We start from the raw sequence: 54938 nt of genomic DNA on the forward strand, positions 1-54938 counted from the left end.
CTCGCGCGCCAGGCGCTGGTGCAGCAGGGCCTGGGCATTCAGGCCGGTCTCGGCGCGCACCAGGCGGTTCAGGCGCTCGGTGGACAGGCCCAGGCGCTCGGCGTAGCGGGTGACCGGCCAGTGGTCCTTGAAATGGGCCTCCATCAGCACCACCCAGCGGGTGTAGAGCGCAGGTTGGGCGGCCGCGCCGCGGCGCTGGGCCTGGGCCACCTCGCGCCGTGCCAGCTCGGCCGCACGCCACAGCAGCGCGCGCGCCAGCCAGATCGGCACCTGGCCGGCACTGGCGCCGGCGTCGTCGGCGCGCAGCTCGGTGTGCAGCGTGGCGAACAGCGCCTGCAGGCGCGCCACCTCGGGCGCATCGGCGTCCAGCGCCAGACCGCGCGGCGCGGCGAACAGCGTGGTCAGCGCCTCGCCCACCGCGGCGTCGCCCTCGGCCAGCAAGGCGGTGTTGACGGTCAGCACGAAGCCCTCGGTGCCGGGCGTGAAGCGAAACGCATGGGCCACGCCCGGCGGGATGGCCAGGAGCAGCGGGGCGGCGGCGTCAACACGAGATTCGTCCAACATCGCCTCCACCCGCCCCTGGGCCACCCACAGCACCTGGTGCAAACCCTGATGGGTGTGGGCGTCAATTTCCCAGTCGTACAGCCGGCTGCGCGAGTCGATCGATTCAATGTGCAGCAACGGCGCCGCCGGGCCGCCGGCCTCGCCATACAGGGCAAAGGCGGGCAGCGCCGCGCGGGCACGCGCGGCGCCGCGGCGGGTGGGGGCGGGGTGGCCGGCCATGTCAGGCAGGATACGTCAAAAGTGCAAGTCTTGGCGGGGCTTCGTCCATCCAGTCCCGGGCGGGTCTTGCCCAGAATCACGCTCCAGAAGGAGACACCAGCGATGAGCTTCCACTTCGATCCCTACAGCCCCGCGGTCGACGCCGATCCGTTCCCGTACTACCAGACACTGCGCGACGAGCACCCCTGCTTCTGGAGCGAGGAGGCGCAGATGTGGATCCTCTCGCGCTACGCCGACATCGTCAGCGCAGGCCAGGACTGGCAGACGTATTCGTCGGCCAGCGGCAACCTGATGACCGAGCTGCCGGGCCGCGCCGGCGCCACGCTGGGCAGCTCGGATCCCCCCAAGCACGATCGCCTGCGCGGCTTGATCCAGCATGCCTTCATGAAGCGCAACCTGCTGGCGCTGGAGGAGCCGATCCGGGCCGTGGCCAAGGAGGTGTTCGGCCAGCTGCGCGGTGTGGGCCGCTTCGACTTCAAGGACGTGTCCTCGCAGTTCACCGTCAAGGTGCTGATGGCCGCGCTGGGCCTGCCGATGGGCGATGAGGCCCTGGTGCCCGAGCAGGAGGTGCGCGAGAACGCGGTGCTGATGGTGCAGAGCGACGCCCGCACCCGGGCCAAGGGCCCCGAGCACATCGCCGCCTACAACTGGATGCAGGACTACGCCGGCAAGGTCATCGCGATGCGCCGCGCCGAACCCCGCAACGACCTGATCAGCCACTTCGCGCTGGCCGAGGTCGACGGCGACCGCCTGGACGACCGCGAGGTGCTGCTGACCACCACCACGCTGATCATGGCCGGTGTGGAAAGCCTGGGCGGCTTCATGATGATGTTCGCCTACAACCTGGCCACCTTCGACGAGGCGCGTCGCCAAGTGGTGGCCGACCCGGCGCTGCTGCCCGACGCGATCGAGGAGAGCCTGCGCTTCAACACCTCGGCCCAGCGCTTCCGCCGCCGGCTGATGAAGGATGTGACGCTGCATGGTCAGACCATGCGCGAAGGCGACTTCGTCTGCCTGGCCTACGGCAGCGGCAACCGCGACGAGCGCCAGTACCCGAACCCCGACGCGTACGACATCACCCGCAAGCCGCGCGGCCACCTGGGCTTTGGCGGCGGCGTGCACGCCTGCCTGGGCACGGCGATCGCACGGCTGGCGGTGAAGATCGCCTTCGAGGAATTCCATCAGGTCGTGCCCGACTACCGCCGCGTGGCCGACCAATTGCCGTGGATGCCGTCATCCACTTTCCGCAGCCCGCTGGTCCTGGCGCTGCAGGCCCAGTAAGCTTGCGGGCTGTGTCCCCCACTGGTCATTCCATGCCCCAGATCACCTACCTCGAAGCCAACGGCAACAGCACCACGGTCGACGTGCCGGACGGCTGGAGCCTGATGCAGGCCGCTACCGCCAACGGCATCGATGGCATCCTTGGCGAATGCGGCGGCTCTTGTGCCTGCGCCACCTGTCACTGCTATGTGGACGACCTGCTGGCCAGCGTGCTGCCCGCGCCCAGCGCCGGTGAGCTCGACATGCTGGCCAACGTGGCCGCCGAGCGCCGCCCCAACAGCCGATTGTCCTGCCAGATCAAGGCCACCGCCGCGATGAACGGCGGCACGCTGACGCTGCCCGAGTGCCAGGAATGAGCGATGTGGCGGCGGACGGCCACATCGTCATCGTTGGCGCCGGCCAGGCCGGCACGCTGACGGCCGAGGCGCTGCGCAGCGGCGGTTTCAGCGGCGCGATCACGCTGCTGGGCGACGAGCCGCACGGCCCCTACCACCGCCCGCCGCTGTCCAAGGCCTGGCTGGCCGGCGAGGTGGGCGATGCGCAACTGATGCTGCGCGCGCCCGAGATGTTGGCCAAAAAGGGCATCACACTGCGCACCGGCGTGCAGGTCGAGGCGATGGACCGCACCAGCGCCACGCTGCGCCTGGCCGGCGGCGAGACCCTGGCCTACACCGGCCTGGTGCTGGCCACCGGCGCCACGCCGCGGCGCCTGCCGCTGGACGGCGGCGATGCGCCCAACGTGCTGCCGCTGCGCAGCAAGGACGACGCGTCGGCCATCGCTGCCGCGCTGGCGCGCTGCGCCGAACAAGCGCTGCCGGTCGTGGTGATCGGAGGTGGCTTCATCGGCCTGGAAGTGGCGGCCACCGCGCGCAAGAAGGGCCTGGCCGTCACCGTGCTGGAGGCCGCGCCGCGGCTGCTCGGCCGCGTGCTGTCGCCCGGCCTGTCGGCCTGGTACGCCGCGCTGCACCGCAGCCACGGCGTGCAACTGGTGCTGGACGCGCGCATCGACCGCATCGACACCAGCGACGGTCTGGCCAGCGCCGTGGTGATGGCCGACGGCACGCGCCATGCCTGCGGCCTGGTGGTGCTGGGTGTCGGTGTGTCGGCCAACGACGGTCTGGCCGCCGCGGCCGGCCTGGCCTGCGAGCGCGGCATCATCGTCGACGCCTGCGGCCGCACGGCCGACCCGCGCATCGTGGCCGCCGGCGACTGCACCGCGCGCCGCCTGGACGACGGCAGCCTGCTGCGCCTGGAGTCGGTGCAGAACGCCACCGAGCAGGCCAAGTCGGCCGCGGCCGCGCTGCTGGGCCAGCCGCGGCCCTTCACCGCCACGCCCTGGTTCTGGTCCGACCAGTACAACAAGAAGCTGCAGATGGCCGGTCTGTCGGCCGGCGCCGACGCCTGGGCGGTGCGCGGCGACATGGACAGCGGCGCCAGCTTCTCGGTCTACCACTACCGTGGCGGCCGCCTGATCGCGGTGGACTCGGTCAACGCGGCCAAGGACCACCTGCAGGCGCGCAAGCTGCTGGATGCGGGCGTGTCGCCCACGCCGGCCCAGGCCTCAGACAGCCGCTTCGACCTGGGCAGCCTGCTGGCTGCCTGAGCGCAGGGCCTGCGCCGCGCCGACCAGCAGCACCGCTGCCAGCGCCCACAGCGCCACGGGCAACCACGCCAGCCAGGGCTGCACCGCCGGCTGCTGCGGCCACTGCGCCGCGACCACGGCGATGCGCAGCAAGGCGGCCAGCGCCAGCAGCGACGACAGGCCAGCGCTGCTGAGCCCCTCGCGCCCGGTGTGGCCAAAGCGCACGGCGGCCGTCCAGGCGCTGACCATCACCACGCCCCAGGCCGCGCCGCTGAGCGCCTGGCCCAGCGCCAGCCAGGCCATGGCCGGCGCCCATGCTGCCAGCGCCGCGCCCAGCGCCGCCAGGGCCGCGCCGGCGCCCAGCGCCGTCACCGCGCCCAGACGCCGTGTCAGCTCACCCGCCGGCCACAGCGCCAGCGCAAACGCCACCCAGAACAGGGACAGCCAGCCGGGCAAGTCGGCCGCTGTGGCAAAGCGCAGGTACATCGGCGTGGCGTTGAGCTGCGCATGCGCTTGGAAGCCCAGGCCCAGCGCCGCCGCTGCTGCCAGGAACACGATCAGCGCCGCGCCCCTGCGCGGCAGGGTGCCTCTGGCTGCGGGCGCGGGCGGTGGCAGCTGACGCTCCACCCGCAGCAGCGCCAGCGTGGCGGCCAGCAGCGCCATGCTGGCCAGCACGAAGGGCAGGCGCGCATCGCCGCCGCGCAGCTGCACCGTCAGCCAGGGCCCCAGCGCACTGGCCAGCGCCAGTCCCAGCGACCACCAGGCCAGCAGGCGCGGCAGCGCCGGTCGGGCCGCACGTTGGCCCAGCAGCGCGGCCACCGGCGCGCGCAGTGCCGCCGAGCTGATCGCCCACACCGCGGTGGCGACCAGCATCCATGTCGCAGCGCCCGAGCCCGCCAGAAACGGCAGCGCTAGAAAGGCCACCGCCGACACCGCGGTGGCGCCCAGCAGCCACGGCCCCAGGCGATGCAGCGCGCTGCCGGCCCGGTCTGCCGCCACGCCGGCCGCCAGGTCGGCCAGCACAAACACCGCCTGGTCGGCCACCAGCAGCACCGGCAGCCACATGGGCGCCAAGCCCGCCTGGGCCAGCAGCGCAGGCAGAAAGGCCACGTAGACCGTCCAGGTCAGGGTGAAGCAGCACTGCAGCGCGGCAAGGGTGAGGCCGGTCGACATCGCGGGCCCGCCCCTACAGCGTGGTCAGCCAGGCGGCCAGCGCCGCCGTCACCGCCTGGGGCGCCTCCATGGGCGCCATGTGGCCGCAGTGCGGCACATCCACGCGGCTGACCGGGCCGGCCACCATCGCAGCCATCTCGTCATGGCGGGCCGGCGGGCTCCAGGCGTCCTGCGCGCCGGTCAGCAGCAGCGTGGGCACGGTCACCGTGCGCAGCGTGGCGCTGGCGTCGGGGCGGTGCAGCAGGGCGTGGATCTGCGCGGCCTGGTGATCGGGGGTGCGCCGGGCCAGCATGGCCACCACCGCCTCAGCCAGCGGGGTGTCCAGGCGATCGGGGTGGACCATGCCCTGCACCCAGTCGCGGGCCATGGCGCTCATGCCCTGGCGGCGGGCGATGTCCAGCAGGCGTTGGCGGCCGGCGCGTTCGGCCTGGCCGGCCTCGCCGCCCGGCAGCGGGTGCCAGCCGGTGTCCATCAGTGCCAGACCGGCCACGCGCTGCGGTGCCAGGTGCCACAGCTCGGCGGCCACCCGGCCACCCATCGAGTGGCCCACCACGGCCAAGCGATCCAGGCCGGCCGCATCGGCCAGCTGCAGGGCGCGCTCGGCCATGGTGGTCAGCGCGTCGGCCAGTCCGTACTCGGCCACCAGGCAGCGGCGGTCGCGACCGAGCGCGGCGGTCTGGGCGGCCCAGACCTCGGCGTCGCACAGCAGGCCGGGCAGGAAGAGCAGGGCGGGGGCGGTCATCGGCGGGGCTCCATGTCAGCCCCGCAGCGTACCGCGTCGGCAGACTCAGACGGTCGAGCCGACGTCCTTCTTCAGGCCCAGGATGGCCGAGCCGACGGCGCTGGTGGCATTGGCGTAGGGGGTTCCGGCGCCCAGCATGCCTTCGGCCTTGCTGTACAGGCCCTGGTTGATCGCGGTGGCCACGGCGCCGGCCTCGCGGTGGAAGGCGGCGTGCTTGGTGACCACGTCCTTGTAGGCCGGCAACTGGCTCCAGCGGGTCTTGGCCTCGCCATGCAGCCACTGGCCCAGGGGGCAGCAGTTGTCGGCGCTGACGGTGCGCACATCCATCTGCTCCTTCTTGGCGATGGCCATGCGCAGCTTGACTTTCCATTCGGCGTGGGCCTGGGCGGCCTGGGTCAGATCCATGGGGGTCCTCAGGGTTGTTCAGCGTTGCTGATCGTCCACCGGGACGCGGTGTTGAGTCCCTGACTCAGCCCAGCGTGACATCTGCCTCGGCCCGCAGGCCGGGATGGGCCTGCGACAGGCGCAGGCGCCCGCCATGGGCCTCGGCCACCAGGCGGCACAGCGTCAAGCCCAGGCCGACGCCGCCAGCCGTGCGGGTGCGTGCGCTGTCGGGCCGGTAGAAGGGCTCGGACAGGCGCTGCAAGTGGGCGTCATCGACGCCAGCGCCGTGGTCGCGCACCGCGATGTGGATGGTGTTGCCGTCGCGGCGCAGCAGCAGTTCGGGCGGCAGCGGTGCATCGCCGGCGTGGCGCAGCGCGTTGTCCAGCAGGTTGCGCAGCAGCAGGCGGAGACGGGAAGGATCGACCGCCACGCGGTCCAGATCGCCCTGGCTGTCCATGCGCACCTGCGCCGCTGCCGCGTGGCGCTGCGACAGCTCCTGCAGCACCCCCTGCGCCAGCGTCGGCAGGTCGGTGGGCTCGCGCTGCAGCGCGGCATGTCGGCTGGCCAGGCGTTCGCTCTCGAGCAGGTCGGTGATCAGGCTGGCCATCTCCTGCAGGTCGCGCAGCAGCGCGGCGCGCTGGGCGCCGGCCTCGCCCTCCTCGGGCAGCAGCTCGGCGTTCAGGCGGGCGCGGGTGAGCGGGCTGCGCAGTTCATGGCTGATGGCCAGCAGCAGGGCGCGCTTGGCTTCCAGCATGCGGTGGATGTCCTGGCCCATGGTGTTGATCGTTTGCGCCAGCGTGCCCAGCTCATCAGGCGCATGCGCATGACGCACCGGGATGGGCTGGCTGAAATCGCCCTGGCCAAAGCGCTGGGCGCCGGCGCCGATGTCGTCCAGCGGGCGCAGCAGGCGCCGCAGCGTCCACCAGGCCAGCGAGACCGCGCCCAACAGCGCCAGCAGCACGCCCACGAAGAAGCGCGGGCGGCGCTCGATGGCGCCGCTGTCCAGGCCAAAGTGCAGCACATGGCCGTCGGCGGTGGTGGCGCTCAGCAGCTGGGCCAGACCGCGCTCGGGTTCCTTCACCGCGGCGGGGTGCGAGTTCCACTGCAGCCGCGGCCCGTCGATGCGCAGCGTCAGCGGCAGTCGCTCGACCAGGGCCTGGGCGCGCGCCAGGTCAGGCGTGTCGCCGCCGCCGGTGACGTCCTGCGCCAGATGGGCCAGGTAGTCGGTCAGCAGCGGCCGCGCGGCATCGCGCCAGCCCACCGCGAAGGCGCGCTGCGCGCCGAAGGCGAACATGGCCGACACCGCCAGGCCCAGCAGGCCGAAGACCACCAGGATGCGCCACTTGATCGAGTGCGCCAGGTGCTGGCGTGCGCGGCGGTGCCAGCGCGTGGGCGTGCTCATGCGTCGGCCCGCGGCAGCGCCAGCGTGTAGCCGGCGTTGCGCAGCGTCTTGATCGCCTCCAGCGGCTCGAGCTTGCGGCGCAGGCGGCTGACGACAATGTCCACCGCGCGGGTGTAGAGATCGGCCTCGTGGCCGCGCAGCGCATTGAGGATGTCGTCGCGGCTGAAGATGCGGCCAGGCTCGCGGGCCAGCATCAGCAGCAGCTCGTACTCGCTGCCGGTCAGCTCGACCGGCTGGCCCTGGCGCAGCACGCTGCGCCGCGCCGGGTCAATCTGCAGACCGTCGAAGCGCAGCGTGGCCGGGTCGGCGGCGGGCCGAGCCACGCGGCGGCGCAGCACGGTCTGCACCCGGGCCACCAGCTCGCGTGGTTCGAAGGGCTTGGGCAGGTAATCGTCGGCGCCCAGCTCCAGGCCCACCACGCGGTCCATCACATCGCCGCGGGCGGTGAGCATGATGATCGGCAGGTCCGAGTCCTTGCGGATCGTGCGGCACAGCTCGAAGCCGTCCATCTCGGGCAGCATCACATCCAGGATCGCGGCGTCGAAGCCGCCGGCCCTCAGCCGCGCCAGGCCGGCGCTGGGGCGCACGGCCTGCTCCAGGTCCAGCTCGTAGCGGCGGAAGTAGGCGGCCAGCGGCGGGCCCAGCTGCTCGTCGTCGTCAATCAGCAGGATGCGGGGCATGGGCCATTCTATGGAGGCGGTGGCGCACGATCAGCCGGCGCAGCTGCTGCCGGGCCGGCGCGGCCAGCGCATCGAAGCGCTCGCCGGCCGACAGCAGCGCGGCTGCGTCCAGGCCCGGCCGCGCGGCGGCCAGGTCCAACGCGGCCGCGCGGTCGAATCGCGGGCCCCACAGCAGGTCGAGCCAGTCAACGTGCGGGTCGGCGCTGCCGGCCAGCAGCGCCAGCGCCGGCTCGGCCTTCAAACGCGGGGCCAGGCGTTCAGCCACGGCCCCACCAGCCACCGTGGCGGCGCTCGCTCATGAACTGCCGCACTTTGGCCTGCTGCTCGGGGTTCAGGCTGTCGTAGAAGTCGCCCAGTGCGGCGATCACCTTGGGGCTGCCGCTCTGCACGGCCTGCGTCTTCTGGTCGAGCCAGGCCTGGGCCTTGCTGCGGTCCAGCGTGGGGCCGGCGATCAGCGACTGCAGCTCGGCCTTGGGCTCGGCACTGCCGCGCATCGCCTGGCGCTGGGCGATCAGTTCATCGGCCAGCACGCCCAGCTTGGCCTTCTGGGCCTCGGTCAGGTCGAGCTTGCCGGCGATGCGGTCCACCGCCTTGCCGCGCATCGCCGTGACCTGCTCGTCGCTCATCGGACCGTGGGGGCGGTGGCCGCAGGCGGCCAAGCCGCCCAGCGTGACCACGCCAATGAAGGCGCCGATGACGGTGCGCTTGATCCAGGGTTTCATTTCAGGGCTCCAATCGAAGGGGTTGTCGATGGAGCCCATGGTGCCCAGGGCGGCCGCGCCGCGGGTGTCAGCGCGGTCGCGGTGTTTGTCGTTTTGTTTCGACCGCTCAGGGCAGCCGGGGACCGTAGATCTTGTACGGGCCGGACAGGCCGGCCGTGTCGCTCTCGAAGCGGACCTGGCTGTCCTTGCCGACCAGCGGCGACTCGAAGACCAGCACCAGCTGTTCACCAACCTCGCTGGCGTCCAGGCAGCGGGCGAACTGGAAGCGCACCATGCTGCCGGCGCCTGGCGTGCGCCGTACCTTCTTGCCGGCGACATCGGCCGCCGGGGACGAGTCGGTGCGGCGGGCGGCATAGACCGGCAGTGGCGCCGGGTAGTTGAAGTTGTAGATCCGGAATGCGCAGATCTTGGCGGTCGCGGTGGACGACATGACCACCTGCGCATTCGAGGCGCACTTGGTGGTGGAGAAGGTGCTGTTGCCGATCACCTGCGTGAACACGCCGCTGGCCACGTTGCTGCCGATGTTGAATGAGAAGGGCACGGTGTACGTCAGCACCGTCGCACCCGAGAGGTCCGGGTTGGTGTCGGCATTGGTCGGCGGCAGGTTGTAGCCCACCCCCGGCTGCAGGTTGGTGAAGACCTCGGGCTGGACATCGCCGACGCCCTGCGTGCTGGGATTGGTCGGGCAGTTGGTGCCTGGACCGGCGGCCAGCGCGCCCGTGGACAGCGCGGTGAGTGCGGCCGCGGCCAGCAGGAGCGTAAGGTGGCGGGACATGGTCATCTCCAGAAGGGGTGTGCCTTGGACAACGCAGGATGCGCTGCAAACCCGGACATGCTGGCCGCGTTCGCCGGTGACAGGCAAGGTTCGGATTAGGGGGGCGACGCACGGGCCCAGGTCTGGCGGCGCACCTCGTCCAGGCCTCGGCGCAAGTGGGGTCCGAGCCCGGGCTGGGCGGCCCACAAGGTCTCGGCCTGCTGCCATTGGGCGCGGGCCGGCTCGAGCGCACCGCGCCCCGCGAGGCACAGGGCATGGCGCGCATGGGCGTCGATCAGCAGGGGATGGCTGGCGTTGGCCGGCCGCATCAGCGCGATGGCCCGCTCGAACAGGACTTCCCCGTCGGCATGCCGTCCCTGCGCACAGCGCAGCCGGGCCATCAGCATGGTCAGCTGGAACAAGGGATCGCGGAAGAGGTCGCCGCGGGGCGTCGAGCGCGCGACCTCGAAGCCCGGTTCGAGCAGGGGCGCCACTTCCAGGGGGCGGCCGCTGTCCAGCAGTACCGTGGCCTGCAGCAACTGCGCGCGGTGCTTGGGCGAGCCGTAGGCGGCCTCGCGACTGTCCTGCGTGGACAGGGCCTGATCCAGCAGGCGTGTGGCCTGGCTCAGGTCGCGCTCGGCCAGCGCCACGCTGGCCTGCCGGATCAGGGCATCCGCGACCAGCGGGTGGTCTGCCCCATAGGTGGCCACGATCCGCCGATGCATGGTCTCCAGGCTGTGGCGCGCGTCGGCATAGCGGCCGGTATCCAGCAGCAGTCGCGCCCACGACTGGTCCAGCGAGGGGTCGCTGTAGACCTGCTCCGGTCCGAGCTGGGCGCGCAGCGCCATGGCCGCGTCCAGCTCGCCCCGGGCGCGCTCCAGGTGGCCATCGAGCAGCAGCGCGCTGCCCAGCGCCACGCGGGCCTGCAGCACCTCGGTGGTCGGCATCGGCTCGGGCATGGCCAGCATCTGCTGCACCGCATGCGCGAGCATTTGCAGGCCGTCGGTGCGAACTCCGATGAAACTGGTGAGGCGGCCGAGATTGACCTCGATGCGCAGGGTCTGCGGATGTGCCTCGCCCAGCGTGCCCAAGGTGATGGCCCGTGCGGCACGGAACTCGCTTTCGGCCTGTGACAGCTGGCGGGCCACCCACAGGTTGCGTCCCAGGCGGTAGCGCAGGGTGGCCAGGCGCACCGAACGCTCGCCGAACAGCGTGCGCCGGATGTCCATCGACTCGCGGAACCGCGCCAGCGACTCCTCCACCTCGTTGCGTGCCAGCTCGATGTTGCCGAGCAGCTCCAGGGCCTGCGCCAGCTCGGCGCTCGCTGGGGCGATCTGCCGCAGCTGTGCCACGACCGGCTGGGTCAGTGCCAGGGCTCGGTCCAGGTGGCGCGCATCGAACTCCATCTGTCCGAGATCGGACTGCACGCCCAGGCAACCGACCGTGTCGCCGAGCGGTTCGCACAGCTGGCGGGCCTGGTCCAACGTGGTGCGCGCGCCGCGCGCGTCGTCGCTCCAGTACTGGCTCTGGGCGAGCGCACGCAGGGCCTCGGCCTGCCGAAGTGCCGGTGCCTGGAGCGCCTGCAGGGCCTGCACCCGCTCCTGGCGCAGCTTCAAGGCACTGGCGCTGAGTTCCAGGTCCTGCAGCAGTTGTCCCACCAGCATCTGCAGCTCGTCGCGCACCTCCGGGTGATCGGCCAGGCCACTGCCCAGCGTTCGGGCGCTGTGCTCCAGCAGGTCCTGCACGCTCTGGCCGCGCTTGCGCAGCGCGTCGGCCTGGTCGACGTCGTTGGTCTCGAACAGCGACACCAGGTAGTCCTTGATGCCGTTGGCCTTGGCGGCCTCCAGCCGGGCCTGTTCGCGCTGCCACAGCGCCACCCCCAGGGCCACGGCCAGCGCAGCCACCGCGGCCGTGCCCAGGCCCACGCCCAGGCGGTTGCGCTGCACGAACTTGCGCACGCGGTAGGCCAGGCGGTCGGGCTGGGCGCTGACCGGGCGCTGGCGCAGCCAGCGCTGCAGGTCGTCGGCGAATTGGTCGACCGTGCGGTAGCGCTCGTCGGGGTCGGTCTTCAGCGCCTTGAGCAGCACGGTGTCGAGGTCGCCGCGCAGCTGGGCCGCCCAGGGCGTGGTGGCAGCGGCGCTTGGGCGCTGCAGCCGGCCCTGGACGATGGCCTGCTCCAGCTCGACGCGGGTCTCGCGCTGCAGCGCGTAGGGCCGCTGACCGGTGAGCAGCTCGAAGGCCACCACGCCCAGCGCGTAGACGTCGCTGGCGGTGCCGATCGGCTGGGCCTGCACCTGCTCGGGCGAGGCGTACCAGGGCGTCATCACGCGGCCCAGCTGCTGGGTCAGCGCCAGGCCCTCGGCGGCTTCGTCGTCGAGCAGCTTGCCGATGCCGAAGTCCAGCAGCCGCACCTCGCCCTCGGGCGTGACCAGGATGTTGCCGGGCTTGAGGTCGCGGTGCACCACCAGCCGCGCATGGGCGTGCGCCACCGCGCCGGCCACCTGCAGCAGCAGGCCGATGCGTTCGCGCAGGCCCAGCTGGCGTTGGCTGACGTACTCGTCGATCGGCTGACCTTCCACATAGGCCAGCGCCAGCCAGGGCTGGCCCTCGGGCGTGACACCAGCGTCCAGGATGGGCGCGATGTGCGGGTGGTCCAGCCGCGCCAGGATGTCGCGCTCGCGGGCCATGCGCTCGGCCAGACCGGCCTGGCGCCAGGCGCCGCGCGGCAGCTTCAGCGCAGCGGGGCGCTTGAGCAAGCCGTCGACGCGCTCGGCCAGCCAGACCGTGCCCATGCCGCCTTCGCCCAGCAGGCGCGAGGGGCGCCAAGGGCCGATGTCGCCGGGCAGGTCCGGGGCGGCCGCGGTGTCCGAGGCGGCGATGGGCGGCAGGGTCTGGAATGCCTCGCCGCTGTCCGCGGCGGCCTCGGCCAGCAGGCGCTCCAGGCGCTCACGCAGCGGCTGCTGGGCGGCGGGCAACGCCGCCAGCCAGGCGGCGCGCTCGGCGCCAGGCAGGTCCAGCCCCTCGTCGAGCAGACGGCGCAACTCGGCGAAGGCGGCGGGGTCGAGGTCGGACAGTCCGCTCATACAGCCCGGTGATGGTAAGCCGCCGGGCCGTGCCGCGGCTCACTCAGGGTCGATCTTCGCGGCGCGCACGACGCCGCCCCAGTGGCGGATCTCGGCGGCGAGCAAGGCCTGCAACTCGGCCGGCGTGCCGCCGCGCGGCGTCACGCCCTGGGCCAGCAGCGTGCGCTGTACCGCGGGCTCGGCCAGCGCGGCCAGTGCGGCCTGGCGCAGGCGCTCGATGGCGGCGGCCGGTGTGCCCCGGGCCACGGCCAGCGCGTTCCAGCTGTCCACCTCGTAGTCGGCGACCCCTTGCTCGCGCACCGTGGGCACCTCGGGCAACGCGGCAAAGCGCCGCGCGCCGGTGACGGCCAGCAGGCGCAGGCTGCCGGCCTGCACCTGGGGCAGCAGGGGGCTGAGCACCTCGACACCCAGGTCGATCTCGCCGGCGCGCAGGGCCTGCAGCACCGCGGGCGAGCCCTTGTAGGGCACGACCACCGCGTCCAGGCTGCTGCGCGACTTGAACAGCTCGGCCGCCAGGTGCTGGGTGCTGCCCACGGCGATCGTGCCGACCGTCAGCTTGCCGGGGTTCGCTCGGCCGAAGGCGAGCAGCTCCTGCAAGGACCTGAAGCGCGATTCGGCCGCCACCGCCAAGCCCAGCTCGAAGAATCCCAGCGTGGTCACCGGCGCCAGGTCCTGCTGCACATCGAAGGGCAGCTTCTTCACCAGGTGCACGCTCACGGCCGTGGCGTTGCTCATCAGCAGCAGCGTCTGGCCGTCGGCCGGGCGCTGCAGCACCGCCTGCGTGGCGACGATGCCGCCAGCCCCGGGCCGGTTGTCCACCACCACCGGCTGGCCCAGCGTGGCCGCCATGGCCTGGCCCACGGTGCGCGCGGTCAGGTCGGCCACGCCGCCGGCGGCGAAGGGCACGACCAGGGTCACCGGTGTGGCCGCGCGTGCGGCGGCAGGCAGCAGCAGGGCGGCAGAGGCGTTCAGCAGGTGGCGGCGGAGCATGGCGCCACCATAGCAGGCGCCTCAGGCGGCGGGATGCACCGTGCCGCGGCAATCGCCAAAGCCGATGCGCGCCGCCCCAGTTCGCTCGCACCAGGCGCGCAGCACGAGGGTGTCGCCGTCCTCCAGGTAGCGGCGCTGGCTGCCGTCTGGCAGCGTCAGCGGCTGCTGGCCACCCCGGGTCAGCTCCAGCAGGCAGCCTTGCTCGCCCTCGGCGGGTCCGGACTGGGTGCCGGTGCCCAGCAGGTCGCCCGGGCGCAGGGCGCAGCCGCCCTCGGTATGGTGGGCCACCATCTGGGCCAGCGACCAGTAGCCGTGGCGGAAGCTGGTGCGGCTCAGCGTCACGCCCGGACCGTCCTGACCGGCAGGCACCAGCAGGGCTTGCAACTGGATGTCGATGCCGGCACTGCGCGGGTCGGGCGGTGCCAGGTGCGGCAGGTGTGGCGGGTCGTCGGCGCGGCGCGGCAGCGCGCAGCGGTAGGGCGCCAGCGCTTCCAGCGTGACCACCCACGGGGACACGGTGGTCAGGAAGTTCTTGGCCAGGAAGGGACCCAGCGGCATGGCTTCGAAGGCCTGCACGTCGCGCGCCGACCAGTCGTTGAGCAGGCTCAGACCGAACACATGACCCTCGGCCTGGCCCACCGGCACCGGTTCGCCGCGCCGTGTGCCCGGACCGACCCAGAGCCCCAGCTCCAGCTCGTAGTCCAGGCGCTCCACGGGCGCCAGGTGGGGGGCGTCCTGGCCCGGCGCCCGGGTGATGCCGCGGGGGCGCAGCACCGGGGCGCCGCTGACCTCGACCGTGGACGCCCGGCCGTGGTAGGCGATGGGCAGCCAGCGGAAATTGGGCAGCGGCGGCGCATCCGGCTGGAAGATGCGGCCGGCATTGAGCATGTGGTGCCAGGAGGTGAAGAAATCGGTGTAGTCACCGATGCGGGCGGGCAGGGTGAATTCGGCCTGGTCCTGGGGCCACAGGCAGCTGGCCAGCGCACGCTGCTCGACGGCGTCCTCGCGCAGCAGGCGCGAGAGCTCGCTGCGCAGCGCCCGCCAGGCCGTGGGTCCCAGAGCCATCAGCTCGTTGAGGCTGTCAGCCTGTGCCGCCCGCAGCGCGGCCAGCACCTCGGGCCGGGCGAGGCCGCTGCCCATCAGGCGCGAGAGATCCAGGATCTGGTCGCCGATCGCGACCCCGCCGCGCCAGCGCTCGCTGCTGCCACGCGGACGGAACACGCCATGCGGCAGGTTCTGGATCGGGAAGTCGCCGCCCTCGGCCTGGGCCGAGGCCACCCAGCTGCGCAGGGCCGGGTCGTGGGTGTGGTTGAGCATGGCCGCGCCCGATGTCAGAAACGGTGGCGGATGCCCAGGCCCAGCGTGCTGCCACTGGCCGAGACGATGCGGGGCGGCGCGCCCAGCGCGCGGGTGTCGGTCTGGTCGCGCAGCAGCATCGCGTAGGCATCGGTGCGCTTGGACAGCGTGTGGTCGTAGCCCAGCGTCAACACGCTGCGCTTGACGTTGCCGCCGGCCGCGGTGGCGGGCACCGGCGAGGGCGTGTCGCTGGTCTTGCGCTGGGCCCAGCCCGCCAGCACGCGGCCATTGCCCAGCGGCACGGCGGCGCTGAGCTCGGTCAGGCGGTAGCTGACGTTCTGCGGTGCGGCCTCGGTGCCATCGTTCTGCAGCCGGCCCAGGTGTGCATAGACCGTCAGCGCCGAGAAGGCATACGAGCCACCCAGCATCCAGGTCGATACATTGTTGGCGGTGGTGCCGTCGGCAAAGCTGACCGGGTTGCGCTTGACCGACTGCCAGGCCAGCGAGGCGGCGGCCGGCCCGCTGCGCCAGCCCAGCCGGGCGCCCAGGTTGCGTCCGCTGGCGTTGGCATCGGTGACGGCCAGGCTCAGGCCGACGCCGGCCATCAGCGGGCTGTCGTAGACCACGCTGGATGACCAGCCGGTGCCGCCGGCCTGCGGGCCGCCGATGTGGGTGACCAGGTTCAGCGGGCTGAAGACGGTGGAGTCGCCGAAGGCATTCGAGGTGATCGAGTTGATGAACAAGGGCGTGGTGAGGTTGCCTACGCGCAGGCGGCCGAGGCTGGTGCTGCCGATGCCCACCCAGGCGGCGCGCGACCAGAAGGGGTCGGCGGCCACGTTGACCGGTGCGCCGATCGCGTCATTGCGGCCGCTGGCGCCGGTGGCATTGCGGATGAAGCTGGAGAGGTCGAACTCGGCCGACCAGCCGCTGCCCAGGTCCTCGCTGCCGCGCAGACCGATGTGGCTGGTGGACATCCCGCCGCCATCCACCCGTCGATCGGTGGCATCGATGGCCTTGACGCCAGTGGCGGCGCCCTTGCCCTGGACGACGGCGGCGTCGAGCAGGCCGTAGACGGTGACGCTGGACTGGGCCAGTGCGGCGGGGGCGAGAGCGGCCAGTGCGCAGCTGGCCAGTAGGGTGCGGGTGGGTGTCATGGGTGTCTCCAGGAAGGGTCAGTGGGCAAGGCTCCGCCATGGCCGGCCCCGCGGGGGACCGGTCCGGAACGAGCAGGGGAAGGGGTCAGCGCCGCGTCATGGCGCGCTGGCGAGCAGGGTCTCGTCGAAGATGGCCACCGCGCGGGTCCAGCCCGCCGAGGCGCCGCGGATCTTGTGAGGGAAGCACGAGATGTAGAAGCCGTCGGGCGGCAAGGCTTCCAGGTTGTGCAGCTTCTCAAGGTGGCAGTAGCCGATGTCGCGCCCGGCCTTGTGGCCCTCCCAGATCAGGCCGGCGTCGTGCGTCTCGCCGTACTTGCGGGCGGTGTGCACGAAGGGCGCGTCCCAGCTCCAGGCGTCGGTGCCGGTCAGGCGGATGCCGCGTTCCAGCAGGTACATCGTGGCTTCGTAGCCCATGCCGACACCGGCACTGACGTAGTCTTTCTCGCCATAGCGCGCACCAGCGCGCGTGTTGACCACGACGATCTCCAGCGGCTGCAGCGTGTGGCCGATGCGGTCCAGCTCGGCCTCGACCTCGGCGGCGCTGACCACATGGCCGTCGGGCAGGTGGCGGAAGTCCAGCTTCACGCCGGGCTGGAAGCACCACGCCAGCGGCACCTGGTCGATCGCGATCGACGGCCGGCGATCGCCCAGGGCTGCGTCCATGGTGCTGTGGAAGTGCCAGGGCGCGTCCAGGTGGGTGCCGTTGTGGGTGGTCAGCTGCACCCGCTCGACCGCCCAGCCCTCGCCATCGGGCAGGTCCTCGCGGCGCAGGCCGGGGAAGAAGGGCGCGATCTGCTCGTAGGTGTGCTCGTGGGTGAAGTAGCTGATCTGCGGCTCCAGCCCGGGCGGGTCGGAAGCCACATCGTTTTCCAGGTAGATCGACAGGTCGACAAAGCGGCGGGTCATGGCGGGTGGGGGTCAGTGAAGGGTCAGGTCGCGCGAGCCGGGCACGAAGGTGGCCTCAAAGGCCGGGCGGTCCTGCATGCGGCGGTACCAGCGCGCCACCTCGGACAGGTCCTGCCACAGCATCGGCAGGCCCAGGTCGGCCAGGCGCACTACGGTGGGCAGGATGCTGATGTCGGCCAGCGTCATCTGTGTGCCGACCAGCCAGGGGCCGTCGGCCAGCGCGCCGGCCATGCGCTCGAAGGTTTGCCGCAGTCGTGCCAGCGCAGCGTTCAGTTCGTCGGGCGGAAAGCCGTGGCGGCCCATCTTCAGGTAGAAGTCGCGGCGCAGCGGGCGCTGCTCCGCATAGGCGCGGAACTCCTCGTCGCTCATCCGCTGGAAGTGCGGCACGAAGGCGATGTTGAAAGAGGGGTAGCGCACAGAGGGTGTGGCCACCTCGTCGAAGTACTGGCGCCAGGCGCGCATGCGGGCGCGCGCCAGCGCACTGGCCGGCCTCAGCGGGTGTGCGTCGAAGCACTCGTCCAGGTACTCGTTGATCACCGACGAGTCGATGACCGGCTCGCCCTCATGGACCAGCGTGGGCACGACGCCGTTGGGGTTGAGCCGCAGGTACTCGGGGCGCAGGTGTTCCTCGCGGTCCAGCTGCACACGGTGGTCCACCCAGTCCAGCTGTTTCTCGGCCAGCACCCAGCGCACTTTCTGGCTGCAGGTGGAGATCAAGGCGTGGTGCAGCTCCAGCATGGACAGCTCCTGATCAATGCGGGGCCTGCCAGCGCAGCAGGCGGCGTTCGGCCCAGGCCAGCAGGGCGTTGCTGAGCAGGCCGATCGTGCCCAGCAGCATCACGCCAGCAAACAGCTCGGCCGACTGAAACGAGCGCGCAGCCATCAGCACCGCCTGCCCCAGCCCGGCCTGCGAGGCCACCATCTCGCCCACCACCGAGACGATCAGCGACACGGTCAGCGCCAGCCGCATGCCCGCCAGGATGTCGGGCAGCGCGTGCGGCAGGGCGATGGTCCACAGGAAGCGGGTGCGGCTGAGTTGCAGCGCGGCACCCACTTCGGGCAGGCGCGGGTGCAGCGCGCTGACGCCGTGGATCGTGCCCAGCAGCACCGGCCACATCGCGCCCAGTGCCACCACCGACAGCACCATGCCCGGCGACAGCCCGAACACGGCCACCGCCAGCGGGATCAGTGCCGAGGCGGGCAGCGGGCGGATGAACTCCAGCGAGGGCTGCAGCCAGGCGCGGGCCGTGGCCGAGCGGCCGATCAGCGCACCCAGCGCCACGCCCAGCAGCGAGGCCAGGCCCCAGCCCAGCGCCATGCGCCCCAGCGTGGCCAGGCTGTGACGGGCCAGGTCGCCCTCGACCAGGCCCTCGCGCAGGCTGGCCAGCGCCGCCGCGGGCTCGGGCAGGAAGACCCGGCTGACCCAGCCCTGGGCGGTGACCAGGGCCCACAAGCCCAGCAGCGCACCCAGCACCGCCAGAGAGCCGGCGCGTTCGCTCCAGCGGGCGCTCACAACGCGGCTCCCATGCGGCGCGCCGCGGCCTGCTGCAGGCCCTCGGCGGCGGCATTGATGGCGTAGCCGATGACGCCGATCCAGGCCAGCCAGGCCATCATCAGCGCCGGGTCCAGGCTTTGCTGCGCAATCATCAGCGCATAGCCCATGCCGCTGGGGTTGGCGGCGATTTCCACCGTCACCGCCACCACCAGCGCCACCGCCACGCCCAGGCGCAGTGCCACGAACAGGCGCGGCAGCACGGCGGGCAGCACGATCAGGCGCAGGCGCTGCATGGCGCTCAGCTGCAGTGCCGCGGCCACTTCCAGCAGCCGTGGATGCAACTGCCGCACGGCGGACTGGGCCAGCAGCAGCATCGGCCAGAAGGTGGCGAAGGCGATCACGCTGACCTCCATCGACAGCCCGAAGCCGAACACCAGCATCGCGATCGGGATCAGCGCCACCGAGGGCACTGGGCGCAGCAGCTCGATCGACAGAAAGCTCATCGCCGCCGCACGGCGCGACAGGCCCAGCAGCGTGCCCAGGCTGATGCCGCCCACCATGCCCATGCCCAGGCCCAGCGCGGCGCTGCTCAGCGTGAAGCCGGTGGCGGCCCACAACGAGCCGTCCAGCGCCGCGCGCCACCAGGCCAGGAAGGCCAGGCTGGGCGGCGCCAGCGCGTCGCTGTGCTGGCCTAGGGTGCGGGCGAAGGCCTCCAGCGCCAGCGTCACCACCAGCGGCAGGGCCAGGGCGCGGGCCATTGAGCGCCAGCGATCAGCCATGGCCGTGGCCCAGGTAGCCGTACAGCTCGCGGCGCAGGCGCAGGAACTCGGGGTGCTCCTTGGTGGCCAGCTGCTCACGCGGGCGCGGCAGGTTCACGTCGATCACGCGGGCCAGGCTGGGGCGCTCGGCCGTGGGGTTGGCGCGCAGGGCGACCACGCGGTCGGCCAGGTAGATCGCCTCCTCCAGGTCGTGGGTGACGAAGAGCACGGTCAGGCCGGTCTCGCGCACCAGGCGCGCCAGCTCGTCCTGCAGGCCTTCGCGGGTCATCGCGTCCAGGGCGCCGAAGGGTTCGTCCATCATCATCAGCTCGGGCTGCTGGGCCAGGCAGCGGGCGATCTGCACCCGCTGCTGCATGCCGCCCGAGAGCTGCGCCGGGAACTTGGCGGCATGGGCGGCCAGACCCACGGTCTGCAGCACCTGCTGCGCCCGCGGGGCGCGCTCGGTCGCCGGCACCTGGGCGGCCTCCAGCGCCAGCTCGACATTGCCCTGCACCGTGCGCCAGGGCAGCAGCGCATGGGCATAGTCCTGGAACACGAAGGCCACCTCGCGCGACGGGCCACCCACCAGCCGGCCCTGGCGCAGCACCGCGCCGCCCTCGGGCCGCACGAAGCCGGCGGCGGCGCGCAGCAGCGTGGTCTTGCCGCAGCCTGACGGGCCGATGATGGTGATGAACTCGCCGCGGCCGATCTTCAGGCTGGTGGGTGAGAGGATCTGGCGGCCGCCCAGCTGCACGGCGACCTGGTCGAACTCCAGGACGGTCTCGCGCAGCACCGGGGCGGCGCCAGTGTGGATGTCGATCACGGGCAGGGCGCTCATGTCAGCGGCGCATTCAGGCGATCAGCCCGGCGTAGCTGGGCTCGGTCTTCAGGTAGCCCTGCTCGCGCATCAGGCCGCCCCACCATTGCAGCTGGGCCGTGGTGACCACCGGCCCCGGCGGCGAGATCTGCATGGCCTGGGCCACCGGCGCCGGCACCTTCAGGTGCTTGCCCAGCGCGGCGCGCACCGCGGCCTCATTGGCCGGCTTGGCCATGAAGGCGGCCGCCTCACCGATCGCATTGCGAAAGCCGCGCACCGCGGCCGGGTTCTTCTGTGCCCACTCCCGCGTGGCGGTGTGCAGCACGGTGGGCTGGCCCTCCGGCAGGAAGGTGGTGTAGTAGGCCGCCACGCGGCCCTCGCCGCTGGAGAGGATGCGCGACATGAACGGCCCGGCGGTGACCACCGCATCGACCGTGCCGCCGCGCAGCAGGTCGGCGTGCTGCGGGAACGGCGCCTCGACGAAGACCACCTTGGACTGGTCCACCCCATTGAGCTTGAGCCACTGGCGGAAGGTGATGTGCAGCAGCGCGCCCAGGCCCGGCACGCCGATCTTGCGGCCCACGCAGTCCGCTGGCGTGCGCAGGCTGTTGCCGGCGGCGGTGACCAAGCCCACCTCGGTGAAGCGCTTGGACAGCACGCCGCCGCCGCCGACCACCACATGGTCCATGCCGCCCGAGACCGCCTGCAAGTAGGCGGTGGGCGTGGGGCCGCCCATCTGCAGCGAGCCCGACTGGATGGCGGGCACGATGGTCGGGTTGATCGGGATGAAACGCAGCTCGATGTCGATGCCGTTCTTCGCGAACAGACCCTGCTCGGCGGCGACAAAGACGGTGGCGTAGTCGGTGACGGCCGAGTAGCCGTAGGCCACCTTCACTGCCGTCTGGGCGCGCAGCACGCCGGGGAAGGACAGGCCGCCCGCGGTGGCGGCAATCAGCTGGCGACGGGTCAGGGTGGGGTGCATGGACGAGGGTCTCCGGGTGGCGATGCAGGGCAGGCCCCGCACCAGGGTGCATGGACGTGACTGTGCCGCAGTTTGTACGATCGTACAAATTAGGGTTTGCCCTGGGCGTCCAGGGCCGCTGCGCACTGCAGCCAGGCGGGTGGGGGTCAGCGCTTGCGGGGGCGCGAGGGGCTGCCGGGCGCGCCCAGCACGGCGCGGAAGCCGCCCAGCAGGAAGACCAGCAGCCGCTCCTTGGCGGCCGGGTCGGCGGCGCGGTTCTCGCCGCGCGACAGGCGCTCGACGCGGCGGTCAGAGAGGAAGTGCAGCAAGGCGCCCAGCATGAACTGGTAGCACCAGGCCACCTGGCCGCGGCTGGCGCCGGGGGCGGTGCTCATCAGCGCATCGATGAAGGCGTGTGCCAGCGGGTCGAAGAACTCGCGGTTGCTGCGCTCGGATTCTTCGGTGGGCGCCGCCAGGTCGCGCGCCGCCATCAGCGCGTAGTACTGCCCTTCCGGGTGCTGGTGCAGCGCAATCAGCGGGCTGACGAAGGTGTCGACGATGCGCTCCAGGCGCAGCGCCAGATCGGGCTCCTGCATCACCGCGTCCAGCGCCTGCCGGCGGCCGGCGATGGCCGGGCTCCAGGTCTCGAAGATCGCGTGGTAAAGCTCGTGCTTGGCGCCGAAGTAGTAACCCACCAGCGCCAGCGGCACACCGGCCTCGGCGGCGATGTCGCGGATCGACACCGCGTGGTAGCCGCGCAGCGCGAACAGCTTCTCGGCGGCGAGCAGGATGTTGGTGCGGCGGTCGGGTTGGTCCTCGCGCGGCGCGCCGCGGCCGCTGGCTGGCCGCTTCGGGCGCGGGCTGGGCTCGGCGGGCGTGGGGTCGGAGGAGGGGGCCATGCGATCAGACGAGGACGGCGGGACGCCGACTATACGATCGTCCAAGACGGCCACGATCCCTGGCTGTTCAGGCGCTGAACTCCTCGGTATCGATCTCGGCCTGGGTGGTGCTGTTGTAGCGCGTGCCCTGCACGCTGCGCTGGTTGATCGCGCCGTCGAGCAGTGCCATCTCATCCGCCGATAGCGCCAGATCGGCCGCCGCGAGGTTGTCCTCCAGGTGCGCGACCGAGGTAGTGCCGGGGATCGGGATGATGTGCTCGCCGCGGTGCAGCAGCCAGGCCAGCGCCAGTTGCGCCACCGTCACGCCGCGCGCGTCGGCCAGGGCTTGCACCGGCGCCAGCAGCGCCCGGTTGGCGGCGTAGTGGCCGGGGGTGAAGCGCGGCATCGAGCGGCGGATGTCCTTGGCGTCGAAGCCGCTGACGTCGCTCAGCGTGCCCAGGAAACCACGCGCCACCGGGCTGAAGGCGACGAAGGCCACTCCCAGCTCGCGGCAGGCGTCGAGCACGGCGATCTCGGGGTTGCGGGTCCACAGCGAGTACTCGGTCTGCAGCGCGGTGATCGGGTGCACCGCATGGGCGCGGCGCAGCGTGGCGGCGGACACTTCCGACAGGCCCAGCGTGCGGACCTTGCCTTCGGCCACCAGCCGGCTCATCTCGCCCACCGACTCCTCGATCGGCACCTGCTTGTCCCAGCGGTGCAGGTAGTACAGGTCGATCACGTCGGTGCCCAGGCGGCGCAGGCTGTCTTCGCAGTTCCGGCGGATGGCCTCGGGGCGGCCGTCGATCACGCGCTTGACGCCGTCCGGGAACTGCACGCCAGCCATGCCGCCCTTGGAGCACAGCGTGATCTTCGAGCGATGGGGTTTGAGGACCGGCCCGACCAGTTCCTCGTTGGCCCCGAAGCCGTAGAGCGCGGCGGTGTCGAACAAGGTGCAGCCCAGGTCCAGCGCACGGGCCAGCAGTTCGCGGCCGGCCTCGGGCGAGGGCGGCTGTCCATAGGCGTGGCTGAGGTTCATGCAGCCCAGGCCGATGGCGGAGACGGTGAAAGGGCCGAGGGGTCGTTGTTGCATGGTGCGGAAGAAGAAAGAGAAACGGCGCCCCGAGAGGCGCCGCACAGCTTAGCCGGAGATCAGGCGAGTTGCTGTTCGAGCTGGTGCAGCACCTGGTAGCAAGCCAGCACGCCCGCCACGCTGCTGTTGGGCTGGCGGCCTTCGCGGATGGCGGCGAAGAACTCGCGGTCCTGCAGTTCGATGCCGTTCATCGACACGTCCACCTGGGAGACATCGATCTTCTCGTCCTTGCCGTTGAACAGGTCGTCGTAGCGGGCGATGTAGGTGGCGGTGTCGCCGATGTAGCGGAAGAAGGTGCCCAGCGGGCCGTCGTTGTTGAACGACAGGCTCAGCGTGCAGATGGCGCCGTTGGCGGCCTTGAGCTGGATGCTCATGTCCATCGCGATGCCCAGCGTGGGATGGATCGGGCCCTGGATGGCGTTGGCCTTCACGATGGGGCTGCCGCACTGGTAGGCGAACAGGTCCACGGTGTGGGCGGCGTGGTGCCACAGCAGGTGGTCGGTCCAGCTGCGCGGCTGGCCCAGCGCGTTCATGTTGGTGCGGCGGAAGAAGTAGGTCTGCACATCCATCTGCTGGATGTTGAACTCGCCCGCCTGGATCTTGCGGTGCACGTACTGGTGGCTGGGGTTGAAGCGGCGGGTGTGGCCGCACATCGCGACCAGGCCGCTGGCCTCGGCCACGCGCACCACCTCCTCGCCCTCGGCCAGCACGTCACACAGCGGGATCTCGACCTGCACATGCTTGCCGGCCTGCAGGCAGGCCAGGGTCTGGCTGGCGTGCATCTGGGTGGGCGTGCACAGGATGACGGCGTCCAGCTCGGGCAGCGCCAGGCTGTCGGCCAGTTCGGTGGTGACGTGCGCGATGCCGTACTTGTCGGCCACCTCGCGGGTCTTGTCCAGGTCGCGGCTGATCAGCGAGACCACCTCGACGCCGTCGATGTTCTGGATGCCGTCCAGGTGCTTGATGCCGAAGGCACCGGCGCCGGCCAGCGCCACCTTGATCGTCTTGCTCATGTTGTCCGTCCTTGGAGAGTCAGCGGTTGTTCTGCAGGATCAGGTGCCCGACCGCGGTGTTGCTGGCGGGCACATGGTAGAAGCGGTGCTTCACGGTGGGGGCCGGGCCGCCGGCCACATCGGCCATCGCGCCGCGGGCGATCAGCCACATGACCAGCTCGATGCCCTCGCTGCCGGCCTCGCGCACGTAGTCGATGTGCGGGGTGGCGGCGCAGGCGGCGGGGTCGGCGATCAGCTGATCGAGCCAGGCGTTGTCCCAGACCCGGTTGATCAGGCCGGCGCGCGGGCCCTGCAGCTGGTGGCTCATGCCACCCGTGCCCCAGATCTGCACCTTCAGCGGCTCGTCGTAGCTCTCGATCGCGCGGCGGATGGCCTGGCCCAGCTGGAAGCAGCGGCGGCCCGAGGGCACCGGGTACTGCACCACGTTCACCGCGAAGGGGATGACAGGGCAGGGCCAGGCGCCATGCACCGGGTCGCGCTGGCCGAACATCAGGCTCAGCGGCACGGTCAGGCCGTGGTCGACGTCCATCTTGTTGACGATGGTGAGGTCGAAGTCGTCCTGGATCACGCTCTGCGCGATGTGCGCGGCCAGCTCGGGGTGGCCCTTGACCATGGGCACCGGGCGCGGGCCCCAGCCCTCGTCGGCGGGCTTGAACTCGGCGGCGCAGCCGATCGCGAAAGTGGGGATCAGCTCCAGGCTGAAGGCGGTGGCGTGGTCGTTGTAGACCAGGAAGATGACGTCGGGCTTGTCTTCTTCGATCCACTGCTTCGAGTACTCGTAGCCCTGGAAGACGGGCTGCCAGTAGGGCTCGGCGCTCTTGCCCAGGTCGAGGGCGGCGCCGATGGCGGGCACGTGCGAGGTGTAGACGCTGGCGGAAATGTGGGCCATGGCTTCAGGGCTTCTCTTGGGTGTAGCGGTTGCCATCGGGGCTGCGGCCACCGGCCAGCATCATCGCGGCGTACTCTTCCTGGGTCATGCCCGTCATGCTGGCGGCCATGTACTGGAAGCTCTTGCCGTCGGTGGCGCCGATCTTGGCCAGGAAATAGATGTTGCCGCCGGCGGCGATGCAGCGGTTCAGGTCGCGGGTCAGCACGCCCTGTTTCTGCTCCTCGGTCATCGGCCACTGGTCCAGGTAGGCGCGCTCGTCGGCCTTGAACTTTTCGCGGTTCTCGGCCTTCATCAGGCTCATGCAGAACTGGTTGAGCCAGTAGCCCTTGCGCGACTGGTCGGCGTCGAAGATGGTCGTGCCGGGCACGTCACGGTAGGGTTTGTCGAGTGCCATCGCGGTCTCCTTCGGGTCAGGGCGCCACGCAGCGGAAGCTGCTGGCGGAGTCGGCGGGGCCGCCGCTGTAGCGGGCCACCTGCGGGTGCGGGCACAGCGGACGGCTGCGGTCCTTGGCCCAGTCGGCGGGCAGTTCCTTGTTGGCCGGGTTGACGCGGGCCACCAAGGCCTGCGGCGCACGGCCCTGCTCGACCCAGTCGACCAGCGCGCCCAGCGCGTCGAACTGGTCGGTGGCCGGGCCGCCGCTGCAGTGGGCCATGCCGGGCACGCCGTAGAAGCGCACCGTGTCAGCGCCGCCATTGGCCACCAGCTTGTCGACCCAGCGACGCGTGTCATTGACCGAGAACACCGCATCGCTGTTCCCGTGATAGACCAGCAGCTTGCCGCCATGGGCGCGGAAGCTGCTCAGCTGCGGGTTGTCGACATCCGGCGGCGTCATGAAGGCCATCGCCGACTCGTTGAAGGCACCGCTGGTGGCGCGGATCTTGGGCGCGTCGCGGTCGAAGTCGAAGCGCGTCAGGAAGGCCAGCAGCTCGGCCGGCGTGCCGGCGGTGGCGGTGGGGGGCGTGGTGAAGATATAGCTCAGCGAGCCGGCGCCCATGGTGGCGATCAGCGGCAGCTTGTCCCAGGGCGGGATCTGGCTTTCCAGCTTCCAGAAGCGCCAGTTGCCGGCGCCCAAACCGGCGTCCCAGGACCAGTCGCTGTAGAGCATCTCGCCGGCGCTGTTGCGCGGCCCGGCCAGCGAGCGCTTCAGGGCGCGCACCTGGGGTTCACTCAGGCATTCGGCGGTCTTGGCACCCGCGCATTGCACAGCGGCGATGTCCACCTGCGGCTGGCAGGCCGCCAGGTCGCCGACGATGCCGTCGGCCAGGCCATCGAGCGCATCGCAGCGCGCCAGCACATGGCGGGCCACCAGCTGCATGTCGGCCGGGCTGAAGGCCTGGCGGATGTCGGCGTGGGCCAGCTGCCAGCTCTGCACGTCCCAGGCGTGCTGCACTGCGGCCTTGGGCAGGTTGAAGCCGGGCGCGCCGGCCAGGATGCCGTCGTAGCGCTCACCGAAGCGGCTGGCCGCCACCAGACCGTGGCGGCCGCCGTTGGAGCAGCCGATCATGTAGTTGCGCTCGGGCGCACGGCCGTAGCGGCTGCGCATCAGCTGCTGCGCCACCGTGAACATCGTGTCGTTGGCGCTGTAGCCGTAGTCGCGCCGCGCCTGCGGGTCCTGGCCGAAGACATTGCCCTTGGCCAGGCCGGCGGCGGCGTTGGCCGGGGCGTCCTCGCTGTGGCCCGAGTCGGAACTGATGACCGCAAAGCCGCGCTGCAGCGCATTGGTGGGCAGCACCGGCAGCGCGCCCAGCGCCGGCACGATCTTGCCGTCATTGCCGCCGTTGACCTGGTGGACGAAGCGGCGGTTCCAGTCCATCGGCAGGCGCATCTCGAAGCCAATGGCGTAGGGCCGGCCGTCCAGGCCGGTGCGCTCATTGGCCAGGCCCTGCACCTGGCAGTGCGCTGGCGTGCCCTTGTCGTCGGCCGGCACCTCCTTGGCGCTGGTCAGGCGAACGTTCTTCAGGGCGCCGAGCGCCGCGGGCAGGTCGGCGCAGGCCACTGGCGTGGGCGCGACGGTGGCGCAGCTTGCCAGTGCGGCGGCGCTGGCCAGCAGGGCAGGGGTCAGCAGGCGCATGGGGTGTCTCCGGTCAGTTCTTGTGAGTCGTCTGGTCGTTCGCCCGTCCGTCAAGGCACGGCGCGGATCCGGCTTTGCCGGACCGCTGCCGCTGGCCCCCTCGGGGGGTAGCGAGCGCCAGCGAGCTCGGGGGCTCACTGTTCTTCGGGCCAGTACAGACGCATGGGGTTGGTGACCAGCAGTTTCTGCTGCAGCTCAGCCGTCGTGGCGATCTGCGGGATGAAATCGACCAGCAGGCCGTCGTCGGGCATGTGGTCCTTCAGGTTGGGGTGCGGCCAGTCGGTGCCCCACAGCACGCGGTCGGGGAACTCTTCCACCACGCGGCGGGCAAAGGGCACCACGTCCTGGTAGGCGGTCAGCTCGCCATCCAGCGCCTTCGGGCCGGTGACCGACAGGCGCTCCGGGCAGCTGACCTTGCTCCACACATTGGGGTGTTCGCGCATGAACTTCAGGAAGAGCGCGAACTCCGGGCCGTCGATCGGCTTGCTCACGTCGGGGCGGCCCATGTGATCCACCACCACGGTGGTGGGCAGCGCGGTGAAGAAGTCCCACAGCTCGGGCAGGTCCACCGCCTCGAAGTAGATCACCACATGCCAGCCCAGCTGGGCGATGCGGCCGGCGATCTCCATCAGCTCGTCCTTGGGCGTGAAGTCGACCAGGCGCTTGACGAAGTTGAAGCGCACGCCGCGCACGCCGGCCTCATGCAGGGCCTGCAGCTCGGCATCGCTGATGCTGCGCCTGACGGTGGCCACGCCACGCGCCTTGCCGCCGCCGGAGAGGCAGGCGTCGACCATCGCGCGGTTGTCGGCGCCGTGGCAGGTGGCCTGCACCACCACGTTGCGGGCGAAGCCCAGGTGGTCGCGCAGCGCGTAGAGCTGCTGCTTGCTGGCGTCGCAAGGCGTGTACTTGCGCTCGGGGGCGTAGGGGAATTCGGCGCCGGGGCCGAAGACGTGGCAGTGGGCATCCACCGCGCCGGCCGGCAGCTGGAAGCGGGGCTTGGACGGGCCGGTGTACCAGTCCATCCAGCCCGCGGTCTTGGTGAAGTCACCGCTGGTGGGTTTGCTCATGGGCGTCCTTGTGAAGGTGGTGCAGCAGGCGGTCGGACTCGGTGCGCCAATCCGCGCTGCGGGCGAAATCAGCGGTGGCGCGCGGGCCGAACAGGCCGGCGTCGGCCAGGTCGGCCATCCAGGCCTGGCGCTCGGCGGTGCCGCTGGCGCTGAAGGGCTCCAGGCCAGCCTCGCGCACGGTGGCCGCCACCTCGCGCACTTCCTCGGCGCGTCGGCGGCCATGCTCGATGACACGCTGGAAGAAGTAGGCGGCCTGCTTCTCCCAGTCGATGCCGGGGAAGGTCTCGTGCAGGCTGGCGATCACCGCGTCCTCCACACCAAAGTGGCGGGCGGTGGTGAAGCTCTCGATCACCATGGCCTCGAGGCCCTTGATCATCACGCTGCGGCACATCTTGGTGGCGCTGGCCACGCCCAGCCGGTCGCTGTGGGCGCGCGCGCCGTCGAAGCCCAGCGCCTGCAGCAGAGGCGCCAGCGCGGCGGCGTGAGCGCCGCCCAGCAGCAGCGGCACGCGGCTGCGGTAGGGGGGCACGCTGGTCATCACCGCGCCCTCGACATAGCGGCCACCGGCGGTATCGACCAGCTCGGCCGCGCGCTGTTTGGCGCCGGGCGAGGCCGAGTTCAGGTCCAGCACGAAGACCCCTGGCCGCAGCGCCGGAGCGCAGGCGGCCGCCACCGGCACGGCCTGGCTGGCGGTGACGGCGCTGATCACCAGATCGGCGTCGCGCGCCAGATCGGCGTGGTCGTCGGCCAGGGCCACGCCGTGGTCCAGCGCGTGGGCACGCAGCGCGGGCGCGGTGTCGGGCTGCAGCAGCTTCAGGTCGAAACTGCTGACGGTGATGCCGCGCGCACGCAGGTCTTCCGCCAGGATGCGGCCGACCTCGCCGTAGCCGATCAGGCCGACGTGCCAGTGCGCGGGATCAGCGTGCATCGCGGCCGCTCAATCGATGTACTTCAGGCCGGCCTTGGCCAGCGGCTCGCGCATCTGGTACATGTCCAGGCCCAGCACGCCCGAGGCCAGCTTGTCGCGCTTCTCGCCCTCAAAGCTCTCGCGCTTGGCCGCGGCGGCCAGCGTGTCCAGCGCACGGGCGGCGGGCACGCAGACCACGCCGTCGTCATCCGCCACGATCACATCCCCCGGCGTGACCCAGGCGCCGGCGCAGACGATGGGGATGTTGACCGAGCCCAGCGTGGCCTTGATCGTGCCCTTGGACGACACATAGCGGCTCCACACCGGAAAGCCCATCTCGCGCAGCACCTTGGTGTCGCGCACACCGGCCTCGATGATCAGCGCGCGCGCGCCACGGGCCATGAAGCTGGTGGCCAGCAGGTCGCCGAAGTAGCCATCGCTGCACTCGGCGGTGACGGTGGCGACGACGATGTCGCCCGGCTGGATCTGCTCCGCCGCGACGTGCATCATCCAGTTGTCGCCGGGCTGCAGCAGCACGGTCACCGCGGTGCCCGAGACCTGCACGTCCTGCTGGATCGGCCGCATGTAGGGCTTCATCAGGCCGACGCGGCCCATGGCCTCGTGGACGGTGGCCGAGCCCAGCGCGGCCAGGCCGTCGGCGGCTTCGCGCGGGGCGCGGGTGATGGTGCGGTGGCAGACGCCGAGTTCGTACATGGGGTGCTCCTGGGGGGGTCAGAGGCCCTTGGCCTTCAGGCGGGTGTCAAGGCGGGGGAAGACGCGGCGCGCGTTGCCTTCGAACACCTGGTAGCGCTGCTCATCGCTCAGGTTGGCGGTGGCGTTGACGTAGCGCTTGGTGTCGTCGTAGTAGTGGCCGGTGCGCGGGTCGATGCCCCGCACGGCGCCGATCATTTCGCTGGCGAACAGGATGTTCTTCACCGGAATCACCTCGGTCAGCAGGTTGATGCCGGGCTGGTGGTAGACGCAGGTGTCGAAGAAGATGTTGTTCAGCAGGTGCTCTTCCAGCACCGGCTTCTTCAGCTCCTGCGCCAGGCCGCGGAAACGGCCCCAGTGGTAGGGCACCGCGCCGCCGCCGTGCGGGATCAGGAACTTCAGCGTCGGGAAGTCCTTGAACAGGTCGCTGGTCAGGCACTGCATGAAGGCCGTGGTGTCGGCGTTCAGGTAGTGCGAGCCGGTGGTGTGAAAGCACGCGTTGCAGCTGGTGCTGACGTGGATCATCGCCGGGATGTCGTACTCGACCATCTTTTCGTAGATGGGGTACCAGTGGCGATCAGACAGCGGCGGGCTGGTCCAGTGGCCGCCCGACGGGTCGGGGTTCAGGTTGATGCCCACATTGCCGTACTGCTCCACGCACTTGACCAGTTCGGGAATGCAGGTGGCCGGGTCCACGCCCGGGCTCTGGGGCAGCATCGCGGCGGGCACGAAGTGCTCGGGGAACAGCTGGCTGACGCGGTAGCACAGCTCGTTGCAGATCGCGGCCCAGGTGCTGGAGGTTTCGAAGTCGCCGATGTGGTGCGCCATGAAGCTGGCGCGCGGGCTGAAGATGGTGATGTCGGAGCCGCGCTCCTTCATCAGCTTGAGCTGGTTGGTCTCGATGGTCTCGCGGATCTGGTCGTCGCTGATCTTCAGATCACTCGCCTTGGGCTTGCTGGAGGGGTCCTTCAGCGCGGCGATCTGCAGGTCGCGCCAGGCGCCCAGCGCAGCGGGGGCGGTGGTGTAGTGGCCGTGGACGTCGATGATCAGCGGCTGGGCAAGGCTCATGGGTGGGTTCCTGTGGATGGAATCTGGGAGTCAGGCGGGCGTCATGCCCTGGCGCTGCTTGGCCTCGGCGGCCACTGGCGAGGCCATGAAGGCGAGCAGGTTGCGCACGGCGGTGGGTTGCGTGCAGGTGGCACAGACCGCGCCGGCAAAGATGGTGTCGATCTGCACCGCATCGGGCAGCGGCCCGGCGATGGTGATGCCGCTGACATGGATCAGCTCGGACAGCTGCTGAAAGCCCAGCGCCACCTGGCCCGAGGCCACCAGCGTGCCCACCGGCACGCCGGGCGGCGGGGTGACGATGCGCTCACGCAGGGTGTCCATCACGCCCCAGCGCTCGAACAGTGCGGCCAGGGCCACGCCGCTGGGGCCGGTGGAATAGCTCAGCGAGGGTGCGGCCAGCACCGCGGCACGCAGCGCGGCCTCGCTGGACAGCTCGGGCAGCGGGGCGCCGCTGCGCACCGCGACGGCCACACCCGAATGCACCAGGTCGACACGGCTGCCGGGCAGCGCGTGGCCACTGGCGATCAGGCGATCGATCGCCTCCGAGGCCAGGATCACCAGGTCGAAGGCCTCGCCGGCGGCAACGCGCTTGGCCGCGTCCACGCCGCCCACCGAGGCGATCTGCACCGGCTCGCCGCCGCGGTCCTGCCAGGCCTGGACCAGGTCGGTCAGCAGCAGGCGGGTGGCCATCGATGAGATGCCTTGGATCACGGGTGCAGTCTCCGCCAGGGTGGAAGTGGGCGGATTCTGGTCAGCCGCAGTCATGCCGGCTAGGCAATGCCGGCTCTATCTGCTATTTCTGAACGGCATGGGAATACGGACGCCCTGGCGCAGGGCTGGCAGCAGCACGGCCAGCCACAGCAGTGCGGCCAGCCCGGTGGCCGGACCGCGCAGCGACACCGGGCCCGGCACGGCGTGGGCCAGCGCGGGGTCCATCAAGGCCTGGCGCAGGCCGCGCGCGTCACGCAGGCGCAGGTAGGCCAGGCCCGTTTGCCGCGCCAGCGCCTGCAGGTGGTACTCGCGCAGGCTGCTCAGATGTTCACGGCCCGGGGTGGCGTCGGGCATCGCCGGGATCACCTGCGAGGCGGCGGCGGGGTCGTTCGGGTTGTGCACCCGGCCGGCGGTCTGCAGCACGTCGGCGGCGCCCCAGGTGCCGATCGGCCGGCCCTGCGGATCGTGGCGAGGGATGGGCACGGGGGTGTCGCCGCCGACGCCCACCACCACGCCGGCCACCGCCCCACTGGCGCCGTTCCAGGGCGGCGGTGCACGCGGGTCCAGCGGCGGCGATTCGTGGCCGTCAGTGATGAAGACCAGCGCCGGTGGGCGGGGCAGGGCGGCCAGGGTCTGCAGCGCGCCGTAGAGGCCCTTGGCCAGTTCGCTGTTGCCGCTCCAGGCCATGGCCGAGTCGATCGAGGCCAGCGTGCCGCGCAGCTCGGTGAAATGCGCGCAGACCTCGACCGGCGCCAGCAGCACCAGGCTGCGGTACTCGGTGAACACACCCAGGCCCAGACGGCTGCCGCAGGGCAGTTGCTGGAGGGCCTCGAGCAGCAGCGCGCGGCTGCGCACCAGGCGGCTGTGCGGCTGCGGATCGTCGCCCACCGGCATGTCCTCGGCGTCCATGCTCTGGGTGATGTCCAGCACCACCAGCGCGTCGAGCTGCGCCTGCTCGCCGCTCCAGGTGGGGTTCCACCAGGCCAGCGCCAGCAGCAATGCGGTCGCGCCCAGCAGGGCTTCGCGGCGGCGGATCATGGCAGGCCCTGGCTGATCGCGCGCATCGTGGTGGCGGCGCGCTCGCCGCGGGCCGGGCCGGCGGCGGACAGGTCCGGCGCGTCTTCCTCGGGGTTCAGGCGCAGCGCCCGCTCCAGGTTGTAGCGCGCGGCGTCATCGCCCGGATCCTGGCGCAGCAGCTCGCGGTAGGCCTCCTTGGCGAGTTCGACCATCGGATAGGCCGCGTCCGCCTGGCCGGCGTCGCGCAGCGCCACGGCCTGACGCATCAGCGCGTTGGCGCCGTTGAAGCGGGCCGCGGGGCCCAGCCGCGGATCGTCATGCAGCGCGCGGAACAGCCCCAGCGCGGCGTCGTGCTGGCCATCGGCCGCCAGGCGCTGGGCGCGGGCAAAGCGCTGCGCGGGCGGCGCTGCGGCGGGCACGGCCGAGGCGGCCACGGGCGCGCGCAGCGCGGCCTGCACGCTGTGGCGCAGCACCTGGCGCTGGCGCGCCTGCCAGGCGGCGTGGGTCAGCAGGACGGCGGACAGCAGCAGCAGCGCCCAGGGCGCCAGGCGGCGGGGGCGCCAGCGCGGCGTCAGGCCCATGCCGGCAACTCCTTGCGCGCTGCCCAGCCCAACGCCAGCGCGCAGACCAGGGCCAGCCCCAGGCAGGCGCCGGTCAGGTCGCGGCGGGGCACGGTGTCGGTGGTGGTGATGGGCAGGTTCTCCAGGCGCTCGACATCGGCGATGGCCCGCTGCAGCGCCTCGGGCGAGCCGGCCTCGTAGGCGGTGTAGGGTGTTCTCAGCGAGCGGAAGAAGCGGTGCAGGAAAACCTCGGGCACGGTGTTGGCGGCCTCGGCGTCGCTGCCGGGCTCGACCTCCAGGCCGGGGCTTTGCGGTGCCCGCAGGTAGATCCAGACCAGGCGCACGCGGTGGCGCGCCAGCGCCTGGGCGATGGCGTCGCGGGTCTCCTGCTCGAGGTGGTCGCCGCCGTCCGACACCAGCATCAGCACCCGCGAGCCGGTGTAGGCGCGTTGTTCGAACAGCGACAGCCCGCCCAGCACGGCCGCGCCAATGTCGGTGTTGCCGATGCCGCGGCCGATCGCGCCGGCCTCGATCGCGGCCTGGATGGCGGCCGGCTTCTCGGTGAAGCCCAGTACCTTCAATGGGCGGCTGCTGAACACCATCATCGCGAAGCGATCCTGCGGCCGCCGGGCGGCGAAGGCTGACAGCTCGCGCCGCGCCAGCTGGGCCTTGGTCAGCCGCTCCTCGGCCGAGTGGCGTGCGGTGACGCCATAGGTGGGCGTGTAGCCGGCCATCGGACCGGTGCTGCCCATGGGCGTCTGGTCCATGCTGCGGCTGCGGTCGAGCAGCAGCACGATCTCGGCGCCACGGCCCTCGCGCTGCACCTCGTAGGCCGGCCGGTAAGGCTGGGCCAGGGCCAGCACCATGGCCGCCAGGCCCAGGCTGGACGCCGCGCGCAGCGCCAGCGCCAGCGCGCGCGAGGCGGCGTCGGCCGGCCACAGCGCCAGGTGGGCGAAGCGCCGCGGCCGCAGCACCGCGGCACCGGGCACGGCCCAGGGCAGCAGTGCCAGTGGCAGTGTCCACAGCCAGGCGGGGTGGACGACGCCGAGCCAGTCGATGCCGCTCATGCGTGCGCCTCCGCCTGCGCCAGCTGGCGCAGCAGCGTGCGCAGGCGGGTGGCCAGCGCGGCGTCGTCGCGGCCCGCTGCCGGCGCGAAGAAGTGGCAGGCCGAGGCGTCCAGCACCGCACGCAGCTCGGTCGCCAGCGGCGCGTAGGCAGGGCGCTCGGCCAGCCAGGCGTCCAGGTCCTCGGCCTGCACGGCACGGCCAGCGTCCTCGTCGATCGCGCGGTGCAGTCGGCGCAGCTGCGCGTCCAGGCTGGCCTCCTGCCGCAGCGCGCGCCAGGCGCGCGCAAAGGGCCGCTGACGGCGCCACCACAGCGGCCGGCCGAGGTGCCGCCATCCCAGCCAGGCGGCGGCCAGCAGCGTCAGCGCGGCGCCCAGCTGGGCCTGCTGGCGGATCGGGGCGATCGGCTGCTGTGGCAGCGGCCGGTCGGGTTGCAGCGGGCCCAGGCCAGCGCGCTCGGGCGGCTGCGGCGGCGTCAGCGGCCCCACCACCAGCGGCCAGGCCTCGGCGCGCAGCACCGCCTCGCGGCGTGTGGCACCGGCCGGCAGCGTGACGCGCAGCGTCAGCGTCGGCAGCTCGCTCACCGCCGGCTGCTCGGGCGAACGCATCACCTGGTAGCGCAGGCGCAGCGTCTGCTCGGCGGCGTCCGCGGCGCCCTGGTGCTGCAGCGAGCGCAGCTCCAGCGCGCCCTGGGTGCCGGGCACGGGCAGGCTGGATGTCTCCAGCCGCGCGCCGGGCGGCAGACGCAGGTGCAGCTGGCGCTCGACCACATCGCCCAGCCGGTGGCCGTAGGCCACGGGCTCGGTGGTGGCGAGCGTGGGCACCTCGACGGCGGCCAGGGCGGCGCCGCAGCCCAGGGCCAACGCCAGGGCGGCGCCCCGCTCAGGCCTGGAAGTGCACCGCGAACGCATCGGGGTCGAAGCCATCGATCTGGAACACGGGCTGGCGCTGCCAGGCGCGCAGCCGCTCGGTCAGGGCCTGGCGCGCCTGGGCCAGGCGGTCGGCATGGCGCAGACGCAGTGCCGGGCGCACCCACACCAGGTGGGCGCCGTGGCCTTCGGCATCCTGCAGCCAGGCCAGACCGTCGCGCGCCGGCAGCTCGAAATCGCGCCGCTGCCACAGCACCACCGGCACCACGTCGTGCGGCGCCAGCGCGTCCATCACGGCGCCCAGCGTGGCGGCCGGCCAGTGGAAATCGGAGGCCAGGAAGACCAGGCAGCGCTGGCGCGGCAACTCGGCCACCGCGGCCAGCAGGCCGTCGATGCCGGCGGCCTGCGCGCCCTGGCGCCGGTGGGCCTGCAGCGCCTGCGCCAGCACCGGGCCGCAGCCGCGCTGGCGCGTGGGCGGCCAGGGGCCCAGGCGGTGCAGCGCGCGGTCGGCGCCCAGGCAGCCGAAGGCATCGCCCAGGCGCTGGGCCGACCAGGCCAGGCTGTCGGCCAGAGCGGCCAGGGCCTGCACCCGCGGTGGCGGCGTGTCGTCGTCCATCGAGGCCGACAGGTCGGCCAGCAGCACCACCGTGACGGCGCGCCGCTCGGCCAGCGTGCGCACCCACCACTGGCCCAGGGGGTCGCGCAGGCTGGCGTGGATGTCCAGGCGGCGCGGGTCGCCGCCATCGACCAGCCGGCGGTGGCCGCGGAAGGCCAGGCCGGCATCGCCCTGGCGGCTGCGGTGGGCGCCGGGGCGGTGGCCGCCGGCGTCCCAGCGCAGGCGGTAGGGAATCTCGCGCGGGCCGGGTGTCATCAGGGGGCCCCGACACGGGCCAGCAGCTGCTCGATCAGCGGCGGCAGCAGCGCCTCGCGGCGCAGTTCATAGGCGGGCTGCAGGCACAGGCGGTGGGCGATGCAGGGGCCGAAGACAGCGCGCACATCGACCGGGCGCAGGTGATCGCGGCCATCGAGCCAGGCATTGACGCGCGCGGCGCGCAGCAGCAGGCTCATGCCGCGCGGGCTGGCGCCGGCCAGCACCAGGGCCGCGCTGTCCACGCCCGGCAGCTCCACGCCCACACCTTGCGGCGCGGCGGTGGCCTCCCACAGGCGCAGCGCGTAGTCCTGCAGTGCCTCGGACGCATGCACCGCGCGCTGGATGGCGTGCGACAGCGCCGGCAGCGCAGCGATCGGCGCGATGCCCTCGGGCACCTCGGCGACCAGGCTGTCGGTGTCGTGAAAGCGTGGGTCGAAGGCCAGCGCGCGCCGCAGCGCCGGGTCGGTGGGCGCGTCCACCGCGATCTCCATCATGAAGCGGTCGCGCGCGGCGCTGGCGATCTCGAAGGTTTCCTCGCGCTCCAGGCGGTTGCGGTCGGCAAAGACCTGCAGGAGCGGCAGCGGCACCTCGCGGTTGAAGGCCTGCACGCTGCGCTCGGCCATGGCGCGCAGCAGCAGCGCATGCACCTGCGGGCGGGCGCGGTTGATCTCGTTGAAGAAGAAGATGGCCAGCGAGTCGCCCTCGCGCGTGAGCGGCCCGGGCTCGATCGCCGGGCGGCCGGATTCATCGACATAGGCGTGGTACAGCAGGTCATTGGGCATCAGGTCGACGCTGCCCTCGATGCGCGCGAAGCCGCCGCCCAGGCCGCGCGCCATGGCGCGCAGCAGCGTGGTCTTGCCCACGCCCACGTCGCCCTGCAGCAGCACATGGCCGCGGGCAAAGACCGCGGTCACCAACTGGCGCACCGCGGTGGACTGACCCACCACGACCGCGTTGACCTGGTCTTCCAGTTGCCGGGCGCGCGCCCGGCCGTCGGCGAGCACGCCGTCGTCATTGGCCATGTCGTCTTTCGTGTGCTGGCAACGGCGCGGAGGTTGCAAAACATGCGCCATGCAGGACCGCCGACGAATCGGCGGCCCGCCGGCACAGTGTGTCACCGCGGCGGGGCAGTTCGGCGACGAGGCCGGCTCAGGGTTTGCCTGGGGCTCAGGGGGCCAGCCAGGTGGCGGCGCCGGGCTCGGGGCCGAAGCGGGCGCGGCGCTGGCCGTCGGTGTTCAGGTCCAGCCAGTCGAGGGTGTGCACGCGGGCGCAGATCACGCCGAAGTGCTCGCGGTCGCCACGCTCGGCCGAGGGACGCTCCAGCGGGCTGCCGGGCGGCACCGGGCTGAGGTAGTCGAACACCGCGGGCGTCATTTTCAGCCGGGTCCAGTGCGACAACACGGCCAGGCCGCTGTCCAGCACTTCCAGGTGCACGCCCAGGCGCAGCTGCCAGCCCAGCTCGGCCGACCACATCACCAGCACGCCGCGCGGTTGGCGGGCGATCTGCGCCACCTTGGGCGAGCGGGTGTCGGTGAAGAAGCACAGCTCGCGCTCGGCCGGGTCGACCTGGCGCAGCACCACGCTGCGGGCATCGGGCAGGCCGTCGGGGGTGACGGTGGCCAGGGTGCACAGGCGCCAAGGGTGGCCGCGCTGCGGCGCGCGCTGCAGCTCCTGCCACAGGCGCGTTTCGATCGAGTGCAGCGTGTCATCTCCCATGCCGCGATCTTGCCTGCAGCGGCGCTGGCGTCCCAGCGGGCATCCCCGAAGCCGGCTTGACCCAGGTCAGGCCGGAAACGGTTGCAGGCCGGGTGCGGGTCAGTGCGAGTGCTGATGCGGTTTGCGCGCCCGCAGCGTGGCCGGCGCTGCGGTGGGCGCGGCCACGGTCGGCGGCACCGGCGCCGCGGCCACCTCGCGTGCCACGCTGCCGGGCGGATGCCGCCACCAGCCGGGGTCGCGGAAGTCGCCCGGCGGCTGGTCGGGCCGCACCTTCAGCACGCTGAACATGCCGCCCATGCCCAGGCCGCCGAAGGGGCCGTCGCCGCTCATCATCGGCAGCGTGTTGTCGGGCAGCGGCATGGCCATCTCGGCCATCTCGTGCATGCCCTCGGAGCCCATGGCCATGAACTCGGGGACGATGCCATTGATGCGCCGTGCCAGGTCGCGCTGCTCGATGCCCAGCATGGTGGGCACGCTGTGGCCCATGGCGTTCATCGTGTGGTGGCTCTTGTGGCAGTGGATGCTCCAGTCGCCGGGCTCGTCGGCGATGAACTCGATCTGCCGCATCTGGCCCACCGCGACATCGGTGGTGACCTCGGGCCAGCGGGCGCTCCTGGGGATCGGGCCGCCGTCGGTGCCGGTGACCTCGAACTCATGGCCATGCAGGTGGATCGGGTGGTTGGTCATCGTCAGGTTGCCCACGCGGATGCGCACCCGGTCGCCCTGGCGCACGTTGAGGCTGTCGATGCCGGGAAAGACCCGGCTGTTCCAGCACCACAGGTTGAAGTCGAGCATGGTCATTACCTTGGGCGTGGCGGCGCCGGGCTCGATGTCGAAGGCGTTGAGCAGGAAGCAGAAGTCGCGGTCGACATCGGCGATCAGCGGGTGGCGGGCCTTGGGGTGGGTGATCCACATCCCGTGCAGGCCCATGGCCATCTGCAGCATCTCGTCGGCGTGCGGGTGGTACATGAAGCTGCCGGGGCGGCGTGCCTGGAACTCGTAGACGAAGGTCTTGCCCGGCGGCACGGCCGGCTGCGTCAGACCGGCCACGCCGTCCATGCCATTGGGCAGGCGCTGGCCGTGCCAGTGCACGGTGGTGGCCTCGGGCAGCCGGTTGGTCACGTAGATGCGCACGCGGTCGCCCTCGACCACCTCGATCGTCGGGCCCGGGCTCTGGCCGTTGTAGCCCCACAGGTTGGCCACCATGCCGGGGGCCATCTCGCGCTTCACCGGCTCCGCCACCAGGTGGAATTCCTTGACGCCGTCCACCATGCGCCAGGGCAGAGTCCAGCCATTGAGGGTGAGCACCGGCCGGTAGGGGCGGCCGGTGGGCGGTTGCAGCGGCGGCTGGGTGGCGGCGTCGCTGCGGGTGGGTGGCTCGGGCAGGGCCGCCATCGCGGCGCGGGCCACGCCAACGGCGGCCACGGCGCCACCGGCCAGGCCGGCGCGGAAAAAGTCTCGTCGGGTACTCATGGGATGCTTTCGATCAGTGGCCGGCGCCGGAGGGGCTATCCGGGGCGGCGGAAGTGCTCAGGGCCAGGGGCTCGCTGGGACGGCCCAGCAACTGCGCCTGCAGTGCGGCATCGGCGCGCCAGAACTGCGCGTCGGCCGCCACCGCGGCCTGCACCGCCTGCGCCTGGGCGCGGGCGTCGGCCAGCAGCTCGGGCAGGCCGATCAGCATGCCGTTGTAGTGCAGCAGGGTCTGCTCGGCGACGCTGCGGCGCAGCGGCAGCAGCAGGTCGTGGTGCTGGCGGGCGATGGTCCAGGCGGCCAGCCAGGCGGCATGGGCCTCGCGCAGCTGCGAGGCGGCGCTGGCACGCACGGCCTCGCGCTGTTGCCAGGCGGCGGCGCTGCGGGCGCTGCGGGCCTCCCGGCGCGCGGAGGCGCCGAACAGGTCCAGCCGCGCGCCCAGCTCCACGCCGCGCGTGGCCTGGCGGGTGCTGCCGTCCCAGCTGGTTTCGCTGCGCGCGCCCAGCTCCAGGTCGACCAGCGGCCCGACCGGCTCGCGGCCTTCGGCGGCGGCGGCCGCGTCCAGCGCGGTCTGCGCCAGGCGCAGGTCCAGCCGGGCCTCGGCGGCCACGGGATCGAGCGCGGCGAGCGCCAGCGGCTCGGCCGGCAGCGCGGGCAGCTGGGTGGGCAGCGCCAGGCGCTGGGCCTGGGCATCGCTCAGGCCGAGGGCCCGCACCAGGGCCTCGCGCTGGCGGACCTGGCTGGCGCGGGCAGCGGCCAGCTGGGCCCGCGCTTCGGGCTCGAAGCGCTGCTGGCGCGCACCGTTGAGTGCGCCGATGTGGCCGGCGGCTTGCAGCCGTCGCGCCAGCTCGGCGCCGGCTTCGGCGGCCACCAGCGCCCGTTCGGCCTGCTGCAGGTGCTGCTGCGCGGCCACCGCCTCGACCCAGGCCTGGCGGACCCGGGTGATGCTGTCGACCACCGCCGTCGCGGCCGCCAGTCGGGCGGCCTCCTGGCGCGGTGCGGCCTCGCGCTGGCGCGCGGGCAGGCTCAGCAGCTCGAACAGGCCCAGGCTCAGGGTGCGGCTGATCGCCAGCTCTCCGCCGCCGCTCAGGCGCTCGAAGCCCAGCCACAGCGCGGGCGGGGCGGCCTCGACGCGGGCCTGGCTCTGGTCGGCGCGGGCCTGGGTCAGCAGGGCGGCCAGGGCCGGGCTCTGGCGCAGCGCCAATTCCACCGCGCCGTCCATCGACAGCGGGGCGGCCAGCAGGGCCTCGACCCGCGCGGCGTCGGCGCGGCCGAGCATGGACGGGTCGAGAGACGGGGCCAGGCGCGCGATCGGCGCACTGGTGGGGGACGAGTCGGGGGGAGGCAGGCTGGCGCAGCCGCCCAGCAGGGCGACCAGTGACGCAGCCAGCAGCCCGGCCGCGGCCGGACGGCCGAGGTTCAGGAAGGTCATCGTGACCTCTTCAAGACAAGGAGAGGGGAGTGCGCCCGGGCGGGACCCGGCGCGGCGACGGCGGGGCGCTCAGCGCGTGGGCGGTCGCTCGTCCACCGGCCACAGGGCCGGGCTCACTGGTGGGGCCGCGGCGGGCGTCGGCGGGTCAGCAGGCAGGGCCAGCGCAGTCGGTGGGCTGGCCAGCGGTGGCGCCAGGGCCAGGCAGCAGGGGCTCAGGTGGTGCGCCAGCTTGCCGGGCAGATGGGCGGTGTCGGACACCGCGGCGGTGTGATCACCATGACCGGCGTGATCGGTGACCACCACAGCGGGAAGTTCGTGGCAACTGCCCGGCACCAGCGCGGCCCAGCCACGCAGCGGCAACGCCAGCGCCAGCGCCAGCAGCAGCCACCAGGTCCAGGCGCGACGACACATGCCGTGGTTATAGCACCGTGGACCGACCGCGAAGGGGGCTTACACTCCTCGCCCGGTTCCTCCGGCCCACACCCCACACCCATGTCCCTGCTGTCCACCTTGGCGGCCACGCTCGTGGCCTACCTGATCGGCTCGCTGTCGTTTGCCGTGATCGTCAGCCGCACCATGGGTCTGGCGGACCCGCGCAGCTACGGCTCGGGCAACCCCGGTGCCACCAATGTGCTGCGCTCAGGCAGCAAGAAGGCGGCCATCCTCACGCTGCTGCTGGACGCCCTCAAAGGCGTGGTGCCGGTGCTGGTGGCGCAGGCGCTGGCGCCGCGTTTCGGCTGGGGCGAGGGCACGCTGGGCCTGGTCGGCCTGGCGGCCTTCCTGGGTCATCTGTGGCCGGTGTTCTTCCGCTTCCAGGGCGGCAAGGGCGTAGCCACCGCGGTGGGCGTGCTGCTCGCCCTGGTGCCGGTGACCGGCCTGGCCTGTATGGGCCTGTGGCTGGCGGTGGCCTACTTCACCCGCTATTCGTCGCTGGCGTCCATCCTGGCCGCCGTGGCCGCACCAGTGATCCAGTTGCTGGCCTTTGGGGTCTCGCCGATGGTGGGCGCGATCGCCGTGATGAGCGCGCTGCTGGTGTGGCGCCACGAGGGCAACATCCGCAAGCTGCTGGCCGGCACCGAATCGAAGATCGGCCAGAAGGCCGCCGCGGCCCCTGCTGCGGCGCATGAACCCCATCCCTCCCATCACACGCGCCACACGCGCAAGAACCCCTCAGGAAAGCATTGACCATGATCCAGCGATTCGACGTCGGCCCCCGCATGTCCGAGATGGCCGTCCACAACGGCACCGTCTATTTGGCCGGCCAGGTGGCCGCCGATGGCAACCAGGACATCCAGGGCCAGACCCGCCAGGTGCTCGACGCGATCGACGCCCTGCTGGCCCGCGCCGGCAGCGACAAGACCAAGATCTTGCGCGCCCAGATTTTCCTGGCCGACCTGGCCGACTTCGCCGCGATGAACAGCGTCTGGGAAGCCTGGGTGGTGGCCGGCCACACGCCGCCGCGCGCCACCGTGCAGGCCGCGCTGGCCAAGCCGGAGTGGAAGGTCGAGATCGTCGTCACGGCCGCGGCCTGAGCCCGTGGCCTGGGCCCGCCGCGATGTCACGGCCCTGGCCGTGGTCGGGCTGCTGGCCCTGGTCGCCTGGTCCGCCATCCAGGCCTGGCGCGCTGGCCAGGTGGGTGACGAGATCGCGCGGCTGGCGCGGCCCGGCGACATCCAGATGGTGTCCAGCGAGACCTGCGTTTTCTGTGCCGCTGCGCGCCGCTGGATGACGGCGCAGCAGGTGCCCTTTGACGAGTGCCTGGTTGAGCGCGACGGCGCCTGCATGGCGCGCTACCAGGCCCAGGGTGCGCCGGGTACGCCGTTGATCTTCGTGCGCGGCCAGCCGCAGCTGGGCTTCAGCCCGCAGCGCGTGCGAGACGCGCTGCGCTGATCACAGGCCCAGCAGCGCCGGGTCGCCGCGCCCGCGGCGGATCAGCTCGGGCGCGTCGCCCGTCAGGTCGATGATGGTGGTGGGCTCAAGCTGGCAGGCACCCGCATCCACCACCGCCTGCAACTGCTTCTCGAAGCGGTCGCGGATGTCGTGCGGGTCGTTCAGCGCTTCGGTCTCGCCGGGCGGGATCAGCGTGGTGGCCAGCAGTGGCTGGCCCAGCTCCTCGAGCAGCGCCTGCAGCACGCGGTGCTCGGGCACGCGCAGCCCGATGGTGCGCCGCGAGGGGTGCGACAGCCGCCGCGGCACTTCCTTGGTGGCTTCCAGGATGAAGGTGAACGGCCCCGGCGTGCCCAGCTTGAGCAGCCGGAACTGCCGGTTGTCGACCCGGGCATAGCTGGCCAGCTCCGACAGGTCGCGGCACAGCAGCGTCAGGTGGTGCTTGTCGTCGACCTGGCGGATCTTGCGCAGGCGCTCGGCAGCGGTCTTGTCGTCCAGGTGGCAGACCAGCGCGTAGCTGGAGTCGGTGGGCACGGCGGCCACGCCGCCGGCATGCAGGATCTGCGCCGCCTGCTTGAGCAGGCGGGCCTGGGGGTTGTCGGGGTGAACCTCGAAATACTGGGCCATGGTGGCCCGATTGTCGCGCCTGCCGCGGTCCGCTCAGGTCATGTGCTGGGCGTGCAGCGCGGGCGGCTCGCCCGGATGTCGCTCCAGCGCCACCGGCAGGCTGACAAAGGCGGTGAAGACCACCGGCACCAGGGCCAGGGCGACGGTACCCAGCCAGCGCTGGACGAAGAGGCGAAGTTCGGGGTGCATGCTCAGGTTCCTGTCGGGCACCATGCCCGTGGAAGCCATGGTGCGGCGCGCGCATGAAGGCGGGCTGAGGGCCCGCTGAAGCCTGGCTGAAGCCGCGCCGGCCTCAGGTCAGCTCGGCCGGCGAGCGCAGGTGCTGCAGCCGATCGGCCCAGCGGGTCCAGACGGCCGTGCAGCCGCCGGGCAGGTCGGGCAACTGGCCCGGTGCGACGCGGCTTTCGCCCGGCGCATGGAAATCCGATCCGCGCGAGGCCAGCAGGCCGAACTCCTGGGCAGTGGCGGCGTAGCGCTGGGCTTCTTCGGGGAAGTGGGCGCCGCAGGTGACCTCGACCCCCACGCCGCCGTGGCCGACGAACTCGTGGAACAGCGCCCACTCCTCGGTGGGCGAAAAGCGGTAGCGTGCCGGATGCGCCAGCACGGGCAGGCCGCCGGCGTCGCGGATCCACTGCATCGCCTCGCCCAGCGCCGCCCAGCGGTGCGGCACGAAGCCGGGCAGGCCTTCCTTCAGGTAGCGCTGGAAGACCTCGTGGACGCTGGCGCAGTGGCCATGCTCCACCAGGAAGCGGGCGAAGTGCGTGCGCGAGACCAGATCGGGGTTGCCAGCGTAGCGGCGGGCCCCCTCGTACGCCCCGTGGATGCCCACCCTGGCCAGACTCTCGCCCATGTCGCGGGCGCGCTGCTCACGTCCGGCGCGCAGCCGCGCCAGGCCGGCATTCAGTTCAGGGTGGTCGGGGTCGACATCCAGGCCCAGCACATGGACGGTCTCGCCCAGGAAGCTGACCGAGACCTCGACGCCGCACACATAGGCGATGCCCAGCGCCTGCGCCGCGGCACGCGCGGCGTGCTGGCCGGCGAGCTCATCGTGGTCGGTGAGCGACCACAGCTGCACGCCACCGGCGTGGGCCAGGCGGGCCAGTTCATCGGGGGGCAGGCTGCCGTCGGAATGCACCGAGTGGCAGTGCAGGTCAGCGTTGAGCAGGTGCACGGCCTGCATTCTAGGAAGCTGCCCACGCTGACAACGGGCCAGGGACATCGGCCTTCCCGGTGCTGTTCCGGCGACCGCCTATCATCCGGGCCCCCGCCACCCCGGCCTGACCGATGTCCCCGATCCTGCCCCTGCCGCTGCCCGACGCTGACACCTTGCGCGATGCGCTGGATGTCTACCCCGACACCCGCCGCGTGGAATGCGCCACCGGCGATTTCAGCTCGGTGGCGCGCGGCAAGCATGTGGGCCGGGCTGACTTCGAGGGCCAGACCGGCTGCAAGCTGCCCTCGGTGGTGCTGGGCCTGACGCTGACCGGCGGCGAGCCGGTCGACGTGATCGGCCCGGTGCTGCCGGCCAGCTACGCCGATGTTCACCTGGTGCCTGACCTGTCCACGCTGGCGCCGCGACCGGGCCGCCCGGGCGAGCTGTGCGTGGTCTGCGAGCCCACCGGCGCGCTGCGCCCGGCGCTGGACGCCTCGGCGCTGTCGCCGCGTGCGGCGCTGCGTGCGGCGCTGGCGCGCTTGCGGGCGGCCGGCCTGCGTGCCACCGTGGCGCCCGAGCTGGAGTTCTTTCTTCTGGAGCGCGGCCCAGCGGGCGAACTGCTGGCCGCCCGTGCCCATCCCGACGCGCCGGCCCGCGAGCGGGCCTGCGAGGCCTATTCGCTGGAGCGCGCCGGCCACTTCGACGGCTTTTTCGACGCGCTGTATGACGCCTGTGCCACGCTGCGCATCCCGGTCAGCGGCCATGCGCACGAGTCGGCGCTGTCGCAGTACGAGGTCAACTTCCTGCCCGGCGAGCCGCTGGCCCAGGCCGATGCCGTGTGGCGCTTCAAGCGCCTGGCGCGCGAGCTGGCGGCCCGGCGCGGCTTCCTGGCCAGCTTTGCCGCCAAGCCCTTTCTGGATCAGCCCGGCACCGGTATGCACTGGCACCTGAGCCTGCAGCACACCGACGGCCGCGCGTGGCCGCACGCCTTCAGCCCGCCCGGCGGCGAGCCGGTGCTGCAGCATGTCATCGCCGGCCTGCAGGCCGAGGCCGCCGCGGCCATGGCCTTCTGCGCGCCGTTTGACATGTCCTATGACCGCATCCGCCTGAGCGACGCCGCACCCTCGCACGCCAGCTGGGGCGAGGACAGTCGCTCGCTGGCCTTTCGCATCCCGGCCTCCAGCCCGGCCGGCCGCCGGGTGGAGAACCGCCTGCCTGGCGGCGACGCCAACCCCTACCTGATCCTGGCCTCGATGATCGGGCTGGGATTGGACGGCCTGCAGGCCGGGCGCCTGCCGGGCGACGGGCAGCCGCTGCCGATCTCGCTGACGGTCGCACTCGACGCCCTGCAGGCCAGCACCACATTGCGCGCCCACCTGGGCTCGCCGCTGATCGACGCCTACGTCGGCATCAAGCGCCACGAGAGTGCTGAACGCCACGCCCAGCCGGATCCGCGACGCGACTGGGACCTGTGGCATCTGGTCGAGCTCGCCTGAGCCGAGGGGGGCAGCTTCCTGCCCACAGCGGCCTACGGCCGTGTGGGCCAACGCATCCGCTCCCAAGCTCGCAGATACCCAGTCAAACCCGGGCTTTTCGCGGCTAAGGCGGGCTCAAGTTCCCGGGATCATCGTGTCATCCCCCTGAATGGGAGCAGTACACCATGATCCGATCCCTCTGGATTTCAAAGACCGGGATGGAGGCCCAGCAGACGCAGCTGGACCACATCTCCAACAACCTCGCCAATGCCGCGACGAATGGCTACAAGCGTTCGCATGCGGTGTTCGAGGACCTGATGTATCAGAACCTGCGCCAAAGCGGTGCGGCCAGCTCCGAGCAGACGCAGCTGCCTACCGGCCTGCAGGTGGGCCTGGGCACGCGCGCCGTGGCCTCGGCGCGCGATTTCTCGCAGGGCAATGTGCAGCAGAGCTCGAACAACCTGGACGTGGCCATCAACGGCAACGGCTTTCTGCTGGTCACGCTGCCCGATGGCGGCACCGGCTACACGCGCGATGGAGCGCTGAAGCTGGATGCGCAGGGCCAGATCGTCAACAACTCGGGCTACGTGGTGCAGCCGGGCATCACGATCCCGGCCAATGCCCAGAGCGTGTCGATCAGCCCGAGTGGCCAGGTCAGCGTGACGCTGCCGGGCCAGGCCACGCCGCAGGTGCTGGGTCAGTTCTCGATGGCTTCGTTCGCCAACCCGGGCGGCCTGGAGCCGCGGGGCCAGAACCTCTACACCGAGACCGCCGCGTCGGGCACGCCCAATGCAGCCGTGCCGGGCACCAACGGCCTGGGCACGCTGCAACAGGGCTACCTGGAGACCAGCAACGTCAACATGGTGGAAGAACTGGTCACGATGATCCAGACCCAGCGCAGCTACGAGCTCAATTCCAAGGCCATCTCCACCTCGGACCAGATGCTGCAGCGTCTGGCGCAGCTGTGAGCCGCCGCGTTGCCTGGCGGTTGCTGGCCTGTCTGCCGGCCCTGGGCCTGGCGGCCTGCCAGACCCTGTACCCCACGCCCAAGGTCGACTTCGCCCACGCCACCGCGCCCGAAGCGCCGGCCAGCGGCCCCAGCGCCTTCCCCGAGCTGCAGCCGCTGCCGCACGCCGCGCCGGTGGCGATGGGTGGCAATGGCGCCATCTACCAGGCCTCGAGCTATCGGCCGCTGTTCGAGGACTACCGCGCGCGCATGGTGGGCGACACGCTGACGATCAACATCGTCGAGAACGTCAGCGCCACCCAGACCGCCAACAGCACCGTCGGCAAGACCGGCAAGGTCGAGTCCAGCGCCTCGGCGCTCAGCGGCCTGTCGGCGCTGGGCCTGTCGCGCCTGGGCATCTCGGGCAGCAGCGCCAACAACTTCGAAGGCAAGGGCACCACCGCCACGACCAACCAGTTCAGCGGCACGATCACCGCCACCGTGGTGGGCGTGCTGCCCAACGGCCACCTGCTGGTGGCCGGGGAGAAGCAGGTGGGCGTCAACCAGCGTGTTGACGTGCTGCGCTTCACCGGCCAGGTCGATCCCCGCGCCATTGCACCGGGCAACACCGTGCAGAGCGCGCAGATCGCCAACGTCCGCATCGAAAACCGCGGTCGCGGTGCGATCGAGGATGCCCAGGGCATGAACTGGCTGGGCCGCTTTTTCCTGAACCTGCTGCCGATCTGATGAGCCTCGTGATGAACGCGCCCGACCGTACCGAACGACTGCTGCGCCTGGCCGCCATGCTGACGGCCGTCATGGCCAGCGCCGCGCTGTGGTGGCCCTGGCCGGCCCAGGCCAGCCAGCGCATCAAGGAAGTCGCCTCGGTGCAAGGGGTGCGTCCCAACCAGTTGATGGGCTACGGCCTGGTCATCGGTCTGGACGGCACCGGTGACCAGACCACCCAGACCCCGTTCACCGCGCAAAGCGTCAACTCGATGCTGCAGCAGATGGGCGTGACGGTGCCGGCCGGCGCTCAGATGCAGCTGAAGAACGTGGCCGCCGTGCTGGTCACCGCCACGCTGCCGCCCTTTGCCCAGCCGGGCCAGCAGATTGACGTCAGCGTGTCGTCGATCGGCAATGCCAAGAGCCTGCGCGGCGGCTCCCTGGTGGCCACGGCGCTCAAGGGCGCTGACGGCCAGATCTATGCGATGGCCCAGGGCGGCCTGATCGTCGGCGGCGCCGGTGCGTCGGCGGGCGGCGCCAAGGTGCAGATCAACCACCTCTCCGGCGGCCGCATCCCGCAGGGCGCCACCGTGGAGCGTTCGGTGCCCACGCCGCTGCTGGTGGGCGAGTTCGTGCAGCTGGACCTCAGCTCGGGCGACTTCGCCACCGCCAACGCCGTAGCCAAGGCCATCAATGGCGCCAAGGGCGAGGGCACAGCCCAGGCCATCGATGGCCGGGTGGTGCGCGTGCGCGCGCCGCAGGACAGCGCGCAGCGCGTGGCCTTCCTGGCCGAGGTCGAGAACCTCGCACTGACGCTGGAAAAGCCCGCGGCCAAGGTGGTGCTGAACCCGCGCACCGGCTCGATCGTGATGAACCAGAGCGTCACCCTGGCGCCATGTGCGATCGCGCATGGCAGCCTGTCGGTGACGATCAGCTCCACGCCGCAGGTCAGCCAGCCCGGCGCGCTGTCCGGCGGCCAGACCGTGGTCACCGAGAAGAACGACATCCAGGTCACCCAGCAGGGCGGGCAGGTCATCAACGTGCCGGCCAGTGCGCAGCTGGCGGACGTGGTCAAGGCCCTCAATGCGCTGGGCGCCACGCCGCAGGATCTGCTGGCCATCCTGCAGGCGATGAAGTCGGCAGGGGCCCTGCAGGCCGAACTCGAAGTCATCTGAGGCTCACACCATGGCCGCCATCCCCACCACCGCATTGAGCAGCGCGCGTACCGGCTTCGGCGACGCCCGCGGCATCGAGTCGCTGCGCCAGAAGGCCGCGGCCGACCCGAAGACGGCCGTGCGCGAGGCGGCCAAGCAGTTTGAGTCGCTGTTCATGCAGGAACTGCTGAAGACCATGCGCCAGGCCTCCGAGCCGGGCCAGGACGGCAGCCTGGACAACGAAGGCAGCAAGCTGGGCCGCGAGATGCTGGACTCGCAGTGGGCGGCCAAGGTGGCCGGCCGTCCGGGCGGTCTGAGCGACGTGATCGCCCGCCAGCTTGAGCGCAACATGGGCCTGCAACCCGGCCCGATCCCCAAGCCCGACACCGCCTCCGCGCCCATTGGCGCAGCCCAGCGCAGTGGCATCCCGACCCAGTCGGCCGCCGATTTCGTGGCCCGCCACACCGAGTCGGCCAAGGCCGCCGAGGCCGCCACCGGCATCCCCGCCACCTTCATGGTGGCCCAGGCCGCGCACGAGAGCGGCTGGGGCAAGAAGGAGATGAAGGCCGCCGACGGCAGCAACACCTTCAACCTCTTCGGCATCAAGGCCAGCCCGAACTGGAAGGGCGCCACCGCCGACGTGGTGACCACCGAGTACATCAACGGCACAGCACGCAAGGTGGTGCAGAAGTTCCGCGCCTACGCCAGCTACGCCGAGTCCTTCGCCGACTACGCCAGCCTGATGAAGAACAGCCCGCGCTACGCCAAGGTGGTGGCCGCCGGGGCCGACGCCAAGGGCTTTGCCCAGGGCCTGCAGAACGCCGGCTACGCCACCGATCCCGCCTATGCCAGCAAGCTGGGCAAGGTGATCAACACCACGCTGCGTCTGCAGCGCAGCCTGAGCGCCTGAAGGAGCACACGGCATGTCGACCTCCGGATTGATGGCCATCGGCCTGCGCGCCATGCTGGCCAACAGCGCCGCGCTGCAGGTCACCGGCCACAACATCGCCAATGCCGGTGTCCAGGGCTATTCGCGCCAGTCGGCCATCCTGGCCACCAACACCGGCCAGTTCACCGGCGCCGGCTTTTTCGGCAAGGGCTCGAACGTGGTGGACGTGCGCCGTGCCCACGACCAGTTCCTGACCGCGCAGTCGCATGCTGCCGCCTCGCTCTCCAGCATGGATTCGATGCGCTCGGTCCAGCTGCAGCAGCTGGAGGACGTGTTCCCACCCGGCACCGCCGGCATCGGCTATGCGATGGGCGAGTTCCTGAACGCCGCAGCCGACCTGGCCAGTGTGCCGGCCGATGGCTCGGCGCGCCAGGTCTACCTGGCCCGCGCCGCCGACGTGGCTGCGCGCTTTGCCAGCGCGGCCGGTCGCATCGAGGTGCTGCAGGACGGCGTGCGCTCCGACCTGGCCAGTTCGGCCCAGGCCGTCAATGGCCTGGCGCAGGACATCGCCACGCTCAACGACCGCATTGCCTCGGTCTGGTCGCTGGGTCAGCGACCCAACGACCTGCTGGACCAGCGCGACGCGCTGGTGCACCAGCTCAGCCAGTACCTGCAGGTCAGCACCATCGAGGCTGACGACGGCACGCTGGGCGTGTTCATCGCCGGTGGACAGCGCCTGGTGCTGGGCACCGAGGCCTCGACGCTGAGCGTGGGTCCGGATCCGGCCGATCCCAGCCGCGCCGCCCTGTCGCTGCTCAACGGCAGCGAGGAGCTGCCGGTGGGCGACGAGCTGATCACCGGCGGCTCGATCGCCGGCCTGCTGCGCTACCAGAACCACGACCTGGTGGACATGCGCAACCAGCTCGGGCAGATGGCCACGGCCTTTGCCGTCAAGATGAACGACCAGCAGGCCATGGGCCTGGACCTGGGCGATCCGCCCGGGGCCGGCAGCGCGCTGTTTGGCATCTCCGGCCCCACCGTGGTGCCCAACCGCAACAACGCGCGCGACGGCAACGGCGACCTGATTGCCACGGTCAATGTCGATATTGCCGACGCCACGCTGCTGCAGGCCAGCGACTACGAGCTGACCAACGACCCTGACAACCCCGGGCAGTTCCTGCTCAAGCGCCTGTCCGACGGCCTGACCCGCAGCATCGCCGATGGCGACACGGTGGATGGCTTCACCGTCAGCGTTCCGCCGCCCGGCCTGCAAAGCAGCGACCGCTTTCTGCTGCAGCCGGTGGGCCACGCCGCCACCGGCATGAAGCGCGTGCTGGACGATCCGGATGGCATCGCCGCCGCAGCGCCGGTGACCGCCACCATGGGTGATGCCAACACCGGCACGGCCACCGTCGCCTCGCTGAAGGTCGTCAGCACCGGCATCGACCCGGACCTGAGCGTGGCCATCAGCTTCAATGACGACACCGGCCAGTTCGACTACACCATCACCGATCCCAGCGGCACCGTCGTCGACAGCGGCACCGGTGCCTGGGTGCCGGGCGAGCCGATCGCCTTCAATGGCTTCGAGCTGCGCCTGAACGGCGTGCCCAAGTCAGGTGACACGATCAGCATTGCCAAGACCCAGTTCCCCGCCACCAACAACGGCAACGCGCTGCAGGTGGCGGCGCTGCGCGACGAACGCTTCGTGGGCCGCACGCTGCGCGACGACGGCAGCATCGCCGAGGGCGCCACCCTCACCGATGCCTACGCCAATTCGATGTCGGACATCGGCGTGCGTGTGCAGAGCGCCAAGACCGCGGCGCAGATTTCCGAGTCGGCCTACGGCCAGGCGACCGATGCCGTGACCTCGAAGGTTGGCGTCAACCTGGACGAGGAGGCTGCGATGCTGCTGCAGTTCCAGCAAAGCTACCAGGCCGCTGCCAAGGTACTGCAGGTGGCCCAGCAGGTGTTCGACACCATGCTGCAGCTTGGCCAGTGACCGAGTGACCTTCCAGGAGTCCATCCATGTTCCGCGTCGCCACCCTCAACGCCTACGAGAAGGTCATCAACACGCTGCAGAAGCGCCAGCAGAACCTGGTCGAGGCGCAGCAGCAGCTCACCAGCGGCAAGCGGGTGCTGCATGCCAGCGACGATCCGGTGGCGGCGGCGCGTGCCGAGCGCGCGCGCGCGCTGCTGCAGCGCTCCGATGCCAACCAGCGCGCCGTGGACGCCAGCAAGAACTCGATGACGCTGACCGAGTCGGCACTGGGCGATGCCGGCGAGCTGCTGCAGCAGGCGCGCGAGCTGGTGGTGGCCGCCGGCAACGCCAGCTACAGCGATGCGCAGCGCCAGGACGTGGCCAAGCAACTGGCCGAGATCCGCAAGCAGCTGATGAGCGTGGCCAACCGCGGCAACGGCGCTGGCGGCTTTGTCTTCTCCGGTCAGGGCACCAGCCAACCGCCCTTCCTGGACGCGCCCGGTGGCGTGGCCTATACCGGCACCGGGGGCCAGGTCGAGGTGGCCTCGGACGAACAACTGCCGCTGACCTTCGACGGCCGCCAGGTCTGGATGGGTGCGCGCACCGGCAATGGCGTCTTCGAGACCCGCAACCTGGGCAGCGACAGCGCCTGGATCGACGCCGGCCGGGTGACCGATCCGGCCCAGCTCACCGGCTCGACCTACAGTGTCAGCTTCAGCGTCGTGGGTGGCGTCACCACCTACAGCGTCTTCCAGGATGGCAACCCCACCGCGCTGAGCGGCCAGCCCTACACCTCCGGCCAGGCGATCTCGATCGACGGCATGTCCTTTGCCGTCAGCGGCGACCCGGCGGATGCCGACAGCTTCGAGATCGTGCCCTCGTCGGTGGGCCTGTCGGTCTTTGATGCGCTGGACCAGGTGGTCAATGCGCTGAAGACCCCCAACCAGACCGCCACCCAGGTCACCCAGGTGGTGCAGACCGGCCTGCGCGACGTGGACCAGAGCCTGGGCCAGCTGCAATCCTCGCGCAGTCTGGCCGGCGAGACGCTCAACCGCATCGAGGGTGTGCAGGCCCGTGTCTCCGACCTGAAGCTGTTTGCCAAGACCACCGAGTCCGACGCCGAGGACCTGGACGAGACGCAGGCCATCTCCGACTTTGCCAACCAGCAGACGGGCTACCAGGTGGCCTTGCAAACCTATGCGACTCTGCAGAAGATGTCGCTCTTCCAATACATCAACAGCTGAGGCCCCCACGGCCATGTCTGCCCCCGTCCTCGACCACCTGATCCTGGCTGGCAGCGCCTTGTTCGACGCGCGCCGCCAGCCCTCCATTGCCCGCTTGACGGTGCACCCGCTGCCCGGTGGATCGGCGCCCGATCCCCAGGCGCTGGCCGAGCTGCTGGCCGAGGCCTGGCCGGCCGAGGCCGGCCCGATCGCGCTGAACCTGACCAGCGAGGCCTGGTTGCGTGCGTTGCTGGACTGGCTGGAACACGCCGGTGTGCAGCAGCACTGGCTGGTCGAGCTGCCGGCCTTCATGCTGGCCGACGGCGCCACCACCGACCGCCTGGCCACCTTGTCCTCGCAGGGCCAGGGCCTGGTGCTCAAGGGCCGGCCGCTGGCGCCGCTGGCGCCCGAGCAGCTGCGCAGCTTCAAGCTGGCGGTGATCGATGTCGATGAGGAACGCCGCGTGCCGGGCGAGGCCTCGACGACGGTGCCGACACGCTCGCTGCCGTTTGCCCAATCGGGCGTGAACACGCCTGCCGAGGCCTCGGCGGCGTTCAAGCGTGGCGCCACGGCGGTGCTGGGCTGGCCGCTGGGCGACCCACCGGCCGGTGGCACGGCGCGGCGTGACTTCCCTGGTGCGGTGAGCACCGTGGCCGAGCTGATGCAGCGCCTGGACCGCGAGGAGCCGGTAGGCCGGCTAGATGAGGTGCTGCGCCGAGACCCGGCGCTGGCCTTCCGGCTGATCCGCTACATCAACTCACCGGGCTTCGGCCTGTCGGTCGAGATCACCTCCTTCCAGCACGCCATCATGGTGCTGGGTTACCAGCGCCTCAAGCGCTGGCTGGCGCTGTTGCTGACCAGCACCGTCGACAGCCCCGACCTGCAGCCGATGATGCACCTGGCGCTGCGCCGCGGTCTGATGATGGAGGAACTGGCGCGCCTGCAGGGCGATGAGACCCTGCGCAACGAGGCCTTCATCTGCGGTGTGTTCTCGCTGCTTGACCGCATGCTGGGCCAGCCCTTTGCCCACTTGCTGGCCAAGCTGCCGGTGCCCGAGCGCGTGGCCCTGGCCCTGCTCGACGGTGCCGGCGCCCACGCCCCCGGGCTGGCGCTGGCGCAGGCGGTGGAGGCCGGCCTGCCCTACGACATCGAGGCGGCGATGGAGTCGCTGATGCTGACGCCGGGCGAGTACAACGAGGCCGTGCTCAAGGCGCTGGCCGCTGCGCGGCAACTGCAAAGCTGACCCGCGTCGTCCAGGCGGGCGGGCGACGCGTACACTCGTCGCAGCCCTGCTGCGCGACATGAGTTCCATCCTCCGCTCCTCCTCCATTCCGCTGGGTGCCGCGCGTGCCCCCCGGCCCTGTGCCGACACCGATGTCGAAGCCCTGCTTGAGCTCAGTGCGCAGGCGCTGCTGATGTTCGACGAGCGCGGGCAGGTGCTGCGCAGCAACACCGCCCTGCGCAAGCTGGCCGGCCATGCCACCGAGCGGGTCGAGCAGTTGCCCCCGGTGCTGCAGCAGTTGCTGGGCTGGCCTGGCGATCTGCCCCGTGCCGGTGTGCCGCGCGAGCTCGACGGCTTCGTCGACGGCCAGGACGGTCTGCGCCATCGGCTGCGCGCCCGGATCACCGCGCTGGCGCCGATGGAACAGGGCGCGCGCTGGCTGGCCTCCTTCGAGGACCGCAGCATCGAGGACGAGCGCGACCTGTCCCGGTTGGAGATTGCTGCGCTGATGGGCGACGCCGAGGTTGGCCTCGCGTCATGGGATGCTGCGCGCGGCTGGGTGCCGCGGCCCGCCACCTCGGCGCGCCGGGCCGCCAGCGCCGGTGGCGGCGCGCCGTCGGCCGCGATCACCTCGGTCAGCAAGGAGCTGGTCGAGCCGGATTCACTGCCCGAGTACGAGCGCCTGCAGCGCGCGCTGCGCCAGCGCGAACGGGTGGAGGTGCGCTACGCCGTGCAGCACCCGCAGACCGGGCAGCGCTGGCTGATGTCGCGCGTCGAGCCCGGCGAGCTCTCACCGGGGCGCGCCGCCTTCAGCGTGATGACGCTGGACGTCAGCCAGGAGGAGGGCGCGCGTCGGCGCAACGAGCAGCTGCTGCGCGAGCTGACCGCCATCCTGGATGAGAACCCCGCCGGCATGGCCTACTTTCTGGGCCCGGGTCTGGTGCGCTGCAACCGCCGCTTCGAGCTGCTGCTGGGCCTGCCCGAGGGCAGCGCGCGCGGCGCCACGCTGGGCGAGCTGCTGCTGCGCGGCGGCGTCTCGGCCGAGGTGGTCGATGCCACGCTGGCCGCCTTTGTGCGCGACGACCGCTGCGCCACCGAGTTCAGCCCCGGCGAGATCGGCGGCAGCGGCCGCTGGTACGCGCTGGCGCTGCGCCGCTCCGGCGACATCGGCCGCGGCGCCGACGAGACCGTGGCGGTGCTCACCGACATCACCGAGCTGCGCCAGCGCGAGGCCGAGATGGCGGCGCTGGCGCGCGAGCGCGAGCTGATGTTCAGCCTGTCCGACGTGGG

58 protein-coding genes (2 of these 58 only partly in view) are annotated in these 54938 nt (G+C 71.6%); 15 read left to right on the forward strand and 43 right to left on the reverse strand.

The genetic code is table 11. The features are described 5' to 3' along the window. Positions 1-783, reverse strand: partial view of a helix-turn-helix domain-containing protein gene (locus tag KAK06_RS05875; RefSeq protein ID WP_210800989.1) — the 5' portion only. The gene continues 177 nt to the left of window position 1, outside the view; 783 of the gene's 960 nt are visible here — the first part of the coding sequence; it begins with the start codon at positions 781-783; its stop codon lies off the left edge, out of view. A 102-nt stretch (positions 784-885) separates the two neighbouring features. Between KAK06_RS05875 and KAK06_RS05880 the strand changes: the two genes are divergently transcribed. From KAK06_RS05880 to KAK06_RS05890, 3 genes are read left to right on the forward strand one after another with little or no spacing between them, the layout of a single operon-like run. Further along, entirely contained in the window at positions 886-2064 is a 1179-nt protein-coding gene (locus tag KAK06_RS05880; RefSeq protein ID WP_210800990.1) for a cytochrome P450, read from the forward strand. 32 nt (positions 2065-2096) lie between these two features. Next, positions 2097-2420, forward strand: a complete 324-nt coding sequence (locus KAK06_RS05885; protein ID WP_210800991.1) for a 2Fe-2S iron-sulfur cluster-binding protein — start codon at positions 2097-2099, stop codon at positions 2418-2420. Further along, positions 2417-3667 (forward strand): NAD(P)/FAD-dependent oxidoreductase, encoded by a 1251-nt coding sequence (locus KAK06_RS05890; RefSeq protein WP_210800992.1) that lies wholly within the window; start codon positions 2417-2419, stop codon positions 3665-3667. Before KAK06_RS05885 ends, KAK06_RS05890 begins: the two co-directional genes overlap by 4 nt. Here KAK06_RS05890 and KAK06_RS05895 read toward each other — a convergent pair. The 39 genes from KAK06_RS05895 to KAK06_RS06085 form a co-directional block, all read right to left on the reverse strand. Next, positions 3626-4819: an MFS transporter gene (locus KAK06_RS05895; protein WP_210800993.1), complete on the reverse strand. Its 1194-nt coding sequence runs from the start codon at positions 4817-4819 to the stop codon at positions 3626-3628. The genes KAK06_RS05890 and KAK06_RS05895 overlap by 42 nt on opposite strands. 13 nt (positions 4820-4832) lie before the next feature. Beyond that, the gene (locus KAK06_RS05900) at positions 4833-5561 is read right to left on the reverse strand and encodes an alpha/beta fold hydrolase (protein ID WP_210800994.1); all 729 of its coding nucleotides are present in this window, start codon (positions 5559-5561) and stop codon (positions 4833-4835) included. 45 nt (positions 5562-5606) lie between these two features. Continuing rightward, positions 5607-5966, reverse strand: a complete 360-nt coding sequence (locus tag KAK06_RS05905; protein ID WP_210800995.1) for a CZB domain-containing protein — start codon at positions 5964-5966, stop codon at positions 5607-5609. Between the two features lie 64 nt (positions 5967-6030). Then, complete coding sequence (locus tag KAK06_RS05910; protein ID WP_210800996.1) at positions 6031-7347, reverse strand: sensor histidine kinase; 1317 nt, start codon at positions 7345-7347, stop codon at positions 6031-6033. Next, entirely contained in the window at positions 7344-8027 is a 684-nt protein-coding gene (locus KAK06_RS05915; protein ID WP_210800997.1) for a response regulator transcription factor, read from the reverse strand. The genes KAK06_RS05910 and KAK06_RS05915 overlap by 4 nt, the downstream gene beginning before the upstream one ends. After that, complete coding sequence (locus KAK06_RS05920; protein WP_310741048.1) at positions 8005-8292, reverse strand: hypothetical protein; 288 nt, start codon at positions 8290-8292, stop codon at positions 8005-8007. The genes KAK06_RS05915 and KAK06_RS05920 overlap by 23 nt, the downstream gene beginning before the upstream one ends. Next, on the reverse strand, positions 8285-8749 hold the full coding sequence (locus tag KAK06_RS05925; protein WP_210800999.1) for a Spy/CpxP family protein refolding chaperone: 465 nt from the start codon (positions 8747-8749) through the stop codon (positions 8285-8287). The genes KAK06_RS05920 and KAK06_RS05925 overlap by 8 nt, the downstream gene beginning before the upstream one ends. Positions 8750-8855: 106 nt before the next feature. After that, on the reverse strand, positions 8856-9524 hold the full coding sequence (locus tag KAK06_RS05930) for a hypothetical protein (RefSeq protein ID WP_210801000.1): 669 nt from the start codon (positions 9522-9524) through the stop codon (positions 8856-8858). 95 nt (positions 9525-9619) lie between these two features. Further along, entirely contained in the window at positions 9620-12586 is a 2967-nt protein-coding gene (locus tag KAK06_RS05935) for a protein kinase domain-containing protein (RefSeq protein ID WP_210801001.1), read from the reverse strand. A 39-nt stretch (positions 12587-12625) separates the two neighbouring features. Then, the gene (locus tag KAK06_RS05940) at positions 12626-13576 is read right to left on the reverse strand and encodes a Bug family tripartite tricarboxylate transporter substrate binding protein (RefSeq protein ID WP_210801002.1); all 951 of its coding nucleotides are present in this window, start codon (positions 13574-13576) and stop codon (positions 12626-12628) included. 21 nt (positions 13577-13597) lie between these two features. Then, positions 13598-14893: a fumarylacetoacetase gene (gene fahA / locus KAK06_RS05945; RefSeq protein ID WP_210801003.1), complete on the reverse strand. Its 1296-nt coding sequence runs from the start codon at positions 14891-14893 to the stop codon at positions 13598-13600. 14 nt (positions 14894-14907) lie between these two features. Next, positions 14908-16026, reverse strand: coding sequence for a porin (locus KAK06_RS05950; protein ID WP_210801004.1), 1119 nt, complete (start codon positions 16024-16026; stop codon positions 14908-14910). A 96-nt stretch (positions 16027-16122) separates the two neighbouring features. After that, the gene (locus tag KAK06_RS05955; RefSeq protein WP_210801005.1) at positions 16123-16932 is read right to left on the reverse strand and encodes a cyclase family protein; all 810 of its coding nucleotides are present in this window, start codon (positions 16930-16932) and stop codon (positions 16123-16125) included. Positions 16933-16944: 12 nt separating this feature from the next. Continuing rightward, the gene (locus KAK06_RS05960; protein ID WP_210801006.1) at positions 16945-17670 is read right to left on the reverse strand and encodes a glutathione S-transferase family protein; all 726 of its coding nucleotides are present in this window, start codon (positions 17668-17670) and stop codon (positions 16945-16947) included. A 13-nt stretch (positions 17671-17683) separates the two neighbouring features. Continuing rightward, complete coding sequence (locus KAK06_RS05965) at positions 17684-18445, reverse strand: ABC transporter permease (protein ID WP_210801007.1); 762 nt, start codon at positions 18443-18445, stop codon at positions 17684-17686. Continuing rightward, positions 18442-19206, reverse strand: a complete 765-nt coding sequence (locus KAK06_RS05970; protein ID WP_210801008.1) for an ABC transporter permease — start codon at positions 19204-19206, stop codon at positions 18442-18444. Before KAK06_RS05970 ends, KAK06_RS05965 begins: the two co-directional genes overlap by 4 nt. Beyond that, positions 19199-20023 (reverse strand): ABC transporter ATP-binding protein, encoded by an 825-nt coding sequence (locus tag KAK06_RS05975; protein ID WP_210801009.1) that lies wholly within the window; start codon positions 20021-20023, stop codon positions 19199-19201. The genes KAK06_RS05970 and KAK06_RS05975 overlap by 8 nt, the downstream gene beginning before the upstream one ends. A gap of 13 nt (positions 20024-20036) precedes the next feature. Next, entirely contained in the window at positions 20037-20984 is a 948-nt protein-coding gene (locus KAK06_RS05980; RefSeq protein ID WP_210801010.1) for an ABC transporter substrate-binding protein, read from the reverse strand. Between the two features lie 146 nt (positions 20985-21130). Next, positions 21131-21862, reverse strand: a complete 732-nt coding sequence (locus KAK06_RS05985; RefSeq protein WP_210801011.1) for a TetR/AcrR family transcriptional regulator — start codon at positions 21860-21862, stop codon at positions 21131-21133. A 67-nt stretch (positions 21863-21929) separates the two neighbouring features. Then, on the reverse strand, positions 21930-22931 hold the full coding sequence (locus KAK06_RS05990; protein WP_210801012.1) for an aldo/keto reductase: 1002 nt from the start codon (positions 22929-22931) through the stop codon (positions 21930-21932). 59 nt (positions 22932-22990) lie between these two features. Next, complete coding sequence (locus KAK06_RS05995) at positions 22991-23944, reverse strand: Gfo/Idh/MocA family oxidoreductase (RefSeq protein WP_210801013.1); 954 nt, start codon at positions 23942-23944, stop codon at positions 22991-22993. Between the two features lie 19 nt (positions 23945-23963). Further along, positions 23964-24833, reverse strand: coding sequence for a class III extradiol dioxygenase subunit beta (locus KAK06_RS06000; RefSeq protein ID WP_210801014.1), 870 nt, complete (start codon positions 24831-24833; stop codon positions 23964-23966). Positions 24834-24837: 4 nt separating this feature from the next. Continuing rightward, on the reverse strand, positions 24838-25227 hold the full coding sequence (gene ligA, locus KAK06_RS06005) for a protocatechuate 4,5-dioxygenase subunit alpha (protein ID WP_210801015.1): 390 nt from the start codon (positions 25225-25227) through the stop codon (positions 24838-24840). A 16-nt stretch (positions 25228-25243) separates the two neighbouring features. Further along, positions 25244-26905 (reverse strand): tannase/feruloyl esterase family alpha/beta hydrolase, encoded by a 1662-nt coding sequence (locus tag KAK06_RS06010; RefSeq protein WP_210801016.1) that lies wholly within the window; start codon positions 26903-26905, stop codon positions 25244-25246. Positions 26906-27039: 134 nt separating this feature from the next. Then, entirely contained in the window at positions 27040-27972 is a 933-nt protein-coding gene (locus KAK06_RS06015; RefSeq protein ID WP_310741049.1) for an amidohydrolase family protein, read from the reverse strand. Then, entirely contained in the window at positions 27950-28900 is a 951-nt protein-coding gene (locus KAK06_RS06020) for an NAD(P)-dependent oxidoreductase (RefSeq protein WP_210801017.1), read from the reverse strand. Before KAK06_RS06020 ends, KAK06_RS06015 begins: the two co-directional genes overlap by 23 nt. A gap of 9 nt (positions 28901-28909) precedes the next feature. After that, positions 28910-29593, reverse strand: coding sequence for a 4-carboxy-4-hydroxy-2-oxoadipate aldolase/oxaloacetate decarboxylase (ligK, locus tag KAK06_RS06025; RefSeq protein WP_210801018.1), 684 nt, complete (start codon positions 29591-29593; stop codon positions 28910-28912). An 18-nt stretch (positions 29594-29611) separates the two neighbouring features. Further along, positions 29612-30640, reverse strand: coding sequence for an amidohydrolase family protein (locus tag KAK06_RS06030; RefSeq protein ID WP_210801102.1), 1029 nt, complete (start codon positions 30638-30640; stop codon positions 29612-29614). Between the two features lie 48 nt (positions 30641-30688). Further along, complete coding sequence (locus KAK06_RS06035; protein WP_210801103.1) at positions 30689-31348, reverse strand: substrate-binding domain-containing protein; 660 nt, start codon at positions 31346-31348, stop codon at positions 30689-30691. Between the two features lie 96 nt (positions 31349-31444). Further along, positions 31445-32407, reverse strand: a complete 963-nt coding sequence (locus tag KAK06_RS06040; RefSeq protein ID WP_210801019.1) for a VWA domain-containing protein — start codon at positions 32405-32407, stop codon at positions 31445-31447. Continuing rightward, entirely contained in the window at positions 32404-32967 is a 564-nt protein-coding gene (locus KAK06_RS06045; RefSeq protein ID WP_210801020.1) for a tetratricopeptide repeat protein, read from the reverse strand. Before KAK06_RS06045 ends, KAK06_RS06040 begins: the two co-directional genes overlap by 4 nt. After that, positions 32958-34013 carry a vWA domain-containing protein gene (locus tag KAK06_RS06050; protein ID WP_210801021.1) on the reverse strand — a complete coding sequence of 352 codons (1056 nt, stop codon included), beginning with the start codon at positions 34011-34013 and terminating at the stop codon, positions 32958-32960. The genes KAK06_RS06045 and KAK06_RS06050 overlap by 10 nt, the downstream gene beginning before the upstream one ends. Further along, positions 34010-34873: a hypothetical protein gene (locus KAK06_RS06055; protein WP_210801022.1), complete on the reverse strand. Its 864-nt coding sequence runs from the start codon at positions 34871-34873 to the stop codon at positions 34010-34012. The genes KAK06_RS06050 and KAK06_RS06055 overlap by 4 nt, the downstream gene beginning before the upstream one ends. Before the next feature lie 19 nt (positions 34874-34892). Continuing rightward, positions 34893-35750, reverse strand: coding sequence for a DUF58 domain-containing protein (locus KAK06_RS06060; RefSeq protein ID WP_210801023.1), 858 nt, complete (start codon positions 35748-35750; stop codon positions 34893-34895). Next, complete coding sequence (locus KAK06_RS06065; RefSeq protein ID WP_210801024.1) at positions 35750-36772, reverse strand: AAA family ATPase; 1023 nt, start codon at positions 36770-36772, stop codon at positions 35750-35752. The genes KAK06_RS06060 and KAK06_RS06065 overlap by 1 nt, the downstream gene beginning before the upstream one ends. A 145-nt stretch (positions 36773-36917) precedes the next feature. After that, positions 36918-37466 (reverse strand): pyridoxamine 5'-phosphate oxidase family protein, encoded by a 549-nt coding sequence (locus KAK06_RS06070; protein WP_210801025.1) that lies wholly within the window; start codon positions 37464-37466, stop codon positions 36918-36920. A gap of 99 nt (positions 37467-37565) precedes the next feature. Next, the gene (locus KAK06_RS06075) at positions 37566-38939 is read right to left on the reverse strand and encodes a multicopper oxidase family protein (protein WP_210801026.1); all 1374 of its coding nucleotides are present in this window, start codon (positions 38937-38939) and stop codon (positions 37566-37568) included. 13 nt (positions 38940-38952) lie between these two features. Beyond that, entirely contained in the window at positions 38953-40368 is a 1416-nt protein-coding gene (locus KAK06_RS06080; protein ID WP_210801027.1) for a TolC family protein, read from the reverse strand. A gap of 69 nt (positions 40369-40437) precedes the next feature. Continuing rightward, entirely contained in the window at positions 40438-40779 is a 342-nt protein-coding gene (locus KAK06_RS06085) for a hypothetical protein (RefSeq protein ID WP_210801028.1), read from the reverse strand. An 81-nt stretch (positions 40780-40860) separates the two neighbouring features. On the opposite strand from KAK06_RS06085, the gene plsY reads away from it, so the two are divergent. Genes plsY through KAK06_RS24505 form a run of 3 tightly spaced genes read left to right on the forward strand, consistent with a single transcriptional unit; the run spans position 40861 to position 42258 of the window. After that, positions 40861-41553 carry a glycerol-3-phosphate 1-O-acyltransferase PlsY gene (gene plsY, locus KAK06_RS06090; protein ID WP_210801029.1) on the forward strand — a complete coding sequence of 231 codons (693 nt, stop codon included), beginning with the start codon at positions 40861-40863 and terminating at the stop codon, positions 41551-41553. Positions 41554-41555: 2 nt separating this feature from the next. Next, positions 41556-41900, forward strand: a complete 345-nt coding sequence (locus tag KAK06_RS06095) for a RidA family protein (protein ID WP_210801030.1) — start codon at positions 41556-41558, stop codon at positions 41898-41900. Positions 41901-41904: 4 nt separating this feature from the next. Further along, positions 41905-42258 (forward strand): glutaredoxin family protein, encoded by a 354-nt coding sequence (locus tag KAK06_RS24505; RefSeq protein WP_210801031.1) that lies wholly within the window; start codon positions 41905-41907, stop codon positions 42256-42258. On the opposite strand, the gene KAK06_RS06105 is transcribed toward KAK06_RS24505, so the two are convergent. The 3 genes from KAK06_RS06105 to KAK06_RS06115 all read right to left on the reverse strand — a co-directional run bounded on the left by KAK06_RS06105 (position 42259) and on the right by KAK06_RS06115 (position 44062). Next, positions 42259-42882 carry an L-threonylcarbamoyladenylate synthase gene (locus KAK06_RS06105; protein WP_210801032.1) on the reverse strand — a complete coding sequence of 208 codons (624 nt, stop codon included), beginning with the start codon at positions 42880-42882 and terminating at the stop codon, positions 42259-42261. A 33-nt stretch (positions 42883-42915) separates the two neighbouring features. Then, positions 42916-43071, reverse strand: coding sequence for a hypothetical protein (locus KAK06_RS06110; protein ID WP_210801033.1), 156 nt, complete (start codon positions 43069-43071; stop codon positions 42916-42918). Between the two features lie 103 nt (positions 43072-43174). After that, entirely contained in the window at positions 43175-44062 is an 888-nt protein-coding gene (locus KAK06_RS06115; RefSeq protein WP_210801034.1) for a PHP domain-containing protein, read from the reverse strand. 104 nt (positions 44063-44166) lie between these two features. On the opposite strand from KAK06_RS06115, the gene KAK06_RS06120 reads away from it, so the two are divergent. The 9 genes from KAK06_RS06120 to KAK06_RS06160 all read left to right on the forward strand — a co-directional run. Further along, complete coding sequence (locus KAK06_RS06120) at positions 44167-45531, forward strand: type I glutamate--ammonia ligase (RefSeq protein WP_210801035.1); 1365 nt, start codon at positions 44167-44169, stop codon at positions 45529-45531. A 164-nt stretch (positions 45532-45695) separates the two neighbouring features. Then, entirely contained in the window at positions 45696-46478 is a 783-nt protein-coding gene (flgG, locus tag KAK06_RS06125; RefSeq protein ID WP_210801036.1) for a flagellar basal-body rod protein FlgG, read from the forward strand. Next, positions 46475-47203 carry a flagellar basal body L-ring protein FlgH gene (locus KAK06_RS06130; RefSeq protein WP_310741050.1) on the forward strand — a complete coding sequence of 243 codons (729 nt, stop codon included), beginning with the start codon at positions 46475-46477 and terminating at the stop codon, positions 47201-47203. The genes flgG and KAK06_RS06130 overlap by 4 nt, the downstream gene beginning before the upstream one ends. An 11-nt stretch (positions 47204-47214) precedes the next feature. Then, on the forward strand, positions 47215-48357 hold the full coding sequence (locus tag KAK06_RS06135; protein WP_210801037.1) for a flagellar basal body P-ring protein FlgI: 1143 nt from the start codon (positions 47215-47217) through the stop codon (positions 48355-48357). Between the two features lie 10 nt (positions 48358-48367). Beyond that, positions 48368-49246 carry a flagellar assembly peptidoglycan hydrolase FlgJ gene (flgJ, locus tag KAK06_RS06140; protein ID WP_210801038.1) on the forward strand — a complete coding sequence of 293 codons (879 nt, stop codon included), beginning with the start codon at positions 48368-48370 and terminating at the stop codon, positions 49244-49246. A 13-nt stretch (positions 49247-49259) separates the two neighbouring features. Beyond that, a complete protein-coding gene (gene flgK / locus KAK06_RS06145; protein ID WP_247652662.1) occupies positions 49260-51224 on the forward strand; it encodes a flagellar hook-associated protein FlgK in 1965 nt (654 codons plus the stop codon). A 26-nt stretch (positions 51225-51250) separates the two neighbouring features. Next, positions 51251-52447 carry a flagellar hook-associated protein FlgL gene (gene flgL / locus KAK06_RS06150; RefSeq protein ID WP_210801039.1) on the forward strand — a complete coding sequence of 399 codons (1197 nt, stop codon included), beginning with the start codon at positions 51251-51253 and terminating at the stop codon, positions 52445-52447. A gap of 13 nt (positions 52448-52460) precedes the next feature. Next, complete coding sequence (locus KAK06_RS06155; protein ID WP_210801040.1) at positions 52461-53669, forward strand: EAL and HDOD domain-containing protein; 1209 nt, start codon at positions 52461-52463, stop codon at positions 53667-53669. A 58-nt stretch (positions 53670-53727) separates the two neighbouring features. Beyond that, positions 53728-54938, forward strand: the 5' portion of a protein-coding gene (locus tag KAK06_RS06160) for a PAS domain S-box protein (protein WP_210801041.1). It continues 1714 nt past the right edge of the window; only the first 1211 of its 2925 coding nucleotides appear in the window; its start codon is at positions 53728-53730; the stop codon falls past the right edge of the window.

The sequence above is a fragment of the Ideonella aquatica genome (assembly GCF_018069755.1).
In the GTDB taxonomy this organism is placed as follows: Bacteria; Pseudomonadota; Gammaproteobacteria; order Burkholderiales; family Burkholderiaceae_C; genus Ideonella; species Ideonella aquatica.

Bases quoted from the DNA above. Each gene is read 5' to 3' on its own strand.
- KAK06_RS05880 (WP_210800990.1), top strand. From the start codon at position 886: ATGAGCTTCCACTTCGATCCCTACAGCCCCGCGGTCGACGCCGATCCG.
- KAK06_RS05885 (WP_210800991.1), top strand. From the start codon at position 2,097: ATGCCCCAGATCACCTACCTCGAAGCCAACGGCAACAGCACCACGGTC.
- KAK06_RS05890 (WP_210800992.1), top strand. From the start codon at position 2,417: ATGAGCGATGTGGCGGCGGACGGCCACATCGTCATCGTTGGCGCCGGC.
- KAK06_RS05895 (WP_210800993.1), bottom strand. From the start codon at position 4,819: ATGTCGACCGGCCTCACCCTTGCCGCGCTGCAGTGCTGCTTCACCCTG.
- KAK06_RS05900 (WP_210800994.1), bottom strand. From the start codon at position 5,561: ATGACCGCCCCCGCCCTGCTCTTCCTGCCCGGCCTGCTGTGCGACGCC.
- KAK06_RS05905 (WP_210800995.1), bottom strand. From the start codon at position 5,966: ATGGATCTGACCCAGGCCGCCCAGGCCCACGCCGAATGGAAAGTCAAG.
- KAK06_RS05910 (WP_210800996.1), bottom strand. From the start codon at position 7,347: ATGAGCACGCCCACGCGCTGGCACCGCCGCGCACGCCAGCACCTGGCG.
- KAK06_RS05915 (WP_210800997.1), bottom strand. From the start codon at position 8,027: ATGCCCCGCATCCTGCTGATTGACGACGACGAGCAGCTGGGCCCGCCG.
- KAK06_RS05925 (WP_210800999.1), bottom strand. From the start codon at position 8,749: ATGAAACCCTGGATCAAGCGCACCGTCATCGGCGCCTTCATTGGCGTG.
- KAK06_RS05930 (WP_210801000.1), bottom strand. From the start codon at position 9,524: ATGTCCCGCCACCTTACGCTCCTGCTGGCCGCGGCCGCACTCACCGCG.
- KAK06_RS05935 (WP_210801001.1), bottom strand. From the start codon at position 12,586: ATGAGCGGACTGTCCGACCTCGACCCCGCCGCCTTCGCCGAGTTGCGC.
- KAK06_RS05940 (WP_210801002.1), bottom strand. From the start codon at position 13,576: ATGCTCCGCCGCCACCTGCTGAACGCCTCTGCCGCCCTGCTGCTGCCT.
- fahA (WP_210801003.1), bottom strand. From the start codon at position 14,893: ATGCTCAACCACACCCACGACCCGGCCCTGCGCAGCTGGGTGGCCTCG.
- KAK06_RS05950 (WP_210801004.1), bottom strand. From the start codon at position 16,026: ATGACACCCACCCGCACCCTACTGGCCAGCTGCGCACTGGCCGCTCTC.
- KAK06_RS05955 (WP_210801005.1), bottom strand. From the start codon at position 16,932: ATGACCCGCCGCTTTGTCGACCTGTCGATCTACCTGGAAAACGATGTG.
- KAK06_RS05960 (WP_210801006.1), bottom strand. From the start codon at position 17,670: ATGCTGGAGCTGCACCACGCCTTGATCTCCACCTGCAGCCAGAAAGTG.
- KAK06_RS05970 (WP_210801008.1), bottom strand. From the start codon at position 19,206: ATGGCTGATCGCTGGCGCTCAATGGCCCGCGCCCTGGCCCTGCCGCTG.
- KAK06_RS05975 (WP_210801009.1), bottom strand. From the start codon at position 20,023: ATGAGCGCCCTGCCCGTGATCGACATCCACACTGGCGCCGCCCCGGTG.
- KAK06_RS05980 (WP_210801010.1), bottom strand. From the start codon at position 20,984: ATGCACCCCACCCTGACCCGTCGCCAGCTGATTGCCGCCACCGCGGGC.
- KAK06_RS05985 (WP_210801011.1), bottom strand. From the start codon at position 21,862: ATGGCCCCCTCCTCCGACCCCACGCCCGCCGAGCCCAGCCCGCGCCCG.
- KAK06_RS05990 (WP_210801012.1), bottom strand. From the start codon at position 22,931: ATGCAACAACGACCCCTCGGCCCTTTCACCGTCTCCGCCATCGGCCTG.
- KAK06_RS05995 (WP_210801013.1), bottom strand. From the start codon at position 23,944: ATGAGCAAGACGATCAAGGTGGCGCTGGCCGGCGCCGGTGCCTTCGGC.
- KAK06_RS06000 (WP_210801014.1), bottom strand. From the start codon at position 24,833: ATGGCCCACATTTCCGCCAGCGTCTACACCTCGCACGTGCCCGCCATC.
- ligA (WP_210801015.1), bottom strand. From the start codon at position 25,227: ATGGCACTCGACAAACCCTACCGTGACGTGCCCGGCACGACCATCTTC.
- KAK06_RS06010 (WP_210801016.1), bottom strand. From the start codon at position 26,905: ATGCGCCTGCTGACCCCTGCCCTGCTGGCCAGCGCCGCCGCACTGGCA.
- KAK06_RS06015 (WP_310741049.1), bottom strand. From the start codon at position 27,972: ATGAGCAAACCCACCAGCGGTGACTTCACCAAGACCGCGGGCTGGATG.
- KAK06_RS06020 (WP_210801017.1), bottom strand. From the start codon at position 28,900: ATGCACGCTGATCCCGCGCACTGGCACGTCGGCCTGATCGGCTACGGC.
- ligK (WP_210801018.1), bottom strand. From the start codon at position 29,593: ATGTACGAACTCGGCGTCTGCCACCGCACCATCACCCGCGCCCCGCGC.
- KAK06_RS06035 (WP_210801103.1), bottom strand. From the start codon at position 31,348: ATGGCCACCCGCCTGCTGCTGACCGACCTGGTCCAGGCCTGGCAGGAC.
- KAK06_RS06040 (WP_210801019.1), bottom strand. From the start codon at position 32,407: ATGATCCGCCGCCGCGAAGCCCTGCTGGGCGCGACCGCATTGCTGCTG.
- KAK06_RS06045 (WP_210801020.1), bottom strand. From the start codon at position 32,967: ATGGGCCTGACGCCGCGCTGGCGCCCCCGCCGCCTGGCGCCCTGGGCG.
- KAK06_RS06050 (WP_210801021.1), bottom strand. From the start codon at position 34,013: ATGAGCGGCATCGACTGGCTCGGCGTCGTCCACCCCGCCTGGCTGTGG.
- KAK06_RS06060 (WP_210801023.1), bottom strand. From the start codon at position 35,750: ATGACACCCGGCCCGCGCGAGATTCCCTACCGCCTGCGCTGGGACGCC.
- KAK06_RS06065 (WP_210801024.1), bottom strand. From the start codon at position 36,772: ATGGCCAATGACGACGGCGTGCTCGCCGACGGCCGGGCGCGCGCCCGG.
- KAK06_RS06070 (WP_210801025.1), bottom strand. From the start codon at position 37,466: ATGGGAGATGACACGCTGCACTCGATCGAAACGCGCCTGTGGCAGGAG.
- KAK06_RS06075 (WP_210801026.1), bottom strand. From the start codon at position 38,939: ATGAGTACCCGACGAGACTTTTTCCGCGCCGGCCTGGCCGGTGGCGCC.
- KAK06_RS06080 (WP_210801027.1), bottom strand. From the start codon at position 40,368: ATGACCTTCCTGAACCTCGGCCGTCCGGCCGCGGCCGGGCTGCTGGCT.
- KAK06_RS06085 (WP_210801028.1), bottom strand. From the start codon at position 40,779: ATGTGTCGTCGCGCCTGGACCTGGTGGCTGCTGCTGGCGCTGGCGCTG.
- plsY (WP_210801029.1), top strand. From the start codon at position 40,861: ATGTCCCTGCTGTCCACCTTGGCGGCCACGCTCGTGGCCTACCTGATC.
- KAK06_RS06095 (WP_210801030.1), top strand. From the start codon at position 41,556: ATGATCCAGCGATTCGACGTCGGCCCCCGCATGTCCGAGATGGCCGTC.
- KAK06_RS06105 (WP_210801032.1), bottom strand. From the start codon at position 42,882: ATGGCCCAGTATTTCGAGGTTCACCCCGACAACCCCCAGGCCCGCCTG.
- KAK06_RS06110 (WP_210801033.1), bottom strand. From the start codon at position 43,071: ATGCACCCCGAACTTCGCCTCTTCGTCCAGCGCTGGCTGGGTACCGTC.
- KAK06_RS06115 (WP_210801034.1), bottom strand. From the start codon at position 44,062: ATGCAGGCCGTGCACCTGCTCAACGCTGACCTGCACTGCCACTCGGTG.
- KAK06_RS06120 (WP_210801035.1), top strand. From the start codon at position 44,167: ATGTCCCCGATCCTGCCCCTGCCGCTGCCCGACGCTGACACCTTGCGC.
- flgG (WP_210801036.1), top strand. From the start codon at position 45,696: ATGATCCGATCCCTCTGGATTTCAAAGACCGGGATGGAGGCCCAGCAG.
- KAK06_RS06135 (WP_210801037.1), top strand. From the start codon at position 47,215: ATGAACGCGCCCGACCGTACCGAACGACTGCTGCGCCTGGCCGCCATG.
- flgJ (WP_210801038.1), top strand. From the start codon at position 48,368: ATGGCCGCCATCCCCACCACCGCATTGAGCAGCGCGCGTACCGGCTTC.
- flgK (WP_247652662.1), top strand. From the start codon at position 49,260: ATGTCGACCTCCGGATTGATGGCCATCGGCCTGCGCGCCATGCTGGCC.
- flgL (WP_210801039.1), top strand. From the start codon at position 51,251: ATGTTCCGCGTCGCCACCCTCAACGCCTACGAGAAGGTCATCAACACG.
- KAK06_RS06155 (WP_210801040.1), top strand. From the start codon at position 52,461: ATGTCTGCCCCCGTCCTCGACCACCTGATCCTGGCTGGCAGCGCCTTG.